The organism is Ruegeria sp. HKCCD6604 (assembly GCF_013110635.1).
GTDB lineage: Bacteria > Pseudomonadota > Alphaproteobacteria > Rhodobacterales > Rhodobacteraceae > Ruegeria.
Genome location: NZ_WVQW01000013.1, coordinates 1 through 56,472, shown reverse-complemented (window position 1 = coordinate 56,472; position 56,472 = coordinate 1). Strand labels below are relative to the sequence as shown.

Genomic DNA, 56,472 nt, shown 5'->3' with positions numbered 1-56,472 from the left:
AGCAAATCAGTCGGGATATCGACCGACGCGAAATTCAATTGTTGGGGCAAACTATGCTGAAATCCACAACCTGCCTGGCCGCCGCTCTGTCGGCATTGATCGCAACATCAGCCGCGGCTGAAGGCGAGCTGAACCTTTATTCGTCGCGCCACTATGACACTGACGAACGTCTTTACACGGACTTCGAAGAAGCGACCGGCATCAAGATCAACCGGATCGAAGGCAAGGCGGATGAATTGATTGCGCGCATGGAAGCCGAAGGCGCGAACTCTCCGGCTGACGTCATGCTGACGGTCGACACGTCTCGCCTGGCGCGCGCCAAAGATGCGGGCATTCTGCAAGCAATCGACAGCGAAACCTTGGAGGAGCGCATCCCCGCCAACCTTCAGGACGAAGACAACCAGTGGTTCGGCTTTTCACAGCGCGGTCGGATCATCTTTTACAACAAGGAAAACGTTGCCAATCCGCCGGCCGCTTACGCGGACCTGGCCAAGCCGGAATACAAGGGCCTGATCTGCATCCGGTCCTCGACCAACACCTACAACCAGACCCTGCTCGCTTCGATCATCACACATGAAGGCGCCGAAGCTGCAAAATCCTGGGCCGAAGGCGTTGTCGCCAACATGGCCCGAGACCCGCAGGGCGGTGACACCGACCAGTTGCGTGGCATCGTTTCGGGTGAATGCGATATCGCTGTGTCGAACACCTACTACTATGCACGGGCCATCCGCAAAGACGTCAAAGGCCTGTCCTCTGACCTCGACAAGATCGGCTGGGTCTTCCCCAATCAGGACAGCTATGGTGCGCATATGAACCTGTCGGGCGGTGGCGTCGCGTCAAATGCGCCGAACAAGGAAAACGCAATCCTGTTCCTGGAGTATCTGGCAAGCGATCAGGCGCAGAAGTACTTCTCGGCGGGTAATGACGAATTCCCGGCAGTACAGAGTGTTGAACTGGCGGAATCGGTAAAGGCACTGGGTGAGTTCAAAGCTGACGACGTGAACCTGTCTGAGGTCGCAAAGAACATCCCGGAAGCACAGAAAATCTTCAACGAAGTCGGCTGGAAGTAATCCACTGCCTCGTCAAAAGCTGGCAGAGGGCGCGGAGTTTCTGCGCCCTTTTTCATTTACATATACATAATTTTATGCTATTTTCCCTTAAATGAAAAATCTTCTCGTTTGTGATCCATGCTCGACAACCTCTCAAACCGCCTTGCCGTCCGTTTGAACGATCTCCGCCACGGGCGCGGATGGTCGCTGGATCAACTGGCCGCTCAAAGCGGAATCAGCCGCGCCACGCTGTCCCGCATGGAGAAAGGAGAGGTCAGCCCCACCGCTGAGAATCTTGGCCGCCTCTGTGCCGCTTATGGCCTGCCGATGTCCCGGCTTTTGATGATGGTCGAAGACAGCTTTGACCCCAAAGTGCCGTTTGAACGCCAGACCGAATGGCGCGATCCCGAAACTGGCTTTACCCGCCGTGCAGTTTCACCCCCTGCAAACGGCCTGAACGCCGAGGTCGTGGAATGCCACCTGCCGCGCGACACGGTCATCACTTACGAGGCGCCGCCCAAGTCCGGGCAGGAACACCATCTGGTCCTGATCGACGGCGCACTGACACTGACAGTTGACGGAACACCCCATGCGCTAAGCGCCGGAGATTGCCTGCGCTATCACCTGTCGGGCCCAACCCGGTTCGAAACCGGGGCATCTCGCGGTGCGCGTTATCTCTTGGTGCTGATATGATCTCGCGTCTGACCCATCTCGATTTCAGCGCGGCAGTGGATGATCTGGCGGGAATCCTCCACGCCTGTGTGCATGACGGGGCCAGCATCGGCTTTGTCCTTCCGTTTACCGAGAGTGACGCACGAAAATACTGGCTGCAAAACGTTCGACCTGGGCTGAAATCCGGTGCATTGGAGCTGTTTGTCCTCCACCACAACGGGCGCATTCAGGGCACGGTGCAACTGATCCCCGCGACCATGCCCAATCAGCCACATCGCGCGGATGTCGCGAAGCTTCTGGTTCACCCGAACGCCAGACGGCGCGGTTTTGGCCGTGCCTTGATGGAAGCCCTCTTTCAGCGAACGGCAAAGTTGGAACGCACGATGCTGGTTCTGGATACCCGCAGCACCGACCCTTCTCGATTGCTTTATCTGGACCTGGGGTTTCAGATCGCCGGGGAAATTCCGAACTATTGCCGGAACCCGTTCGAAACCAGACTGGAACCCACAACTTACATGTATAAAGAGCTGTCAGCCTGACGCCAAACAGCGACCGTATGGCCGTGGATCATGGATTTTTCCCCAATGGTCCACGCGAAGTCGTGCGAAAGGTCCGGGGCATTCCCATGCCGCGCTTTTGCGCGGCGCGCGCTGCAACCAGGCCTGAACACAGCGGAACTCAATCGCCCGGCCACCTGAAGGGATGACCGGGCAATCAACTTTGTGCCTTGCGTTTAGAAATGCGCTGACTTCGTGCCTGCGGGCTTTTCCATCGGAGGCGCAAATTTGGTCAGGTCGATACCTTTCACGGCCGATTTGTATTCCTCGGCGGTCGGCATTCGGCCCAAAACAGCCGACAGCACCACCACCGGGGTCGAAGCAAGCAGGGATTCGCCTTTCTTGTCCGCCGCGTCCTCAACAACACGCCCCTGGAACAGGCGTGTGGACGTGGCCAGAACAGTGTCACCCTTTGCGGCTTTCTCCTGGTTGCCCATGCAGAGGTTACATCCCGGACGCTCCAGATACAGGATGTTCTCGTATTCCGTCCGTGCTTTGCTCTTTGGGAACAGATCGTCGAATTCAAAGCCTGAATACTTCTGAAGAATGCTCCACTCGCCTTCTTCTTTCAGCTCATCGATGATGTTGTAGGTGGGCGCAGCAACGACCAGCGGGGCCTTGAACTCGACAGTGCCCTTTTCTTTCTCAATGTTTTTCAGCATCTGCGAGACGATGACCAGATCGCCCTTGTGCACCATGCACGATCCAACAAATCCCAGATCGACCTTCTTTTCCCCTTTGTAGTGGGAAACCGGCCGTATCGTATCGTGGGTGTAACGTTTTGATACATCGGCGTTATTGACATCCGGGTCGGCGATCATGGGTTCGCTGATCTCATCCAGATCAACCACCAACTCGGCAAAATACTTGGCATTTTCATCCGGTTTCAGGGCAGGCTTTTCACCCGACTTGATTTCCGATATCCGAGCGTTGGCCTTGTCGATCAGACCTTGCAGTGTCCGGGCTTCGTTATCCATTCCCTTGTCGATCATGATCTGGATACGGCTTTTTGCGATTTCCAGAGATTCGATCAACGTGTCATCCGCCGAGATGCAGATCGAGGCCTTGGCCTTCATCTCGGCCGTCCAGTCAGTAAAGGTGAATGCCTGATCCGCCAGCAATGTGCCGATGTGAACTTCGATGATCCGCCCCTGGAACACGTTGTCGCCGAATTTCTTCAGCATCTGCGCCTGGGTGGCGTGAACCACATCGCGGAAATCCATGTGATCCGCCATCTGGCCCTTGAATGTCACCTTGACCGATTCCGGGATCGGCATGGTGGCTTCGCCAGTGGCCAGCGCCAGTGCGACAGTACCCGAGTCAGCGCCAAACGCGACGCCTTTGGACATGCGTGTATGCGAGTCGCCACCGATGATGATCGCCCAGTCATCCACGGTGATGTCGTTCAGAACCTTGTGGATGACGTCTGTCATCGAGTGATAAACACCTTTGGGGTCACGCGCGGTGATCAGACCAAAGTTGTTCATGAATTTCATCAGTTTTGGGATATTTGCCTGCGCTTTGGAATCCCAAACCGAAGCAGTGTGACAGCCAGACTGATAGGCGCCGTCAACGGTGGGAGATATCACTGTCGCCGCCATGGCTTCCAGTTCCTGTGCCGTCATCAAGCCGGTGGTGTCCTGCGAACCGACGATGTTGACCTTCACCCGAACATCCGAGCCCGCATGCAGAACTTTACCTTCGGCCACGCCAACCGCATTCTTGTTGAATATCTTTTCAACCGCCGTCAGGCCCTGCCCTTCATGCGAGATCTCTTTGGACGGTGCGAAAGCGGATTTCAGCTCGATGCCGAGCGTCTCGGCCGCGAATGTCTGGAGCTTTTTGCCAAAGACAATAGCATAAGATCCTCCGGCCTTTATGAACTCGGTCTTTTGCGGCGTGAAGGATGATGACAGATCGACCAGCTCTTTGTCGCCTGCGTCATTGTACAGCTTTTTGTCCTTGGTGTTGATGGTCAGTACCGTTCCGGTCTCGACGGAATATTTCTGCTCGAGGATAGGATTGCCGTCATTGTTCAGGATCGGATTGCCGTCGGCATCCACTTTCTTGACCCAGTTCTTGAGATCGATGCCGATCCCGCCGGTGACGCCGACTGTAGTCAGAAAGATCGGTGAAATCCCGTTTGTACCGGCAACAACCGGCGCGATGTTCACGAAAGGAACATAGGGGCTGGCTTGCTTTCCGGTCCACAATGCAACGTTGTTGACACCGGACATGCGCGACGATCCAACGCCCATCGTCCCTTTTTCAGCGACCAGCATGACACGCTTGTCCGGGTGCTGTTTTTGCAAGTCCTGAATCTCGGCCTGTGCTTCGGGTGAGATCATGCACTTGCCGTGCAATTCACGGTCCGACCGCGAATGCGCCTGATTGCCGGGCGACAGAAGATCGGTCGAAATATCCCCTTCGGCCGCCACATAGGTCACAACCTTGATTTCTTCTTCGATGTCGGGAAGCCGGGTAAAGAACTCGGCCTTGGCATAGCTTTCCAGAATGTCCCTGGCAACGGCGTTCCCGGCCTCAAAGGCTATTTTCAGACGGTTGGTATCTGCGTCGTACAGGAACACCTGGGTTTTCAGAACTGCCGCCGCTTTCTGCGCAATCTCTGCGTCATCGCCCAGCGCCAGATCAAGCAGAACCTCTACCGATGGGCCGCCCTTCATATGCGACAGCAATTCAAACGCGAAATCCTGCGAGATTTCTTCGACCGTCGCTTCACCCAGGATGATCTCTTTCAGAAAGCGCGCCTTTTCACCTGCGGCGCTGGTTGTGCCCGGAAGCGTGTTGTAGATGAAGTAGTTCAGTGAATCGGCACGATGAGCGTGACCCGTATCTTTGATCTGCCCGATGATTTCCTGCAAAAGAGCACCGTCTTCGATGGGTTTGGGGTGCAGACCCTGTTCTTTGCGCGTCTCGATTTCGTTCAGGTATTCTGTGTAAAGGCTCATGACGGTTCCGACCATTTAGCTGATGCACCGGGCCATGTGAAAGCCCGGCACCTTGAATTTGTATGCGGCGGTATACCAAACTGTGCCGGCGTGCAAGATACCGATCTGCGACCCAGTGTCCTGCTCTACGGGCGATGCCCGCCGCAATGTCGGGCGGTGCGTCGATGGGAATGTTCGATCCCCTACCCCCCGAAAGCCGCAATAAGCGCTTTCGCCAAGGGCAAAGAAGAATAGCCCACCCGTGAAGGTGTAAGCCCCATCCGCACGACGACCATGTCACGCGACGGGAAAATTCCGATGGACTGACCGTCATGCCCTTGCAACCAAACCGCGTCTTCAAACGGTGGCAGGTCGCCCGGCGATTTCAACCAAAGTTGACCTTTGGCATATTCCCCACCAGACGCCGCAACGGGTTCGAACATCCAGTCCACAAAACCTGTGGGCAAAATCTGTGCGCCGTCCCAAACCCCTTTTTGCAGCAGAAACTGGCCATACTTCGCCCAGTCTCGGGCCGTGGCGTACATATAGCTGGATCCGATGAATGTATCGGCGACATCTGTCTCGATGATCGCCGAAGCCATGCCAAGCGGTTCAAAAAGCGCATCCCGAGGATAGCTGAAACCGCCATCGGTCAGCTTGTCCTGCCACACCCGGGACAACACGGTGGACGTGCCGGAGGAATAGTTGAAGTCGGTTCCAATGCCGGCTTCCAGTGCACGGTCGGCAGCGAAAACGGCCATGTCATTGCTGAGATACAGCATCCTGGTCACGTCTGACACGTCTCCGTATTCTTCATTCCATTGCAGACCGCTTGTCATCGCCAGCATGTCCGCAACAGTAATGTCTCGCCTTGCGTCTTCTGCCCATTCGGGAAAGCTGTCGACAAGGGTGTCCGATACATTCATCTGACCCGCGTTGATCAACGTTCCGATCAGCCCGGCCGTGACCGTCTTGGTCATGGACCAGCCCAGCAACGGTGTGTCGGCGTCGAACCCTTCCGCATAGCGTTCGGCCACGATGCGCCCGCCTTGAACCACCACTACGGCGCGGTACCCTTCGCCAAGCAGCGTATCATCCGACAAGACGGCCTGAATTTTGGGATCTTGAGACTGCGCAACGTCGTTTCCTGTTGGCCAAAGACCTGTCGGCGCGGGCTTGGCGGCCTCAAGCCCTAGCGCACTCAGGGATTTAGCATGCACGTTGGTGCAGCCAAGCCCCTGCCGGAACTGCGATGTGGCGGGCGCGAAGAACCGAAAGAGTCGCGCATGAACAGTCTGCGCCTCTCGATCGACCTCAATCGAAACATGTTTGAGCAGCGGATGCCCCGGGGCCTGCACATCCACCGCAAGGACCTCTTCCGGATCACGTCCGGCAATGAAAACATTCGAACAGACAATCTTGGCCGAGTAATTCGTGCCTACTTTCAACAAATCGGGCGGGGCGATCAGAAGATAACCAAGCAGCCCCACGACGCCCAGAACCGCGACACCTATACCCGTTTTCAATACCTTCCTGAACATCCGCTGACCTGCCCTGTTGCTGTCATTTCAGCACAGGTTAGATACATCCAGCTCGGTTTTGCCACTATTCCGTTGCGTATTCTTCCGACGCTGATCGGCAGACCCGGCACCTTTCTCGGTGAACGGCTCAGGTCGCCTCGTCGTTTTGATCCTGCGACAACCAAAAGCTTTGCGATTGCCCGGCAAGACGTTGCCAAATCTGTTCACTGAACTCTGGCTTCGCTTCGGCCAAACGGACCATTCTTATTGTCAGCGCCTGCGCAGGCAGGGCGTCTTCAACGCTTACAAGCTGTCCCTGAGCAAGCGGCGTGGCGACCAAAGAATAGGGCAACCAGGCAACGCCGATTTCATTCACGGCATATTGCAGCATCGCCAGCGTCAGGGCCGTCTCGGCCTTGGCCACGAGTCTGGTTTCGTCGGGCAACCGCGGTGCAATCAATCGGGAAAATACCTGGCCAAGAAAGACATCAGGCGGGTAGACAATCGCAGGAATGGTCTTGCCATCCAATTCCCCGCGCATTGCAGGTGCGCATACCGGGATCAATGTGTCGGCACCAAGCGTCTTCGCCTGAAACGCACTTTCGAGGTTCTGCACAACGCCGCCCGATGCAGCGTACATGATCGCGAAATCAACTTCTTTCGAGATCAGTTGCAACAGGCATTCGTCCTGGTTCCCCGATCGCACCTGAACCGAGATATCGCTGTTTTCGGTCAACATCCGGACCACTTTCGGCGAGACGGTTGTCGTCAGCGCATGCTGGCACACGAGCGACAAAGACTGGCTGGCCTGATCGCTTTCTGTTTTCAAACTGTGACGCAGTTTGTGCAGACGCGCGCTCAGTTCGCGCAGTTCAGGTTCCAACGCCTGAACGCCCGGCATCAGGGATACGGGTTTGCGGCGACGATCAAACAGGGTCGCACCGATACTGCCTTCGATGAGCCGCACCCGACGGGTGAAGGCAGATTGGGTCAGCAGCCGTTTTTCCGCGGCGCGCGTCAGCGATCCGCTGTCCAGCACGGCCAAGATGTCGTCGATCCATTCCAAACGCATGTGAACCAGATAGCCCAGACCTTACTAATATGCAATTTTTGCAACATACTTACTGAATTTCGAATTAGCAGAGCGGCAACACACAGCGTAAATTGACGAAAATCAATATTAGGAATTGTGACATGCATCTTGCGCGCTTTCCCCGCCTTCACCTCGCCCATCTTCCGACACCGCTTGAACCGATGAAGCGGCTTTCCAAAGAACTGGGGGTGGAAATCTGGATCAAGCGCGACGATTGCACCGGCATGTCAACCGGCGGCAACAAGACCCGCAAGCTGGAATTTCTGATGGCCGAAGCAGAAGCGCAGGGCGCCGACATGGTGATGACGCAAGGTGCCACCCAAACCAACCACGGTCGACAAACCGCAGCGTTTGCCGCCAAGCTGGGCCTTGATTGCCATGTTCTTCTGGAAGATCGCACCGGCTATCAAGATGGCAACTACAATACAAACGGCAATGTCCTGCTGGATCATTTGCACGGCGCGACCACCCAGAAGTTTCCCGGGGGTCACGATATGCCGGGCGAAATGGAAAAGGCGGCCGCGAAGAAACGGGCAGAAGGCCGCTCTGTCTATGTCATTCCCGGCGGCGGCTCGAACCCGACCGGGGCGCTGGGCTATGTAAACGCGGCCTTTGAACTGTTGGGTCAGGCCAATGACAGCGGATTGCGGATTGACCGGCTGGTACATGCAACAGGGTCGTCCGGTACGCAGGCAGGTTTGGTGACGGGAATGTGCGCCATGAATGCGCAGGTGCCGGTGCTTGGCATCGGGACAAGGGCACCTCGGCCAAAGCAGGAACAGATGGTGTACGACCTCGCCTGCAAGACGGCCGAAAAGCTGGGGTGCGCGGGCGTGGTAAAGCGCGAAGATGTCATGGCCAATACCGACTATGTCGGCGAAGGCTATGGCCTGCCCACTGAAAGCGGTATCGAAGCGATCCAGATGTTTGCCGAATTGGAAGGTATCCTTCTGGATCCCTGCTACTCGGCCAAGGGTGCGGCGGGCCTGATCGATCTGGCGCGCAAAGGCGAATTCAAAGACCAGCGGGTCGTTTTCCTTCACACGGGCGGCGCGGCGGCTTTGGCGGGGTATGACTTTGCCTTCGATCACAAAGACCGCTGGGTGAATATCTGAGCAATGACGCAGCACCCCATCGGCATTCTTGGCGGCATGGGCCCCGAGGCAACGATCCTCCTCCAGCGCAAGCTGGTCGAGGCTGTGCCGGTGAGCGACGACCGGGACCACATTCCGCTTTTGATCGACATGAACACTCAGGTCCCGTCACGGATCGCGCATCTGATCGACGGGGCGGGTGAAGATCCGGGGCCGACACTGGCGGCGATGGCAAGACGTCTTCAGGATGCCGGCGCAGTGGCGCTGGCAATGCCCTGCAACACGGCGCATCACTATGCCAAGGCGATCACCGATGCCGTGACCGTTCCGCTGTTGAACATGGTTGAACTGGCCGCGGATCACGCCGTCGGGACACTCGGGAAGGGTGGGTGCGTTGGTGTGCTCGCTTCTCCGGCGGTGCGCCGTACTTGTCTTTTCGAAACAGCTCTGCACGCGCGCGGGCTGTCGACCGTTTGGCCAACGGATGACGACGCGATGCTGGCGGCGATCCGCGCGATCAAGGTCAACGGTCAAAGCGAGAAGGCACGCGAAACGCTGCGAGCGTCCTCAAGGGCCTTGGTCAAGGCGGGGGCGGACTTGCAGTTTGTCGCTTGCTCTGAGTTCTCCCTCATTGCCGACAGCGTCGCGGATGACGCCAATGCAGTGGATACGATCGATCTGCTGGTCCGCGCGATCGTCAATTTTTCTCAGACGGGCCGGCATAGGAGGTAAAGGCGCATTTTCCGTTCAATGGCCCGTCGGTGCGCCAAAACGAATCCGTCCGGTCACAAACGCTGCCAAAGCTGGTGCGCGATCTGATCCAAACTGGCCGGATTGGAAAAGGCTGAAATCGTCAACGTTGCACACCATGCATCGTCACCGATCGGCACCAGCAACCCCTGATCCAGCTCCGCCGAGATCGACGTTTCGGGCATCCAGGCAAATCCGCTGCCAGTCATCAATCTTCGCTTGATCGTTTCGACCAGGCTATCGACATATATCGTTTCGGTATTCTGGGGTTTCCGGTCAACGGTGTTTTCAACGACCATGCCCAAGAAGGACGATCGGTCATAGGCCAGATAGGGGATCGGTGGGCCATCCTGCCGGGACAAATCCCAACCCAGTGCCCGCACCGGCTGAGCGGCAGCCACCGGGATCAGACGGTCCTTCAACAGATCCTTGCGCTCGAATGCGGTTTCGTCGATCATGGGCGAGACAGTATGGTGATAGTAGCACAGCAGGATATCCACCGCGCCTTCGACCAAAAGATCACAACAGGTGCTCAGAGAATCGGACAGGACGCGTGTGCGCAAATCTGGGATCTGCTTCTGCAACTCTTCTATGCGGGTTGCCAAAAAATTAACCGCAATGGTGTGCAGAACCGAAAACCGGATGAACCGACTGTCGCCCCGGTCGGCGTCCCGCAGGGATTGGCGGGATTCAGACAGCTGTGAAATTGCCGCCTGGGCAACAGGCAGGAATTGTTTGCCGGCCTCGGTCAATTGAACCGGATAGGTTGCCCGATTGACCAAAGGCAACCCCACCCAGCTTTCCAAGGCTTTGATTCTGCGACTGAATGCGGATTGCGTGATGTTGCGTTCATCAGACGCACGGGTGAAGTTCAAGGTCCGAGCGAGGCATTCAAAATCGCGTAGCCAATTCAGATCCACTGCGTATCCCCGCTTGTGAAAGAGCATCTTCAGCAACGATACAGAAAACTATGCAGAAACAGAATAGTTTGATGAAATGTTCGAATTGGCTCTCGGAAAAGCTCCTGTTCTAGACTTCCGGGCAGGGTCTGGCGGTTGGTCTTGTTTCAGCCTTCCGTCCGAATGTGTCGCCAAAGGCAAGTTGGCGCGCCCCTATTGCGCGATAGGAAAATCGAACGACGGAAAAAACGACGCCGAACCACGGTGCATTTCAACAGAGGAGAAGACCATGAGAACCAATCTGAAAAAGCTGGGGATGGCTGCTGCGCTCAGCGTCTGCGCTGTGCCGGCATTCGCAACCGAAGAAGTGAAAATCGGCGTGCCATCCTGGACCGGCGCCCAAGCGATTGCCCATGTGCTGGGCGCGGTCGTGGAAATGCGCATCGGGGGCAAAGTGGAATATGTGCCCGGCAACAACGCCACGATCTTTCAGGCGATGGATCAGGGCAAGGGCGACATCGACGTTCATCCCGACGTTTGGCTGCCCAACCAGGAAAGCTTCACCAAGAAATATGTGGACGAAGCGGGCACCGTCACCCTGTCATCGAACCCCTACGAGGGCAATCAGGGTTTCTGCGTCAGCAAAGACTTTGGTGAAGCCAACAACATCACCGACATCGCCGATCTGGGCCGCCCGGATGTGGCCGCATTGATGGACAGTGACGGCAATGGCAAAGGTGAAATGTGGATTGGCGCGCCGGGTTGGGCTTCGGCCAACGTGAACGAAGTCAAAACCCGCGACTATGGTTTACTTGATTTCATTGAGCCGATACGTGCCGAGGAAAGCGTGAAGACCGCGCGGATCAAGGACAGCATCGCCAAGGGCGAAGGCTACGCCTTTTATTGCTACAAGCCGCATGCCGTCTGGTACATGTTCGACGTCCAGATGTTGACCGAGCCACAATTCGACCCGGCAAAATACGTAATGGTCCAACCGTCTGATGACCCGGACTGGTACAACAAATCCAATGTTGCGACCAAGGACGCCCTCAAGAACGTGCAGATTGCGTGGTCCAACACGCTGCCAGAGCGTTCTCCGGCGATTGCCGATTTCTTGGCGAATTTCGCATTGACGGCGGATGATGTCAGCGAGTTCGCCTATGAGATCAGCGGCAAGGGCCGTGATCCGGCAGAGGTTGCACGCGAGTGGGTCGAGGCGAACCCTGATCGTGTCGACGCTTGGCTGGGCCTCTGATCGAGCTTCCAGAAACAGGGTGGCGGCATCTGTTGGCGCCACCCAAAAGCAGACCTCTGGGGGACTTATGAGCGACGATACCGTTATTGAAATCTCGAATGTCTGGAAGATTTTCGGGGGCAGGCCCGATGTAGCGCTGCAGGCAATCCGCGACCGTGGATTGGACAAGGCCCAGGTGCTGGCGGAATACAACTGTGTTGTCGGCGTCGCGGATGTCAGTCTTTCGGTCAACCGGGGCGAGATATTCTGCATCATGGGCCTGTCAGGCAGCGGGAAGTCCACTCTGGTCCGCCATTTCAACCGGCTGTTGGAACCCACCGCAGGCAAGATCGAAATCGAGGGCACGGACGTGATGGCCCTAGGCCCGAAAGAGCTTCAGCAGTTTCGCAACAACAAGATTGGCATGGTCTTTCAGAACTTTGCGCTGATGCCGCATCGGTCTGTGCTGGACAATGTCGCAATGCCGCTGGAGATCCGGCAGGTCAGCAAGAATGAACGCATGCGTCAGGCAGCGGCTATTCTGGATATCGTCGAACTCGGAGCCTGGGGATCGAAATTCGCACACGAGCTGTCCGGGGGTATGCAGCAACGTGTGGGCCTTGCCCGGGCACTGGCAGCGAACCCGGATGTGTTGTTGATGGACGAACCGTTCTCGGCGTTGGACCCGTTGATCCGGCGGCAATTGCAGGATGAGTTCATTCGACTGAGCAAAATCCTGAAAAAGACGACGATCTTCATCACCCATGATTTGGATGAAGCCGTCCGCATCGGGAACCGGATCGCGATCATGCGCGACGGCAAGGTGGTGCAGATCGGAACGGCCGAAGACATCGTCATGAACCCCGCCGATGACTATGTCGCCGATTTCGTGGCGGGTATCTCAAGGCTCAAGGTGGTGCGTGCCCACGCCGTCATGCGGCCCATACCGGAACATGTCGCGACCCATGGCCCTCTGCCCTCGGACGCCCCGCGTGTGAATGAAGGCGAAAACCTGAGCACGCTGATCAATCTGGCAATCGACACCGACAGCGCGATCCTTGTGGAGGACGGCGGCGTGGATGTTGGCGTCATAACCCGTGCCGATCTGTTGCGCACCGTGATCGAAGGAACCGAAGTGTCATGAGTTCTTCAGATGTGAACCCGCTGGAAGATACCGAGAGCGAAGCAGCCCAGGCATATGCCGAAGAACGGCGCGAAAACATCCGTGCCTTCGTTCGCACCAGCCCCGACTATTACATCCGCAACTTCGACAAGATCGGCGCGTCGTCCCGATTTACGCCGACTTTCAATCTGATGGCCGGGTTGTTTGGCCCGGTCTGGTTCGGTGCGCGGGGGTTGTGGTCATGGGCGTTGCCATTTCTGATCCTCGAAACAATAGCCTATGTGCAGATCGCGCGCGGGATGTTCGGCGACCTGGCGGCCGAGGCAATGGAACGCATCGCGTCAATTGAAGGGACGCTTGAGCTGCGCCGTCAGCAGTTGGCCGCTGCCATCGAAAACAACTCGGACAAGATCGACGTCTATCAGCGGACGGTGGACTCGCTCGAGGAAAACATAGGTGGCATCCGCGCCGAAGCCGAAGCAATGGCTGCTGAAGGGCCTTACATCGTTCTGACCGGCCTGATCATTCTGATCATCGTCAAGCTTGTTCAGTCACAGGTGGCAAACTGGGCGCTCGAGGCGCGTTTCTCGGAATGGCTGTCAGATCGTTCAATCCGATCAGCAATGCCGGTATCGCAGATCGTGTTCAGCGCGATCTTCATGGCGCTGATCGTTGCTGCGGCGATGATGCATTACAGCTTTCCGGGGCGTTTCTCGTTGCTTAGCCACTTCCCGACAGACCCCAATATCCGCCTGACCAGCATCACCTGGGTGGAAGACTTCATCGCCTGGTGCGTGCGCAACAGCGAAGCGTTCTTTGACGGGCTGACATTCGGTATCCGTACCCTGCTGGACGCGCTTGAGGTCATCTTGGTGCAGACGCCATGGATCGTGATCGCCAGTCTCATCATTCTGCTGACATGGCTGACTGCGGGTGTCAGCACGGCAATCTATTCGGGCGCGTTTCTGGCCTATATGGGGCTGTTGGGCTTTTGGGAGGGCGCAATGACTACGCTGGCCTTGTTGGGGACAGCGGCATGCCTGTCGATTGTCATCGGAATTCCACTGGGCATGTTCGCGGCGCGTCGCCCTCGGTTCTACGCTTTCATCCAGCCGATCATGGATTTCATGCAAACCATGCCCGCCTTTGTTTTCATGGTCCCCGTGATCGCGTTTTTTGGTGTCGGCAAGCCGGCGGCAGTCGTGGTCACGATGATTTTCGGTGGTACGCCCGTGGTGCGCCTGACCGTTCTCGGCTTGCGTGGCGTGCCCGAAAGCGTGCGCGAGGCGGCGATCAGTTTCGGCGCCAACAAATGGTACCTGCTCACCAAAGTCGACTTGCCGCTGGCAAGCCCGTCGATCCGGGCGGGGATCAATCAGACAATCATGTTGTCACTGGCAATGGTTGTTGTTGCGTCTCTGATCGGTGCCAAGGGGCTGGGCGAGGATGTTCTTGAAGCGTTGCAATACGCGAATGTGGGCCAGGGTATTCTTGCAGGGTTCTCAATCCTGTTCTGTGCCATGATCCTCGATCGGATTGTGCAGGGCGGCCGGAAATGACACCCATCGTGTTTGTTCACGGGTTCCTGGGCGGCAGTCGGCAATGGCAGCGGCAGGTCGAGGCTTTGCAAGGTTACGATGTCATCACGCTGGATCTGCCGGGTTTTGGCGAAAATGCGCAACGTGACGCGTTTTGCAGCATCTCGGGATTCGCGGACTGGGCGCTGAATGAGCTGAAGGCGCGCGACATCGAGACATTCCACCTGGTTGGTCACTCGATGGGTGGAATGGTCGCGCAGGAAATGGTTGCCCGTGCGCCCGAGCGTGTTGACCGTTTGGTTCTTTATGGCACCGGGTCCGTAGGTGTGCTGCCCGGGCGGTTTGAGACCATCGACACCTCGAAAACCCGTGCCTGTGCAGACGGGCCGAAAGTGACGGCGCGGCGGATTGCGGCAACCTGGTTTCTCGAACGCGAAAAAGCCTTGGAATATGAACTTTGCGCCACGATAGCCCAGAAAAGCAACCTGAAGGCCATGCTGTCAGGTTTGGATGCGATGCATTCCTGGAGCGGCGCTGAAAACCTGCCGGCAATCAGGACGAAGACGCTGATTGTCTGGGGGGATCGTGATCGCACCTACCCATGGAGTCAGACGGAACAGCTGTGGCAATCCATCCCGAATGCAAACCTAGCGGTGATACCAAACTCTGCACATGCGACGCATCTGGAAAAAGCTGAACTGTTCAACGGGATATTGCGAGATTACTTAGTTGCCTGATGAATTGTGCCAAACAAATGAACCGGTCAGTTGAAGCCATTCTGCGGAAAACCGGATGATCAATTTGGTCGAACGCCATGGTCCGTCATATTAATCCGTTGATCGGCAGGGTTTCCGTGTCAACACGTCGCCGCAAGACCACCAGTTCGTGGCCTGATGTTCAGCAGGGCCCCAAATACCCATGCGTTCCTGCCATCACGCTGGATTCGCGAAAAAAGCTACCTTCGCACCATCTGTGCACCCAATCCAACGGCACTGCGCAAACCAATCAGATTTGCAGAACATGAACGTCCGGCATGGACCGGATCGTGGCCAGATCCTGCTCGTAAAGCTCTGTGAACGCTTCAACTATGTCGGAATTCCAGCCCGGTAAATCGAGCTCTTCTTCGATTTGCTCCGGCCGGGCGTATTCGTCCAGAATATTCGCCATCTCTTCACGTCGGCGGCCGTGATCGATGGCGTCCCCTTTTCTCACGATGTCCAATACATGACGTTGTCCGGCTTCTGTCAAAAGGGAGGACAGGAATGCAAACTCTTCATGAAGCACAGCCTCGTCAGGCAGTCCCGCTATGGCGCGGATGATATCGCCCCAGATAAGCGGGGAATTCTCGTGTTCCCACAAGGTGAGCTGAACCTGAGGCGCAAGATCCCGCAGGTCTTCGATCATGCCAAGCCAGCTGAGGCAGCTTAAATCGGTGCTGGCCAGAATGTCCCGCCGATGGTCTTCATGGATCGAGGCCAGAATCTTTGGGATAAAAACCCCGGGGTTCACCAGCCCTGCAAACACTTGAACCTGCACGCCGTCCAGCAGAGTGTCCGTATGGGCTGTTCTATTCCCCGCAAACGGATAGATCTGGCCGTCTTGCAGCGCGGTGCGCCTGGGGCCAAAGAACTTGTCACTCGACACAACCACGCGGTCCAGATTCTGGTTTCCGGCCACAAGCTCGGACAATCTGTTCCGTGCGTCTGCATCAGATACACCCTGCAGAATCGAGTCAGACATCACTTTGACGAATAGCCGGGACCGACGCGGCCCCAGAACCGCAGTTCGGTATTTGGCAAGTACGCTCCTGTTCGCGCCAAGCGAGGACATCACCAGCCCTTCATCCGAAAAGGCAACACCGGCGTGTATGGCAACCTGCATTTTTTCCTTTACCCCTTGGCTTTTCTGCATAGCCGCGTCCGTTACCACTCGCGAGATATTTGCAACGGATGAATTCAGCGTTTTTTTGCACGTTCTCAGGAAATCGGGCAATGTCTAAGTTTGGGCTAAAATTCAGGCTTGCAGTCTACTGCCAGAGGAAGTAATCGACAGCCAGTGCCCCTATAGCTCAGCTGGTAGAGCAACTGATTTGTAATCAGTAGGTCCGCGGTTCGAGTCCGTGTGGGGGCACCATCCCCTCAGCTAACACATTGGTATCGCTTCAGCTTTTAGCCACTGCTAGGAGCCGTAGACCATGTCGGAGACCATTTCGCGCCCATTCACCTTCATCAAAGATGGTGTTTTCTACTTCAGCCGCCGTATCCCGAAAGAGTTGAGAAACCACTACACGTCGCCTCGGATCACGTATTCGCTACGGACAAAATCGCCCAAGATCGCTGAAGCAAGAGCCAGAAGAGCAGCCGATCAGCTGGACGAGTACTGGTATCACCTGCGTTGTCGTGATGCAAAGCTACCAGAAAGCTCATTTACCGAAGTGGGGATGAACAATGGTCTACCGGAAGCCGAGTTACCCGAGACTTTTGATGGCGATCAGTTCCGGGTCTTGCTAGCCGCTGAGAAGTATCAGACAGGTTTCGACCAGCCCCTGCTGCAAACCATGTATGTCGTGAAACGGTTGGCAGGAGTTCAGGCTGTTCAGACCCTCTCCAGGCAAAACCGCATGGCACCGGGTAAGTCACGAACCTTTGTCCTCGATTTCGCCAATGAAGAGGAAGACATCTTCAACGCGTTCAAGCCCTACTATGAGGACACACCGGTCGGGGATAACTCGGACCCACAGAGGCTCAACGAGTTGCAGCACCGTCTGTTGGAATGGGCGGTCTTCACACGTGAGGATGTGAGTGCTTTTTCATCTGTTTGTTACGGGAAGCCGCGCGCGATACTCAGACCGAACTGGATATCCATTGGCATCCATTCGAGTTGATTCCGCAGATGGCCGAGGGTGGTGAGAACCTGCGCGAACACTTGGCATCGAAATACGGGACGACGTTGGAAGGGTCGATCAAGGCACGAGCCCGCCTGACCGAGATGGGCGCGGCACTGGGGTTCACGTTCAATTACGCCGATGACATGCGGATGTATAACACCTTCCGTGCGCATCAATTGATTGACTGGGCCGCCGAGCAAGGCAAAGGCCATGAAATGAAGCAGGCCCTTTTTTCGGCGTTCTTTACACGCCGCGAAAACGTCTCGGACATACAGGTTCTGGCCGATGCGGCTGCTGGCATCGGGCTGAACCGCGCGGATGCGTTGGACATGTTGCAAAGCCAAGATCGGGCCAATCACGTGCGCCAGAAAGAGCAATTCTGGATCAGCCGAGGAGTTCAGGGTGTGCCCGCAATGGTGTTCGGCAAACGTCACCTTGTGACCGGCGCGCAGGGCGAGGAAAACTACGCCCGCATCCTGCTGCATCTACGAGACGACAGGGCCGCGTGACATCCGTGAATACCGGGCACTGCCAGCGCAATAAACCCACGATCGGGCGGGTGTTGCCCGGCATGCCCTCGCTTAACAACAATTGTGGGGGTTGCATGACGAAAGTCTCCGCGACAACCTTCATCTTATAGTGAAACTCAATCTGGGTGGCGCTTGTCGGCCACAACAGCCTTCCAACCTTGAAGAGTTCCCAATTTATGGCATTGCATGACCACCCCATGTGGCGAAAGCCCCAACATCACCAGGACCTTGACCATGCACATGATCATGTCCACTGGGCCGAGCTGTTCTACGACCTGATCCATGTCGTGACGATCTTTCTGCTGGGCAATTACTTGTCGCATCATCTCGATCTGCATGGGTTTCTTGTGTTCGCCGGGGTCTTCATCACGCTCTGGTACGCGTGGGGCGAACTCAGCATATTCAACTCGATCTTCGTCAGCACCGATTTCTGGCACCGGCTGATTATGGCCGTGATGATCTGCACGGTGATGTTCATGGCAGCGGCGATCCCGGCTATTGACGGCAAGGGTTGGGTTTTCTTCGCGTTAGGATTTGCAGCGAACAGGGCCATGCTCGCGGCGCTGTACTATCGCGCCCGGCGGGCCAATTCATCTGGCGAGTCCATGTCGACGGCCCAGATCCGGAGTTTTTCGGTTTTTGCGGTGATCTTTGCCATCACGGCATTTCTGCCAACACCCTTGGCCTATTGGGTGTTTGCTGCCGCAATGGTGGCCACGCAGGCGATGTACATGATCCCAGGCCTCACTGTATTGCGCTTCGAACGTTTCGTCCCGCGCCTTGGCCATATGGCGGAACGGTTTGCTCTGCTTACACTGATCGTTCTGGGCGAAGGGTTCTTCAAACTCGTCGTAACTTTGTCCGAGAAAGGCATCTACAAAGTCTCACTTGATATGCTTGTTAATTTCGTCATCGGTGGCGTTTCGATGTTCATCATGTGCTGGATTTATTTTGACTTTGTCGGCAACGCCAAGCCCAACGACAAGAAGGTGTCGACATTGGTCATCTGGTGGCTTGCGCATCTGATCTTGATGTTATGCGGCGTCATGGTAGGCGTGGCCTTAGCTGCCGAGGTCAAAGTCGGTTTTTGGGAGCCATACCCGACCGAATATGCCGCCATTGGCTGTTTCGGCCTTGCAGGATATATCGCCATGCTTTGGGTGCTCCAGAACGTTATTGAACACCGTCTTGCATCGGACTTTGGGCGCTGGGATGTAAGGGTATTTGGGATCGTTCTGGCTATTGCCTGTTTCTTTATCGTCCCCCATGTTCCCTCGTTGGTTGGCAATCTGATCTGGGGCACAGCCTTGCTATCGCAAATCGCGATCCCCCTGATGCGCGCCTGGACGCAGTTTCGACATGAGTGAGGCAGTTACAAATTCGGGCTATCTAAAAAGGAAAGTCTATTGGTGGCTCGAGCGCCCGGACAGGGCGGCCACCGGTCCATGGTTGCTTGAAATAGCTCTAATTGCCCTCATCACACTGAACGTGGCCGCCGTTATCCTGGAGACGGTCGACTCCATATATACCCGTTGGGGCCTGGCGCTGAACCTCTTTGAGGGTTTTTCTCTGTTCGTATTCGTGGTCGAATACGCGGCAAGGCTGTGGGTCGCCACCGAAAATCCAAGTTACAAAACGCGTGCTGCCTGGGCTGTCTCCCCGATCGCCATCATCGATTTACTAGCGATTTTACCTGCGCTGCTCTATTTGTTCTTCCCGGTTGATCTGCGTCTGTTGCGGACCTTCCGTATGTTGCGGCTCCTCAAACTCACTCGGTACTCGCCTGCACTCGGAATGCTGCTCGCTGTGTTTGAGGAAGAGGCCGGCGCCTTTTTTGCGGGTTTCTTCATCCTGATGGTGATGCTGATCTTTGCGGCCAGCGGTGCGTGGCTGGCAGAGCACGAGGCGCAACCGGAGGCATTCGGCTCGATCCCAGCGGCGATGTGGTGGGCGATGGCAACGCTTACGACCGTTGGTTATGGCGACGTAACGCCCGTGACAGTTGCCGGTAAGATCTTCGGCGCTGCGATTACGGTGATTGGCATTGGGATGGCCGCATTGCCCGCAGGGATCATTGCCAGCGGTCTGAACGACCAGTTGCACCGCCGACGAGCCAGCCTGGAACGTGAATTTCGAAAGGCCTTGGAAGACGGCGATATCTGCGACGCGGACGAGGCCGTTATTGAAGCCGTTCGCAAGCAATTGGGTCTCTCGCGTCGCGCTGCCGATCATATCCGAAACCGCGTACACGCTGAGACCATGTCCCAGGCAGATCACTGCCCTACCTGCGGGCAAACTGTGCAATAGGCCAAGCCCCAAGCGTGAGCAATTGGCCTGCCACTGATCAGGTGCCGAGCTCCCAACTGGATCACAGCAGATCTGTGAAAATAGGGGGTTTCGAATAGAGTATTTCGCGTGCTTGGATGTTTCGCTGCTGTCCTACGCGATCTGTGTTGTCGACGGCATCCACGCAACTTGCTGTCGATAGCACGATGTAACAGAGCAAGCTTTCTCAGGTTTTTGCGAGTTCAAGCCGGGGGTGAATGACCCAAGCCTGCTTTGGCCGCATGGCCGCTTCTGTACCAACAGCCGTCCCTTGTTCCAGGGGCGCGACGTGTTGCGAAAACGGGAACTTGGTTTTTGAACATTGTGGAGCCTACATCCATTCCCGTCCTTCCCAAATTCGGCAAGTTGCCAATGGCTGTGGTCTGGTTGCTGCTCGCGTGCCTTCCCTTCGCACGAAGTCGCCCAAGCTCGCTGAAATGAAAGCCAGAAGAGCTGCCGATCAGCTCGATAAATACTGGTACCACCTGAGGTGTCGTGACGCAGAACTTGTGGGGAAGCACATGCTGAGGCTTCAAAATGCAGCGGGAGCCGACCACTCTGAACTGCCGCTGTTGCCTCCTCGTCATCTGTTCTTTTGTCTGAGGTCGTGGGGATTTACCTGCGGTTGAAGAGTATAGGCCGCCCTGTGACTTAAGAAAAACCGCAGAACCTAACCCATAAACCTGCGCGGTGTTTGGTCACAGCTTTGCACAGCTATCCCACAGATTTGCATGCCACAGAGAACCCCAAGAACAAACAGGGTCCTCTGGCACAGTTGCTAAACACAAAAAACAGTTTACTCCCAGCTTCCAGCAGACGAGCGCCAAGTCTTGGCTTCGGCATCCCAAACACTGGCGCTGACGCATGGCGTCGGATTTATTCCCTCGCAATCGGATCCATGCACGTCCGCGATGACAATGCGTTGGCTCCCAAAATCAACGACCGTCCAGCCTTGGTTGAGCAAGGAATGCACCTCTTCGCTAATCCAAAAGTGCGACATGCATCCGCCGGTACCACAGTAAAGGGATGCGGCGCTCGAACACGCAAAACCAGACTCATTCAGAACCCAGTCGCGTTGTAGATCTCCGTCGAGATCGACCCTTTCAACCGCGCCCCATGCTATGTCAAACTGACCGTCGTTGAACTCCGCGCAGGCTCGTGCCGCCAGATCAACCTTCGCCTGCAAACCGGGCGGAAGTTGCGATACATCAGCCGCGACAGCTGGTGAGGTCCAAACTAGTCCCGAAACAAGTACGATCCCGGAAACCAAATACTTCAGCTGGTGCTCTATTGGGGAAACTGATTGGAAGGCGGCGTCAATTGCATTGATCATATCTGAAGTCCCCGTATTCCAGCCAGTTTTCCGCGCCTTCGTAAAAAATCAGAAACTCGGACCTGTCTTCCCCAAGCAGGGCGACGACAAATCCGGCCGGCGGCTTAGAGTTTCCAAAATAACTATAGGCGGTCATGGCTCTGATCAACTCGCCATTGACCGATACTCGCGCGTCCCACTCCCCGTCCGGAGTGTCCAAAATTACCGGTTCGATCACGCGCTCTACCGCTCCGCCACCACAATAGGCGATGCCTTCGGGCGCTTCGTAGGAAGCCCCCTGGCGAGCACCTGAATCGCAGGCGGAGCGAAGGGACTGAATTGCCGCGCTGGAACCTTTCAAGTCAAAGATTCCATAGCTGATATCTTGATCAATCATGGACAGATTAACCGATGCATTGGCCGCAAGCTGGTCCAGTACAAAACCATAGTCCTCTTGACTATTGAAACTGACTTCGACGGGATAGTTGTCGACGATCTGCACGGCAGCGTTTTCTGCGCCAACCTGAAATGCCCCAACTTCGGTGGTGCCGTTCTTCAAAAATCGAATGGAAAGCCCCTGCTTCTGCACAATGTCCTGGCTGTCCTCAAATCCAGCCGGAGCAAAGCGGATACGGTTACACTGAAGTTCCAGCGTCATGTTTCCGGTCTGAATAAATGAATTGGGACTAGGCCCGGAACTGAACGACCACTCCGCCGATGCTGTGGTTGCCATTGCCATCATCAGCGCTCCAACGGAAATCGGCTTGAAATTCATTCTTTCTCTCTCCACGGCGTTGCATTTGGCTCTTTCTTGCAGCAGAGCGTCGGGCCCACCGCCCGGGTAACCAGATCAGGAAACAGGTTCGCCGTATTCGTTTGCGCCTTCTTGGGAAGGGCGCGTTAGCCACCAGATCATCAGGATGGACAGAACCAATTGAAGAATTGAGAAAACAACAATGCCGGTTGCGCCCAAAACTGCCGCGGGTCCACGTAATGTATCGGGGTTTTCCGTTCCTTGCTCCAATACCGAAAAGAACGCCACCCCGCCCAGCATAACAAAAAGCGTTGTAATGCTAAGCGCCATCGGCAGCAGCAAATACCAGCCAGGTCGTCCTGTATCATGCAGCCTCCGCCAACCGGCGGCCAGCATGGGTATGAGAACAGCCAGTTGGAAAACAGAGGACAGAACCCGAGAACCCTGCCCTGTTTCGGGATTGGTCCCGAATATGATCGTATCCAGCACAGCTAATACGGCACTCACGAGAACCACAAACAAGAAGAACCACCAGTATTCTGATCGTAAAGCCCGACCCGAGAACTGGAAGTATTTCGAAAAACACGTTTTTACTGCTTCACCGAATCCCATGTTTTTGTCCCTTCGTCGTTTCTTGGCGGCGTCAAAAACGCTTGGCCGCGTAGGGAACACTCGCTTTTCTGAAAATCCCCACATTCTTTTTGTTTGAAAGCAAAAGCCTTTCGCACGAAAGCCTAGAGAAATTTACGCGCGGAAAAAATATTGATTTATGAAAAATTAGATTCAAATATGAGAATTCGACGCAACTTTATTTTACCTCCGTTGTTGTCGCTGTCGCCCGATTTACCGGGCCCTTCCGACTGCCGGAGTGAGTGCTGGCAGTCGGAAGGCGTTTTCAATGATCGAGCGTTGGGAGAACGCGATGCCAAGACTCAAAGCACTAGCTCTTCTTCCAACGTTCGCTCCAGCTTTTCCAGTGCGGTCACGCGTTGTTGGCAGTGCATGCGATCAACGCAATATTGTTCTGCCGGCCAAACCTTGAATGGCGAGTCTTTTGCAAACGGCAGTCACCATATCGAGGTATGTTCTATTGGGCGCATAGACGCTGGAGCTTAAAAAATGTCGCTTCCAACTCAATTGAGATCAACGAACCAGAGGGAGAAGAAAATGACCAACAAGATGGTGATGGTTGCAGGCACGACATGTTTCGCACTGCTTGCGGCCTGCGACGATACGGGTACATCAAGCGCGTCTGCCGAGCTCACGCCCGCTCAGCAAGCGTGTTTGCGAGACGTGGCCAACACAACGAACAATTCGCAAGTCGTTGTGCTGTCGTCTGCGTTTAGCGAGGCGGGAACCCAGGTCACCGTCGGCGTTGGCGAGGATCGTGCCCCATGGAACTGTATTGCTTACAGTGATGGCGCCACAGCCGGTATCGAGTTCCTGGGCGACGAAGGCGCATTGTGACCTGTTTGGTGCGTGGCTGAACACGGCCGCGCAGCACTGGCTCGCTCATCGGAATGCTCGACTTGGTTTGTAGAATAGCCACTATCATATTCGCGATCCTTTACCTGTTGGCGTTGGTTGCGTTCATGACGGGTACATTTGGCTGGTTGGGGCAAGAAAAAGACCCTTTGTCCGGGGTGTTCCTTTTGCCGTTGGGGTTGCCCTGGATACTTCTAGCGGACTTGCTCTCGGAGGCGACCAAACCGTGGTTCGCGGCGCTCGCACCGGTTTTCAACCTTTTAGCGCTGGTCTTGATTTGCAGATGGACACGCAGTTTGCGGCAGCAGTGAACGCCGAACGCATTCTCACCAAAAGGGAGGAAAACATGGGAAAAGTGATCTTGGGTATCGTGATCGGGCTCGTCCTCGGCGTGGTTGGGGCGATGACCTTGGGTGGAGGTGCCGCGGTGGGTGTCGGCGTTGCGACAGGCTTGTCCGCCGGTGTCTGCTCTACATTGAAAGGCGCACAAGCCGAGAATCTGATCACCGCCGAGCAAGCGGATCAGATCCTCAATCGCGTGAATTCCGAGATGGCATCACTGCAAGGAATTGAAACGACGGACGAGATCGTCGGCAGCGCACAGGCATGCGATGAGTTTCTGTCCAAGTTGCGGGAAGCGAAATGAAGTTCCGCTTTGTACAGAAGAACACTGTAAGGATTAGCCAACAGGGGACAATCTGATGAAACTCCGTTTACTGAATCTCCTCACACCCATGTTTGCAATTTCGGGCACAGCTGCTCTTGCAATGTCGGAAGCCGATGACGCGTGTATCGATCATTTACGGCAAGTTGGTGGGCCAGACGGTCAATCCGGTACGATTGAAAGCTCAGAGTTTTCCGAAGCTGGCACGCTGGTCATGCTACGTGACGCAGGTGGGACACTTTGGCGATGCATCGCGTACAAGGATGGAAGCATCGGAGAGATGTCGGTTGTCGAGGCGATGGATGATGGTGGTGGAGCTATGGCCGGTGCCGAAGGATCTACTGAAAGCCGACGCGTCAAATTTGATGCTGGTTCAACTGGCGCCGAACTCGTTGGCCAACTCGCGCCCGGAGCGTCCCAGCAATATGTCCTTGGCGCCAAAAACGAACAGTTCCTTTACGTTCGCGTTGCTCCGCGAAATGGCACCTTGGACTACGTTATTCGAAACCCCGATGGTTCTGAACTGTTGGGATTGATGTCGGCGGACAAGGAGTATCGAGGGCAGCTGTGGCAATCCGGTGATCATGTTGTCGAGCTCATCAACCGCGGCAACTCTTCCGTCGGCTACAACGTAATTTTCGGAATTGAATAGGTGATCGACGGAAAACCCTGGAACGGCAACTCAAATCAGCTAGGAAAAAACAGATGAAATCCAAAGTCTTTTTGGTGATCGGTACAGTGTGTATTTCTGTACTCTCAGCATGCGACGAGAGTGGCGGGTCAGTGGATGCGAGTGCACCAACTGTGGGCAGCTCTAGCGATCTTTCGTCATTTGAAGGGGCCAGAGCGGGTCAGGCTGAAATGGGCATCCAAAGTCTTGGGTTTGAACTTATCCGAAGCGAAGGGCTGACCTCTTACTGGTTTAACAAAGATACCGGCGCATGTGCGCGGATCACGACATCTGAAGGAAGGTATTCAGATGTAACTATGCTGCCATCAGGCGACTGCTGACAATTTTCAACAATCCCAAATCTGAAAAAAGGAGCTCTAGTTTGCATTTCGATCTGGCACATGCGGCGGTCATCGTTGTCGCTTTGATTATCACAAACCTGGCATTGAAATCGGCCGGCGTGATCAACGAAGAAAACAAACACCAGTGGAATTGGAAAGTTGTTCTGGCCTACTTCGTGGTCGTCGTTATCATCAATCTGGTGTGGCCAATTTGAAGCTTCGCGGCGGGACGCTAACCGCCACCAAAGATGTTTACGGTGAATGTGTCTCTGCGAGAGATTACCGGCTGGAAAAGTGTGAGCATCACGGGCTGAACACAGAAAGGAACACGCATGCGGTTTTTGACGTCACTTATATTCATTGGTGTTCTGGCAACCGCTGCGACTTCTGACGTCACCAGCCGAAACGGTGGCCCTAGCAACAGCCAAATGCTTTCAAAAAGTGGCGACGGAGGGGTCGATGGCGTCGCTTTCTTCCGCCCAGTCTTAAGCGGTGTGTTGTATCGATCCGGTTTCAAGGGCGGCGACAAGGATCGAACGGGTCTGAGTGACGTTCAACGCGAAACCTTGTGCGAAAAAGGGTTTTCAACCGGGTTTTATGCCGACTTCGGCAAAAACACTCAGTACGGCCGCACCAGTTGTGGGAACGGATCCTTTGACTATCAGAGCGCCAGATCCTCCCGTCCCGGTGCCGTCATGGCATCCATACACGAAGTAATTGAAAACCCTGGAAAGGGCCCTGTCCTGGTACACTGCATGTGGGGCGTTCATTCCTCGGGTGCATTGTCGGCGATGGCGCTCGTTCAGTTTTGCGGTTGGACAGAAGAAAGGGCCAAGGAATATTGGAATGATGCCCGAAACGGTGCCCCATGTTCAGGCGGATGCGACAAGTGGATTGACGCAAAATTCTCCAACTTCAGTGTCGACGCCAATCTGAAGATTTCCGCCGAACAACGGGCTGCGATTTGCCCTAGATGATATCCGGAGGACTATTCAAATGAAGTTCCATCTTCTGGGGTCTCTTGCTTTCATTGCACCCACCATCTTGTGTGCGAACGACGATGTTCTCGGTGAAGCCACGACATTTGATAGTCCCAACGGCGTTACTGAACGCTGTATTCGGATCGAAAAAGTTCCAACGGGCGAGTATAAGAAAAGCGATCTTGAGGAAGAAACAACCTATTGCGAGATTGATTTCTATGCCTCCGAAATTGCTGTTTGCCCAAAAACCTGGAGCACCAGCCCAGGAATGGCCGTCTACGATATTTCGGAAGGACCCTACGCCGGGAACCGTTCCGAATTCGAGAGAAACGCTTGCAAAGAGGGGAAGGCGGCAAAAGATCTGGCAAAGGACAGGGTGGCTAAATTCAAATCCACCATGAACCAGAAGGGTACAAGCGGAACGTTTTCAACCTCTTCGCTGCTCTACTACCATTTCTCCAGGTATTTCGACGCGACGGTGAACGTTCCGGTGGCGGTCTGGCGTAGCATGGACGCTCAGGCGCATCTCACCGAGGTCGCAGAGCCCGGCCTTGCGATTTCTGGTGGCTCTCATGGCGGGCGCATGAACCATGAAGGCTGGCGGGTATTCGTGGCTGCGGATGCCGGTCCGAACTCGTACCAGCCAACCGATGATCTGTTCACCGCGGATCGAACGCAGATATACGGTGTCCTGCTTGACAGCCCCGGTCATCGCTACGGCTCGGAAATCAACGGCACCCGTAAATCCGGTTGGGGCAAAGGCCAAAACCGCGATTTTCAGGAAACACCCGCCTTCTTGGCCTTGCGGTCTTCAAAACCCTTGCCCGAAGCCATTGTAGAGGGTGTCAGGGAAGGTCGAAAGGATCGGCAGATCAACAAGGATCTCGGCCCCGATGTCAGCGACCAACAGATGGCATTTTGGATGCAAGAACTTACCGAGATTGTTCTGCTCGACTTCATCTTTAGCCAGCAGGACCGCGTAGGAAACATAGACTTCACACCCTATTGGTATTGGGTCGAAGACGGAGACCTGAAGCACAAGAAGGCCAAGCACCATAAGCCAAACGATGGAGATGTTCCAGCCGACGCATTATTGATCCGTCGCAGCAATCTAAACGACAACGATGCTGGTGGGCGTGTCGAATATGCCAACTTTGCGAAATCCACTCAGATGCTGGAGAAAATGCGACACTTTTCTCCAAGCACTTACCAGCGCTTGTTTGCTTTGAATAACGACCTTCAAACGCAAGGCCCGATTTATGACTGGTTGTCGCAAAGCTTTGGCCTGTCAGATAGGCAGATTGCGCAAGCCGTTAAAAATACAGCGCTGGCAACGTCCATTCTCCAGAGCAATTGTTCAAAAGGTGTTTTGATGTTCGACTTGGACCCCGTCGCATTCTTTCTGAAAAACGACACCGAGGTAAAGGCTGTAGACTGTAATGACCCGTAAGCGCTCCGTCACCGCGGCGGTGTTGATTTGGTCCGCTCTGCTTGCCTGCAAAGCGGCGGCTTTGGATGTAATCGTCATATCGGATCTGAACGGAAGCTATGGCTCGATAAAATACGATGCCCGTGTCGACAAAGCAATTGAACGGATAATCGAGATTGATCCCGATCTGGTGGTTTCGACCGGAGATATGGTTGCGGGTCAGCGCATTCCCAACTTGTCAGACAAACAGGTCAGAGAGATGTGGAAGGCGTTTCACAAGGCAGTGTCAGACCCGCTGGAGGCTGCCGGAATTCCATTTGCGGTCACGCCGGGAAACCATGATGCCTCTGCCTATCGCGGGTTCGAACGTGAAAGAAAAATATACGCCGAGGAATGGGCACCGAGAAAACCAGACGTCGATTTCCTGGTTTCGAAGGACTATCCGTTCTTCTACGCGTTTGAGATGCAAGGCGTCACGTTTGCGTCTTTGGATGCCACGACCCTTGGGCCGCTATCCATCGATCAGCAGGACCAACTTGAGGAACTGGGGGCGAATGGAAACCCGATTGTCACTTTCAGTCACCTGCCGCTTTGGCCCTTCGCGATCCAGCGCGAACGCGAAATCATCGGTGACCCGGCACTTGAGAAAATCTACCTGCAAAGCGGGGTCGTTCTGCATCTGTCCGGCCACCATCATGCCTTCTACCCAGGCTGGAAAGACGGTGTGGCTTATGTTTCCCAAGCTTGTTTGGGCGGTGGTCCACGACGGCTGATTGGTGATAATGTCAGATCACCTCACAGCTTCACTCATGTTACGTTCCAGCCGAACGGAGAGTTTGGGATAGCAGTATATCGAGGGCCCGATTTCGAAAGGTCGGTAAACTTCAAGTCGCTCCCGAAAGAGATCAGATCCCCGAATGCGGTGTTGAAACGATTGGACCTTGTGAAATAACTAGAGGTTGAGTTTCAACTCAACTTTTTCGGGGACCAGATCGTTTATCATCTCTTCGATCCGGGCTTCTGAAAGTCCACCCGAAGTAATGAAAAGCAATGAAACGCGAGACTTGCCGGGGACGTGGTGTTTTCTGACCAGCTTCCAGCCGGCGTCTGCGGCCATGGCTTCAATGGCGCCGCTGACGTTCAATGAGTGCTCTTCGTCTGAAGCTTTGAGAGAAATCTCAACACCCTTGTTACGTCCACCGAGCCAAATGAAACACCAACAAACAACTGCCACCAGCGTGGCCATCAGCGGCAAGCCCAAACCGACCGCAAGACCAAGAACAGTTACGACTATCATTTCGACGGTGTCTACCGGATCATCCAGATTGGAGCGAAACCTGAGCAAAGCTCCGATGCCAAATATGACAAAACCAATCATTGATCCGTGCTGAACCACCAGGAATCCAACAGCCATGCCAATAAGAGCATAAAGGAAGAACAGCCTCGGCATGACCAAGTCGCCGATGCTTCTACGGGCTTTGCGTCTCACCGGATGATAGACGATCAAGCCAGCCAGAATGATCGTGACCACCACATCGAGAGTAAAGAAATACAGTTCCTGTTTGCCGCGAAACTGAGTCCATTGGCGTTCGATCAGAATTTCTGACTCCGAAGCTCCGGCCAGCATCGTTGCAGGATCGATTTGCGACACCGCAGCGCCTGGCAACAGCAGCATCAACAACACGGTTTTAAACGGGAATGTCGTATTCAGCTTTTCTTCCTTCCTGCTCAGGCCAAGGGCTTAGGCTTCACCACAGGCACATCGTGCCCCATTCAATTCAATCGCAACAAGCGGGATCAGGTAAAGAGTTCAATGAGCATTCTTCCGACATCGCATCTGAGTTGTGATAAGAACGCGATAAAGGGATGTGTTCAACGGGCGAGAAAACTGAATGGCAGAAAACAAAGTGTTTCCGTCAAAACCTGAAATTTCACGGAGCTTCTTTATGCTTAGACGGCTCGCTTTTGCGCCCGGGTTAGTGGCGGCAGCCTTCCTGCTGTGGGCTGATCCTGCATGCGCCGAAAGTGCTGATCTGGTTCTGGTCGATAGGTTCAAGGTCGCAGACAAATCAGAAGGGTTTTCAGAGCCTTCAGGTCTGTCGCTTTCCAGCGCTGAAGGCTTCTTGTGGTCTGTCAGCGATGCCGAACCTAAACTGCATCTCCTTGGAATCGACGGGGCATTGGGAAACTCTTTCAAGTTGCCATCACTGAAGGGATCAGACCTCGAGGGTGTCGCTTGGCGAAAAGATGGATCTGTTTTGGTGCTTCAGGAAACTGACCGGTCAATTCTAGTCGTTCACCCAACCAACCCCATTCAACTTACAACGGTTCCACTTGCTACTCTCCAGGGTTATTCGGATGCAGCTGAAATGCTCGTCGGCAATCCATTGAACAAAGGGCCTGAGGGCATCACAGTCGATCCGGACACTGGGCGAGTATTCGTGGTCATCGAAGGGAAACCGCGGTTGTTGCTGGTATTGTCACCAGAGCTGACGGAGATTGAGGAAATCACCCCCTTGGATCGCGAATCTGGTTTTATGTCCGATCGCATAAATGACGATGAGCTGGATGTAAGCGGATTGGCTTGGTCTGCGTCCTCAGGTGTACTGTGGATTCTGAGCGACAAAGGGCGCCAGATCTTTTTGTACAATCCCGAGACGAGAACGGCAGAGACAATAGAACTAACTTATATGAAAGACGGCGACCGTAAGGTTGTAAAGCATCCAGAAGGGATCGCCCTGGATGAGCCCAATGGACTTCTCTACATCCTGACAGATGATGCCGAGAAATCGCGACTGTATGTTTTTGATATTCCCGAATTTTGATAGCTAGAAAACGAAGCTCACACCGCCACAATGGCTTCCGCAAGTTGTTGCAGCTTGCTTTGTACGCTTCTACCTTTGTCCGCCTCGATCAGAACCTCCGTTGCAGTGTGGCTCGGACTAGGCGACCTTGATCCAGCGCAGGACATTGCGCGGGTAAATTTCATGCTCACGTCATACGTCGCAAAAAGGCTTCAGCCGTCGTGACATGCTTGTTTTTGACCTCTGGCGACATGCGCCCAGCCGTACGGCACATCATCGCCCAACGGGGATTGCCAGCAAGTCTATCGGTGTGTTTCAGGATAAAGCGCCAATAAAGCCCGTCCCAGATATCTGCCCAGGGCCCTTTGCCCCAATGGCTCATTTTTCGAATGTAGTTTGAGCCGGAAAAATACGGTTTGGTGGTGATCAACCCGCCATCGGCATGCTGGCTCATCGCGTAGGCATTAGGAACCATCACCCAATCATAGCTGTCGACGAACATTTCCATAAACCAGCGATAGACATGGTCTGGATCAATCTCACACAGAAACATAAACCCTCCCAGTACCATAAGGCGTTCAATGTGGTGGCAATACCCGGTTTCGAGCACCCTTTTGATCGTGTCGTCCAGCGGATCAATACCAGTGGTTCCGTTGTAGAAAGAGCGAGGCATAGGGCGATGATGGCCCCAATGGTTTGTAGTGCGCATCTGCACACCAAGGTTCTCATAGGTAGCACGTATAAACTCGCGCCAGCCAATGATCTGGCGGATGAATCCTTCTACCGAGTTAAGGGGAATGCCCTTGCGATCAGCATGCGCCAGGGCAGCGTCCAAAACTTGCTTCGGCGTCAACAAGCCAATGTTCAAAGCAGGCGTAAGAACGGCATGCCATAGCCAGTTTTCGCCCTCGACAATGGCATCTTCATAGTCGCCAAAGTGTTCGAACCGCCGTTCCAGAAACTGCGTCAGCCAGTCGGATGCAGCTTTGTGTGACGTCGGATAAAATAGCGTATCCAGGCCGCCCAATGCATCTGGAAATTCAGCGATAACGCTCGCTTTTGCAGCTTCATCAACTGCGTCATGGGCAGGCCAGTCGATCCAAGGCAGGCTGCCCAACAGCGCCTTGGGCACTTTTTTGCGGTTTTCCTCGTCAAAACTCCATTGTCCCCCGGCCGGTTGGCCGCTGTCCATCAACACGTTCAAACGGCGGCGTTGGCCCTTGTAGAACTCCGCCATGAACCAGCGTTTTCGACCGGCAGACCAATCCAGATTGTCGGCCCGCGTATTCATAAAGCCGGGGGATGGCTGGATATCGAGCGTGATGTCGGTATTGCCAGCCGCTGCCCGAAAACGTCTTTCTGCAATGAAGTCTACTGGATCAGCCATGATCACTCGGCTGACACCACGATCACGCAAGTTTTGAAAAAGTCGCAGACATGCACCCGCCTGCGGCTCAAAGGGCCAGATCGCAGCATCAAAGCCCTTGGCGACCAAGCCATCGCGATAGCGCGCCATTGAGGCGCGGTGCAGCCAAAGCTTTTGCTTGTGCATCGTGGCGGGATAATACGCGTCGCCAAAGAACAGCGGGTCTTCGAAAAGCACAACAGTATCGGGCCGGGCGGCCAGGCCCGGGTGTTGGGCAAACAATTGGTTGGGAAGTAAAAGGGCGGCAGTGGACATGGGCTATGGTCTTTGTTGGGTGGCCAAGTTCAGTTGGCGTAGAAGCGACGGGATCTTCTTTCGAAGGCCGAAGAACCCGGCCTTCGCATGAGGCCATGTTATAGCGTCGTACGGCCGCATTATCCTGTTCAAAGAAAGGCCTGCGTCTCTCAATACAGGTTCCGCACGATCCAGCCGTGACTGAGTGGGACCGACAGGCGCATAGGCTGTTGCAATGGTCGCAACACCTGCATTCCGTGCTGCCTCGATCAACGCACCACACCAGTCCTCGGTCGATTGCCCGAGTTTTCCGTGGGGTTCCAAAGCGTTGCTCATCGCGCCCTTGGCAAAATCCTGTACAACGTCTCCCAACGGGTTTGGGGATCGGCCATGCGTCGCCAAAAGTCCGATCTTGGCAACAGGCGATGTCGGCATCAATTGATGAGCTGACAGATCATCCTCTGTCAACAGCAACAGATAAGGGCTGTCTGAGGGCATGTGCGGACTTGAAAGGGGAACGAGCGGGTGATCTACCGGCTCGGTCAGCGGTTCTGCAAATTTGGCCAGGCCTTTAGGTTGAAACCGTCCTTCAGTGTATTTGGCAATATTGTCAGGGCGCGCGAGGTAAGTTTTGCCTTTCGTGTGCAATCCACCAACCCAGCGCCAGCTCAGCGTGTTCGATGCGGGATCGCCATCCAGCAAATGTCGCAAAAAGAAATCCGCGCCAAGCTGCCAGGGTAAGCGAAGTGTAAAAATCCAGATTGATGCAAACCACATGCGCGCATGGTTATGAAGGTAGCCTGTCGCCACCAGTTCCCGCGCCCAATGGTCGAAACAGTCGATGCCGGTATTGCCGTTCACTGCATCATTGAAACGGGCCTCTAGGCCCTCATCATCTCTTAACCGCTCACAAGCGCTCAGCAAATCCCGCTTATACAGTGACCAGACGCTGGGCCTTTGTTCCAGCCAACCCTTGAAGTACGTGCGCCAAAAAACTTCTTGCACGAATTTCTCCGCCGCGTCGAAATTATGCGACGCTAAAACCGTTGCCAGTACTTCTTTCTCCGTTATAAAACGGTGGCGCAGCCAAGGTGACAAACCCGAAACATTGCTGCGACGCTCAGTCCCAAAATCGTAGTTTCGCGCACTTGCGTAATGGCGCCCGGTGCGTCCCACGAACTGCTTCAGCCTTATAAGACCGTTGGTCCTTGTGGGTTTGAAATCAAACGTCTCTTTCGCTTCATCAAGTTCTGAAAACATCTCGGTCATGCAGCCGATCTGCATTTTTTTGAGCAGTATTTCACCTCATCCCAAACGTTTTCCCATTTCTTGCGCCACGTGAACGGGCGCTGGCAGACCGGGCAGACCTTCTGGGGTAAGTCGGCTTTCTTGCGCATCTTCATCACTGATCCTCCAGAGGCAGGCTGAGTTGCTTTTGATTTTGAGACGCCCGCGCGACTTTGCGAGGATTCCGCCGATTCTTTCGGCTGGCGTGTTTTGTCACGATGGCGTGTGCCTCGGAACGAAACTCCGCACTTCGGCGCACGCCCCAAACCCGCTCGCGCGCGGCCTTGGATGCCGCTAGATGGTCAAAAACACGCTCTGGATAAAGCGTTCCAATGATGTCTTTCGCGTTGTGAGCTTTCCAGGGTTCATGGATATGCTGATCCGCAACTTGGGACAATTCCGGCAACCATGTCCGAATGAACAACCCTTCTGGATCCTGATCATAGCCCTGCTTAACCGGATTATAGATGCGCACGGTATTGATGCCAGTGGTGCCTGATTGCATCTGCACCTGACTCCAGTGAATGCCCGGCTCATAGTCGGTAAACATGCGCGCCAAATGCTCACCCGGGGCCCGCCAATCCAGCCAAAGATGATAACTCGCAGTGGCCATCACCATTGCGCGCATCCGAAAGTTAAGCCAGCCCGTTGCCCGCAATGACCGCATGCATGCGTCCAGAAATGGATATCCCGTTTCGCCGTTGGACCATGCGGTCAAGAGCTGGGCATCAGGCGCTTTCGGCCGAAGACCATCGTAGAGCCGATGCAGATTTTCAAATTCAATCCGGGGTTCATCCTCAAGTTTCTGAATAAAATGGCAATGCCAATGCAAACGGCCCGAAAACGAGCGAAGCGACTTACGCCAATCTTTTGCCTGCGGCGGCAACCGGCGTCTCTGATTTTCAGTAGCTTGGGACACCTCGCGCATCGAAAGCGCACCCCAAGCCAGATAGGGCGACAGCCGCGAACACGCAACGGCCCCCTCCAAGGGGCTGGACATTTCGCGTTGGTACCTTTTGCCACGGTGGGTCAGAAAACTGCTCAGACGTTCCAAACCCGCAGCTCGTCCACCGGCTTGACGACCAACACATGTATCATCCCGCAAGCCAAGGTCGCGCCCCGTGGGAATATAGCCTGGTTCTACGTCGATATGCTTAAGCGCAACTGGTGAAGCAACGGGCAAAGCCATAAACCGATCCCAACGTTCCGCCCAGCCATCGCGAGACCTGAGCCTGCGAAGAACGCCATGGTTTTGTACTTCGTGCCACCGCACGCCGTGGTCCCTGCACCATGCAGCAACCTGACGGTCCCGCTGATACGTCCAATTGTTTCCTGTTTCTTCATGTGACCAAAGTACGTCTATCAGACCACGATCTTTTAACTCGGAAAGGACCGCCACAATTTGTCCCTTGCGCAAAATGAGTGGTTGTCCCAGTTTCCCAAGGTCATCACGCAACTCAGCGATTGTCTCAGCAACAAAGTTCCACTGCCGTGTTGACGCGTCAGGTTGCTGCCAAAGCTCAGGTTCAACCACATAGAGTGGCAGAACTGGCCCGACCTCAGACGCTTGCGCCAGTGCCGGATGATCATTTACCCGTAAATCCCGTTTGAACCAGACGACCTGCACGATACCTCCGTTTTCAAGGATTGTACGCATGGCCACTAGAAATGGATCTATGTTCCAGTCTTCCTCGCGTTCCGCTAGGACGTGGTTTTTTGCAGAGAAGCCATTGGCCTTCGGTACATGAATGTCGGAAGCGTTCGCGAACCCACCGAAAGCACGTGGCCAGAAGAAAAAGACCCCGACAAAGGTGACATTGGTAAGTGATCGGTCTGGGCCCTAAACCACCAAAAAAGGAGCGGGTTAGCCCATCTCTGTCTTATCTGTCTTATTTGAATTTCTGATTTCTGAGTAAAGGATAAAGAGACCAGCCCGTCGATTTGAACGCTACAAGGCACGGTTTGCAACGGACCTCAGAGCATCCGCCCCGAAAGCACTGTAAACGGGAGAGAGAGGTAATCAAACGGGACCATCTTGTTTGCGCATCGAAGACAGTAAGCTTGACTTATGCGGTATCAAGCCCCGTGGATCATGAGCTGCGCCAACCGCTGAGCTTGTGAGATTGCCGTAGTCATCTTCTGGTAGTGCAACTTTTCAGTGCCTTTCGGAAAACAGCGAGGTACCTACAAACCCCTCACCCTATTCGATAAAATTGCCCGCACGCCTGCAATTCGGGCGACGCAATCGCTAAAATTTTGCTAGCATCATCACAAGTTGCGGCCTCATAACGCATCTTTATGTCACTGCTGAACCCTCGTTTCTTCGGTATCTGCGCTAAGTCTTGCAACGGGACGGATGAAGCCCGCAAGACGAGGTCAAACAAAATGGACAAAACGGACAAAGCTGAGGTTGCGCTCACATCTGATGACGCCGCACCCCATCATTCGTTTGCTACGGTTTATTACGACGGATCTTGCCCGCTTTGCTCCGTTGAGATCGAGCACTATGCCTCCTGCGAGGGCGCTGAACGCTTGAGGTTTGTCGACGTTTCAAAACCCAATGTTCGAATTGATGAAGATCTAACGCGGCAAGAAGCTATGGATCGTTTCACTGTGCGTCGACCAGATGGAGAACTAGTATCCGGTGCACGCGCGTTTACGGAACTGTGGGGCACTTTACCTAAATGGCGTTGGCTGGCACGGGTGGCAAGCTTGCCGGGGATAACGCCTTTGCTAGAGCTTGCATATCGGTGCTTCCTGCCACTAAGACCGATGCTTTCGAGGATCGCGTCTTGGGTCGGAGCGAAGTCGGCTAACGAGACAGGTTCGTCGACATGATCAATCTGGACGATGGTCATTTCAATGGCTGGTTTGGCTCGTCAAACGGGGGCTCGAACCCGCACTTGGCAACACTCGCATCATACTCGCGCTTTGTTTTGGGTTGGTCACGCATATCGGTGCCGCGGGTTCTGCTATTGCTCGGTTTGCTGGGTTAGGAAGGATGGAGGTCGTTCAGATGACATACTTTGCAAGAAGCGCCTTTACAGGCAGCGAGGCACTCAATCGCGTGACCAACAAGAATATCCCCCCAATCTTTCGCTGAAGGTAAAGAATATCCATTCGCATTGGGGGCGGGATATACCCGGCCCGGGCCAAGGCCATGCCTTCCTTGTTCAGGTGGTTAGAGAGCGTTCGGTCAGAAAAATCAAATTCATTCGCGGATAGGATTGCGTCGAAAACAATGCGGATCATTCCGAGGATCCGGTCGTCGAACGGGCCATCACCTTCAACAAGCTTCAATTGGATGGCAGCGTTGCGAAGCTCTTCGTCATCTTCCCGCAGGCCTGCACGCAGCAGATGCATATACCCATCAATTGCCGATGGTTGCAGTGCTCGGGCCGCACCAAAATCCAAGAGGCTGATCTTCTCATTTGCCGGGTTGTATCGGTAATTGGCAAAATTTGGATCGCTTTGCATGATACCGAACTCGAAAACCTCGCGCAGCGTGAGATCGACCAAGGCTTCTGAGACTCGATTGCGTTCCTCTCTGGTCGCATCACTCACGGTCTCGATGGGTCGACCTTCCAGAAAAGACATCGTTAGAACTTCGGGAGTGCTCCAATCCGGAAAGAACTCCGGAATTTCGAAGGCTTCATCACCCTGCAAGAGGTCAGCAAAGTGGCGCATGTGCCACCCCTCGCGTTCATAATCCGTTTCTTCATGTAATTGACTGCGCGCCTCTTGAATATACGGCCCCAGATCAAAGCTTTTGGGAAGTAGACCGGACATTCGAACCAGCGCGGCCACATTGGCAATATCGCTGTCGATACTGCGAGCGATACCGGGATATTGCACTTTGATCGCCACATCGCGCCCGTCTTTCAAAGTTGCACGATGTACTTGCCCGATACTCGCCGCCGCAATGGGCCTTACATTGAAAGCTTTGAAGGATTTGCGCCAATCTGTACCCCAGGTTCGGTTCAGGACGTCACGCAATTGCTTCGGTGGCATGAAATGCGCCTGATCCCGCAAACGTGCCATGATGTCAGCCAGCTCAGGTGGCAAGACCTCGCCTGCATCCATCGAAATCAGCTGCCCCACCTTCATCGCTGCCCCTCGCATGCGCGAAAGCTGATCCGCGATCCGTGTCACGTTACCTGGGGTCATCAACAAACCACGCATATCGGGTCGCGCACCGCGACCGATCTCTCGAAGGGCGCGCACTGCCACGTTTCCTGCAATGCCTGCCGTCATGCTGCTTAAACCGGCAACACGGACCAAACGGCTTGTAGGAACTGCCAAAGAGGTTGGTGAGGATTTAGGGTCCGTCATCCATACTCACCAAAATTCCGTGCCCGGAGAGCCTTTGATGCGACCTTTCAAATTCTCGGTGACCCAACCTCCATAAAAGTCCCCGGGTTGCGGGATCACGCGATGCTTGCCAACGAAACAACCGTCCATAAGCCCGGCGTAAAAGGCGACATAGCCCTTTATCTGTTCAAACCTGGTGGTTGGTTCCTCGTAACTCCATGCGGCTTTTGTGGCCTTGGCCGCCCCGCTCTGAACGTCCCAGTAACTCGCAACGCCCTTCCATTCGCAGTATGACCTGACCAAGGTTTTTGTCAGAACGGCATCAATGTCATGCGGTGGGATGTAGTACGTTGGGGCGTGGTGGGTCTCGAGTACCTGAAACGCCTGATCGGTTTCTACGATTGTTCGACCGCCAAACTCTATCCGCACGTTATCGGGCACCTCCCGCAGCGCAGGTGGCCGCGGATAGTCTTGCACGTCTTCAATTGTCAAAGCTGTCATTGTCGGACCGGATTGTGTATTCGGCTGTTCCTTCTGCGAGATAGCGCGCCGACAGCGTTATTCTAGCGAAAGAGCTTTCAACACAAGGTAGGCGAACTTGAACCACAATTGGGCTTAGTATCAGCTTTGATCGGGCTGCACTGTTAGACCGACTTTGCAGCCAGAACCGTCAAAATGAATGTCCTAAGCCTGCCAGTTCGCCAACAGTTCGCCCATGCGCTCTAGGCCAAGGTCGAGATTGGCAGCAGCACCTCCTCCGACGCCTAGTCGGACGTGGTTCTGCATCCCGTAAGACGAGCCCGGTAAAAGAAATGTCCGATACGGATCGGCGAGCAAGCGTTTGGCGAAAACATCGCCATCAATCCCGTCAAGCCGTGCCAAACCAATCAACCCAGCCTGAGGTTTGACCCAATCGAGGCGGGGTTGTTCGGCAACAAACCGATCAAGGCGTTCCAGTGTTTTCATCCCATCTGCGCGCGCAGTTTTCATTGACTGATTGTATCGGTCAGGCCTTAAAGCGATTTCGGCAATGACTTCGCCGAGTATATTCATTATCTCGCTGGAGTTTTCCCGCAGAATTATGGCATCCCAAATCAGATCGGGATCACGGCAAATCATCCAGCCGGTGCGCAGCCCCTGGAGCCCCAATGCTTTGGAAACGCTGCCCGTCGTGATACCCCTAGGATACAAACCGGCAATCGAAGGGGCACGAGACCCGTTCCATTCCAATCCTGCGTAAACTTCATCAACAACCAGCCATGCACCGACACGGTCTGCAATTTGCACAAGCCTTTCCAGCTCTGCCCGGGTCATCAGGCGGCCGGTTGGGTTATTGGGGTTGGTGACAAAGATGAGCCGCGTGCGTTCCGTTACTGCGGCTTCAACTTCGTCCAGCGGCAATACCCAACCAGCGCTCTCTTCTCGGTCTACAACTTTGAGAGTCGCGCCAACAGCCTCTGCCAATACGCCCGCTTGCGGCCAGCCCGGGCGTTCAGTTACGACTTCGTCACCCGGTTGGACCAATTGAATGAATGCAAGATAATTGGCTTCCGCAGCGCCTGCGGTGATCAGAACATCATCTGGTTTGCAAACATCAGACAAGCCTGCGCGGTCCATCACATGTCGTCGTAAAGCAGGCAGGCCCCGAAAGCTCTTTTGGTTCCAATCCAGCGGCAGTGCTGGGTCCAACGCATCCATGAACTCACCCAAACGCGGCGACTCTGACAAGGAAAACCCAACGAAAGCTTCTGGATCCGCTTCGGTGGTATCCAGCAGGTACTGAAAAAGTGTGTGTATCTTGACTTTCATGCTGTACTCAAAATCCTTGTAGTCAATCAGGGAGAGAGTCTGTGCAAGCAGAAGGATTTGTCAAAGGGCGACCGAGTGACTTGGCAGTTCTGGACTACGGGCTGTTCAAGGTCCATTCCACCGGCCGCATTATTGGGATCTGCGGGTTTCTGGTCCGGACGGACTTAGGAGAAGCAATACTCATCGACACTGGGTTTCCTGAAAAATACGCGACCGATACCGACGCCGCAGTCAAAGAAGATCGATTGGACGAGTTCGGCGAGGTCCTGAAGTGTGAACCAGACAATCTGCCACGCGCACAACTGGCAAAACTCGGACTGACTCCGTCGGACATCACATTGCAGATTTGTACGCACACTCATATCGACCATATCGGCGCATTGGGCGACTTTCCAAGCAGTCCAATTCTTATCTCTTCCGCGGAGCGAGCCTTGCCTCGCCCATTGTATTGGGGCGATATACGGCCTTTGGAATGGCCCGATCAGGATTATCTCTTGGTTGATGGCGACGCAGAGATTGGACCGGGCATCTTCGTTTTGGCCTCACCCGGTCATGCGCCAGGTCAGATCGCCGTGATGGTCGATCTTCCTTCGGGTGCAATTTTGTTAACGAGTGATGCAATATCCCGACCGGCAGAAATCGACGAGAAGTTTGCAGGCTCATGGGACGAAGATGCCGCAATTGCCAGCGCAGACAGGTTGATGTGTCTAGCATCCGAGCGAGATGCCTTTGTAATCTATGGGCATTGTCCCAAGCAGTGGCCCGTTCTGAAGAAAGCACCAGAAGTCTACCGTTGATCCCAACCTGTGGCTCACTTTTCCCGAAAAGTGATGTCGCGCCTGCCAGTTATCTGACGTCGCGCCCTTGATTCAGAATAATCACGTTCCCGCTGGAAACATCACCGGCCGGCGAAATGAGAAAACTGACCCAAGAGGCGATTTGCTCGGGTAGCATCGCGCGACCATGCGGCATGGCATTAACGGCTTTCTCCAAGACTTCCTCGGTCAAGACATTGAACAAGGGTGTCTCGGTCATGGCAGGTGCCAGTGAATTCACACAGATTTTTTCGTTTGCGTATCGACGGGCAAGGTCTTTCGTAAGGGTATCCATAGCAGCCTTTGACGCCCGGTAGTGCGGAGGGTCGAAAACATCGAAATTGTAAGCTCCGTTCGAAGAGATATTTACAATCTTTTTGATGCCTTCGCGTTCCAGCATCAACTGAACCGCCTGCTGGCAACAATGGAACGCAGAGTTAAAGTTGATTGCCATCTGTTTTTCGAGTTCCTCGGGCGGAATGTGCGGGAAGTCGGACATGAAGCAGGTGCCCGCGTTGTTTACCAAAGCATCCAGACCGCCGTGCGCTGACTTAATGCCATCAAACGTCTGAGCAATAGCCATGGAATCCGTTAGGTCGACGGAGATCGGCGTGAAATCTGGGCCCAATTCTGTTGCCAGTTCGTCCAGACCCTCTTCATTAAGGTCCAGTCCAACGACGTGGACCCCATCTGCCCGCAATTGGCGGCAGATGGCCTTCCCCATCCCTCCCGCGGCGCCAGTCACAACCGTTGTTTTCATAGCAACTCCTCCCACCTTGGCATGAATTGGGGTACTTCGAGTTAAAGAAGGAAACTCACAACCCTTTTATCTGAAAGCTGCGAAAGTCAATTCTGCTTGAATTCAGTGCCCGCCCGTTTTGGGCTTTATGCGATCATTCTCTTCTGTCTGCTTGTTAGCTGCTCGGTGGACTAAACTGCCGACTGCTTTCATCACCTGCTTGCCGTCTTTTTTTTGAACTTGAAGGCAAGCCCGGCACTCAAGTGCTTTTCGATAAGCCTGCGGATGGCCCACGCACTTCTCCCCGGCAGAACGGGACTACAAGTGTAAGGGATGTTTAACTAAGCCTTCGCATTGCCGTTTCGATTTGACCACAAAACTTATCAATATCGCGCTCCAGCATGTCGCTTTCTCGGGTCTCATCTCTGACTGCGGTTAGTTCATCTACAACAGCCCACGCTTCCTTTTCTGGAGCCGCTTCAGCAATGCGCACCAAAGCTCGAATAAGGGCGGCCGTCACGAGGCCATTGCCCCGAGCGGCGCGTCTTAGAGCTGGCATCGAGTCGTGAAACAACGACTCTGCCGTGATGGATGGGTAAACCACCCGCACGGCTCCGTCGTCATCTCGATACACACCCGTGCAGAGCTTGGACGACCACGCACGGGCCAGAGAGGCCGATAGACGGTCGATGCAGACAATTGCGGTGAACGTGTCGTTGACACCCGGCGATAATGCCCGAAGTGCGATTTCAACGAGAAGATGGACAGAAAAACGGATATCTCCGTTAGGGTCTCGCGCGGGGATCAACGGAGCTGCCGCTTGCACCAGATCATTGAGGCTCTCATCAATATCACCATGAACATTGGCCAAAATGTCCGATGGAACCATAAAGTCACCAGGCTGCACATCAAAAACGACGACTGCTCCTGCTTGTTTGGCCGTACGCACCAGTTCTTCGGTGTTGATCGAGTTCACATAACCAGTTCCCGAAGCCGGGACCGGGCGCTTGTCTCCCTCCTCGGGGATTGCCTCTGAAGATGGAATATCTGCACTGTTTTCGATCGCGGTGCTCACTTGACCATCCAAAGCTTCAGAAATCCGCGCCGCCTCCTGATCAATGGTTACGCGCGTCGATACTGTATGGACGAAGAGCAGCAGCAATAGAACTGAGACGATTGAATAGATTATGCCAACCACCACGGCTAAGTTCACTGATGTGTCATCGCGTACCAACCACAAGATCATCAAGCTGTATAAAAACGTTGCTCCAAGTGAACCAACTGCAACCTGGTTTACCCTGTCTTCGCCAAAGCGTTGCAAGAGCCTGGGGCCAATAGATCCAGCTGCCAAGGTGTAGACCAGAAGAACAATGGAATAGACCATGACCAATGCGGACATGGATGCTGCCGAGATTGCGCTCAGTACATCGCTCGCAGTGCGATTCGAAACGCTGAGCCAATCGGAAGCGGACCAACCCCACTTCACAAGCGCTTGCTCGGTCTTGAAGACAATCCCAGCCACCACAAGACCTGAAAGACTTATGGCGGCAGGGATGGTTAGGAACCCGCGAAAGTATCTCACTAATTCTCTGGGTGTTTGCATTCCAGTCCCCATTCCCAACACGCGCTTTCTTAACGAACTCTGCTTTACGCGAACCGGTCGGCCGCTTTTTTCAAAGCACTCTGCATGTCATTCCATGCAGCCTCGTAGCCCTCTTTGACGTCTTCCCAGGCCTCGTCGCTGGTCGACTTCAACTCTTTCAGCTGAGCTTCTGCGTCTGACCTTACCTTGTAGAGCTTGCTGAGTTGTTCCTCGAGCTCGATCTTGGCATCCGCTTCCGCCACTTTCAGCTTGGCTTCAAGAACATCAATCTGGGCATTCCAACTATCCAGTTGCAGCTGTGCCTTCTTCTCGTACCCAACACGTGTCATGAGTTTTCCTTTCTTCTCAAACGGTGGTTCAGATCGACGGGAGCCGCCCACTAGGCCGCAACAATCGCCTTGAGCATCCAGACTGCTTCTTCATGCTTCGCCATCCTGGCGTTCATCAGATCCTCTGTAGCCCCATCGCCATAACGGGCGGCGGTCGCGGCAGTCTCACGCAGGTTTCGGGCGATCGCTTCATGGTCTGCAACCAACTGCTTGATCATACCTTCTGCGTCTTTGACCGTTTCTTCTTCGGTCAACTTTGCCTGGCTAACCATGTCAGTGAACGAAATCGGTGCCACCTGACCCAACGCGCGCACGCGCTCGGCCAATTCATCAGCGGCCTCAAACAGGTCACGATACTGACGCTCTGTAAGCTCATGGATCGGCAGGAATAGCGGGCCGACGACGTTCCAATGTGTGCCTTGCGTTTTCACCATCAGGATCATTGTATCGGCCAGTATTTCCGTCACCGCGTTGGCGATCCACGCATTTTTGTCGATGCCTGTATCGTTCGTTTCTTCCTGAACTTCAGACTTCAAAACTTGCTGTATCATTTTCACTCCATTTCGTTTCTTACAGAGTAGAAACTAGGGAGAAAATGGTAAATTTCAAATAAAATCATATACTTATTATAGGTATGCCACGCATAATGGGGCGCTTCATGATCATGGGTATCCAGCCCAACATGCCAACATTGATGTAGACACACAGGCCCATTGCCATACATGTTTGGAGTAACTGACGTAAGCTACTGAGGTCATGCCAGTGTCTGATCAAAATCGACCACCAAAGCGCACTGAAAAACTGCAACTGATGCTCGACCTCGAAGAGCTTAAGGCCATCGATGATTGGCGGTTCGAGAACAGACTGCCATCCAGAGCGGCCGCCATTCGTGAACTTATCCGTCGCGGTCTGATTTCCAATGAGTTCGAAGAACCACCTACTGACGCGCCTTCCGGTGAGTTTCGTGTTGTGGACGAGTGACAGAAGCATCTACAGCGCATCTCGTCTTTGGAAGGACATGACACTGACCCAACCGAACGATCCGGCGCGCGAGAAATTGTATGCTGATCTTGTTGCGTACTGCACACGTGACAGTAGGGCGATAGCCGCAATCCACCGGAGTATTTTGGCGATTTTCTGTACTGTGCAACACAGTGCTTTGTACCCAACTGATCCGCGAGGGCACTATTCGACTTGTCGGGTTAAGTTAAAGTCAACGCTCAGTTATTCCACTGGAGCCGATATAGAACGTGGTGTCCACGGAGACCTTTGAGCAGTCTGGGTTCTAGGCCGGAAAACGAAAAACCGGTCTGTCCGGCAACCATGGCGCGGGTCACATCTGAAACGAGTATTTCACCTGCCACACCAGCCGTTGTAATGCGTGACGCCTTGTTGACCACGGTACCGAAAAAATCTCCACGTGATTGCACGACATCGCCAGTGTGAATTCCAATACGAATTCCGAAAAACGGCTCTTCGGATACCGACGCAATGGCCTTCTGAATTTTGACGGCAGCCGCTAATGCTTCTTTCGCAGACGGAAAGACAGACAACGTTCCATCTCCAAGGGATTTTACGAACTGGCCATGATGCTTTTCAATGATCGCCGACAAGACCCGGAAATGGTTTTCGATCAGCACCGACCAACGCTGATCACCCAACGCCTCTGCCAATGCCGTACTGCCCTCCACATCAGTGAAAAGTACCGAAGCTAAACCTTCGGTTTGGGTCAGCTCGGGCCCTTCATCGCGTGCGGCATCAATCAGTTTTTGGATGGCCAGCTGTTCCTTACCCACAAGTTCAATATTCGGAGTGGGCACTGAAGCGTGGCGATTGATGATCTTCCAGGCTGCTCCCTCCAGGACAAAAATCAGGACGGTGCGATAGAAGACGGCTTCGTCAAAGCCGACAAATTGAATCTTATGGACAAAGGATGACCATCCCGTTTCTCCGTTTTCGAAGGCTTCCGCTTCAATTTCCTCGAAAACGACCGGTGCCGGGATTTCCGCAAAAAAGCCGCTAACCCCATCACGGACGGCTTGCCCGCTCCAATACTCGCCTTCGCCGGTTCCAACGAACCGAAGTTCTTCTGCCTTCGACAGAAAGTTCCGCAATTCCTCAGTATTCTTCTTGGTTCTGAGAATCTCATACCAACGCCTGGAAACTGCCAGCAGTTCAGGTGAGGAATGTATCATCGCAAGCAACCCGAGACGCTACATAGGAAGAGACCAAGAAGGCCTTGCAAACGGTATCCCCATTTTTCGAACAACGCAGGTCAATGCTGCCGCCGGGAATTGGTCAGATCAAGACTTTTGTGTTTCTTCAGGACATGACCTGAGCCCGCAAATCTCCTCCTGTTTTGCGTAGAGTCTTGCCAACTAAAGGACGGACAAGTGAAAGTGAGATTCACCGGCGAACAGATCATTCAGATGATCAAGCAACAGGAAGCTTGCGAGAATACGGGAATGTTTACTAGCGCTTTGGGATCAGCCAGAGCACCTTCTACAAATACAAATCGAAGTTTGGCGGCATGGAACTGTCTGACGAGGAGCTGCGTGCTTTGGATTCCGAGAACCGGCGGCTGAAGAAGCAGCTAGGCCGCAAATTCTGCCCACAGTTCATCAAAAACACCCCTGTATTTGAACCGCACGCTCCGCCGAAATCAAATTCTTGTCATCTAAACTGAAGGCCCGGTCACCCGTGAGAAATGATACATTGAGAGCATAAGCGTTTGTCAGAGTCCGGTGCAGTATTTGCATTCGGCCAGCAAAGAACGCCCGCAATTGATAAGCCACACCGGGCCTAGGTGCCTCAAAACGCGGCTTTCTTGCCATAGATTCCGTTCATTAAACTCAAGTTTAACGCCCATAGCCCTGCACGATTTGCCCAAAAGTCTGCACAGTCAGTATTTTGCGTTGGATTAAATCCTGCCGAATGTCTCTTTGAGTTCTGCGACTTGTTCTGCATCCAACGTTCGGGTTGGCATACCCCGCAGTGCCACGAGCAACTTGGCCGTTTCTTCCAACTCTTCTGCTGCACAGACCGCTGAGAAAAGATCCTTTCCCGAGACGACGGGTCCGTGGTTGGCCAACAGTACAGCACTGTATTTACCGCTCAATTCGCGGATCAGGTCACCAGATTTCGGATCACCCGGCTTGACGTATGGAACAAGTTTGACCGTGCCGACGCGCATCACCACGTACGGCGTCAACGGAGGAATACAATCATCTGGGTTGATGTCTTCCAGACACGACAGGGCGGTGGCCCAGGTCGAGTGCAAATGAACCACCGCGCCCGCTTCTGGTCGAGTCTCATAAAAGGCCTGATGCAGAAAAACCTCTTTGGTCGGCTTGTCGCCAGAGACGTGGTTTCCATCCAAATCAATCTTGGCGATGCGCTCGGGGTTGATATCTCCTAAAGTTGAGTTGGTTGGCGTCATCAGGATACCGTCGTGTAGACGTGCGGAGACATTGCCCGCAGTGCCGACGGAAAATCCACGCTCAAACAGCGAGGCACATAACTCCGACATCTGCTGCCGCAATACCAATTCTTCAGATTTCATGTGCCTGCCTCCATCATTCTGAGAGCCTTCAAAAAGAAGTTCGGAGCGCCAAAGTTTCCAGACTTCAACGCCAGCGCGATGGGTTCGGTTTTTCCAACGCTCAGGACCGGCACGCCCGGGTCAATCTCTGGCCCAACCGACATGGCAGGAGACCCCAGTGCCGCAGACACGGCTTTGGCGACAGCGCCCGACGTCTCCCCTCCTGCCACCACCAATCGCTTGCACCCCGTCAGGACAAGTTCTCGCGCGGTGTCTGCAAAGAGATTGTCCAGCTTTTCCGCTACTTCTTCCTGACCAAATTGGTTTTGGATCGCGCGCACATCTTCCGGGTTTCCCGACGAATATGCGAGCGGCGCCTGACCCAAGTGCGTTTCAAAGAATTCCAAAAGCGTTTGCGTGGTCACATCTCCGCAAATGACGCCCGGAACATCAATTGCGAAGGTCGGATGGGAACTCGCATGAACATCGATCTGCTCACGAGTAGCGCCTGAGCAAGACCCCGCAAGGATCGCCTCGGGCCCCGTGAAACCAGGGAACACACTGCCAGCACTATTGGGTGAAGTCCCTCTCAAGAAGTTTCTTGGTAACCCCAGTGCTATACCCGATCCCCCAGTAATGAGCTTGGCACCCTTTAGAGTTTCGCCCCAGGCCAACAAATCTTCATCCGAAATCGCATCGCCAATCACAAATCGTTCGTCGGCGTTTTTCAAAGCAGCAGCAATCGCCTCGGATCCTTGCTTCACGGCGTCAATGGGCACCAACCCGACCGCTTCTTTGGTCTGACGCTGCAACCATCGCCGGATGTTGGCATCCGTCATCGGAGTAAGAGGGTGATTTTCCATCCCAGACTCGTGCAACAGCTTGCCGTGCACAAAAAGATGTCCCTGAAAAACGGTACGCCCCGTGGTGGGAAAGGCCGGACAGAAAACCACCTTTTGCTCATCCAACTCGTTGGCGAGTGCTTCCGCAACGGGGCCGATATTTCCCTCCATCGTGGAATCAAAGGTCGAGCAATACTTGAAAATGAACTGACCGCATCCTTGATCCGCGAGCCAGCGTAGGGCGCGCAAGCTATTTGCAACAGCTTCATCGACAGGTGCAGTGCGGCTTTTGAGAGAGATCACACCCGCTTCGATCGCCTCGTCCGCCGGGGTAGTTGGAATGCCTGTAAACTGAGCCGTGCGTAACCCACCTTCCGGCTCAACGCCCTTTGCCAAGGTGTTCGCAATATCACTCGCACCAGTGAAGTCGTCCGCTATGACGCCGATCTTCATAATTTGATGTCCTTCGTCGGCCCTGGATCCAACCTATGGATATGCGGCGCTGCTCCGACGGGATAAATCTCGCGCACAAGTGGATCGTGGCCGGGCACTATGAGTCGAGGATGCGAAGCCAACCTCTCGAGCGTCTCGAAACCGTCCATCATGTCCTGCAGGTCGACAACGATGGGAAAGGCTTTGCGCGCCATGAAATTCTCGTAGTAATGCGAGGCATCTGAGGCGAGTACCATCCATCCGCCTGACGTCCTTACCCGAACGCATTGCAACCCGCGCGAATGCCCCCCGATGCAGTGCACAGTCACCCCATCTGCTATCTCGGCTTCTCCGTCGTAGAATATGACGTGGCCTGAATAGAGACGCTTTACGACCTCGCAAATATGGCCCGCCGAGAAAGGCGCACGCAGATGGTCGTGGCACATACAGGGGCCCGTGGCGAAGGCCATTTCCGCCGATTGCATATGCAACTTCGCGTTAGGGAACATATGCAGCCCCCCCGCGTGGTCATAATGAAGATGGGTCACGATGACATCGGTCACCGCTTCGGGCGAAATACCCAAGGGCCGCAAAGCCTCGCGAGGGTCCATCGCGATGGGACGACCCCGGGCAGTGGCCTCGCCGCTATCGTAACCAGTATCTACCAGAATGACTTTGTCGCCGCGTTTGAGCACCCAAACGAAGTAGTCCATCGCATGAGGCGCGTCGTGATTGTCATCGATGATGAAGCTATCAGCTCGCGTCCGGGCATTGCGATCTGCATATTTGACGGCGTGGATTTCCCAATTGTTCATCGAATGACCTCGGAATACTGGTGAACAACTTTGGCTTCTATCATATCAGCCACCGCAGCATCGAAGGACTTGAAATGCGGGCTTTCGAGGTGAACACCGAACGCGGCAGCGTCCTCATAAACTTCGTAGAGGAACACCGTCTCGGGATCGTCAACGAGGCAAACGTCAAACTGATGGCATCCGGGTTCTTCACGCAAAGAGGTTGAAGCGTTTTCGACCATCAGCGGTAAAAAGGTGTCTGTCGTACCGGGCTTGAGAGTGAAGGTGACAGTAACCGCAAACATCAGACAGAAATTCCTTTTAGGCGTGAGAAAGCGCGCTTTGCGACAGGCAGTTGGCTGAGGATCAGACCAATGTTGAGCAGCAGCAGAATGGTCGCACCGGGTCGTGAAAAGAAGACCGAAAGATCCCCGTCCGACAAGAACAGCGACCGGCGGAAGGTTTCGTCAAACAGGCTTCCCAGAATAACACCAATCACCAACGGGGCGATTGGGTATTTCATCAGGTTCATGAAATAGGCAACGGCACCCACACCAAGCATAAGGTAGAGATCATTGATGCCGCCACCAACGCTGAAAGATCCAATTGTTGTCAGAACCATAACGACGGGCAAGAAGATGGTCTGCGGGATGGCGAGTATCTTGATAAATACCCGAGCCGTGAAAAGCCCCATCAGGAACATTGTCAGGGATGCCAGCACAAGTATTGCAACCACGCGCAGAATGATCTCGGGGTCTATCGTCGGGCCTGGGATCACGTTGTTGATTTTGAAAGCGCCCATCAAAGCGGCGGCCGGTGGCGAACCGGGAATGCCCAACACCAAAAGCGGGATCAGAGCACCACCAATACAGGCATTGTTTGCAGTCTCAGAGCACAACAGACCTTCCAAAGAGCCTTTTCCGTATTTGTCGCCCTCGGCAGATACAGTCTTACCGACACCGTAGCTAACCCACCCGGCGACATCTTCGCCGACGCCGGGAAGTGCTCCTACCCCAGTTCCAATCACTCCTGACCGGCCAATGGTGGGCAGGTAGCGTCGGATGGAGCGTAGGTTCGGAAGAATGCGACCTTTCAGGGCCAGAACTTTCCCGGCCTCAACGTGCCTCAATCCATCAATGATTTGGGGGATCGCAAAGGCCCCCATCAAAACTGGCACAACCTGAAATCCGCTCATCAGGTAAGACCAGCCGAAAGTATAGCGTGGTTCAGACAACAGCGGGTCGAGCCCCACCATGGACATCGCAAGCCCGATCAGACCAGCGATCCATCCCTTGATCACCAGGTCTTCGCTCATCAAGGTGCCAGAAAGCAGAATGCCGAACAGGGCCAACAATGCTTTCTCCGGGCTTGCGATGTTCTTTGAAACCAAAAGCAGCGCCCAGACAAAAATCAAAAGCGTGATGGTCCCGATTACTGTGCCAATGAAACTGGCCGTCGTGGTGAGCCCTAGTGCTTCGCCCCCTCGACCCGCTTTGGCCAGAGGGTAGCCATCCATGGCCGTCGCAGCGCTGGCTGCCGTGCCCGGTATATTCAGCAGGATTGAAGGGTAAGAACCACCGTAAATCGCGCCGACATAGGCCCCGAGCAAGGCAATGAGCGAATAGTCGAGCGGGATTTTGTTACCGAAGAAGCCCGTCAAGATCGTCACGGCCAGGGTTGCCGTAAGTCCGGGCAATGCTCCAAATGCGATGCCCAGGAATACGGATGCGACCAAGTACAGATAGGTCAGCGGGTCCACTGCCAGGCCCACGAAAGCGGCCCCAAATCCAGCGAGTTGCGAAAGGATAAAGTCCATCCGGTCAGTCTTTCCAAAGCGGACGAAGCGTCACGTAGTAGTGGTATTCGATTTGCTTGAAGATCAGTCCGCCGCGCGCGGGCACGTTCTGCCGGAAAACAAAGGCCATCGCGCTTACAAGGATGAGCGGGGCAAGTATCGCCACCACTGGAACGAACCGCAAAACGCGTTCAGTAACCGCTTTGGACAACACCACAAGTGTAAGCGTGACCCAAACGGCCAATGTAAACCAATCATCACCGTGTTCATTCCAATCCGCCTGCGCGGGAAACACGGCGAACGCAAACAAACCGGCAGCGACAACTGCGACACAGGCCACCAAAGCACGCCGCGCATGACCCCCGTAATAGCCGTAAGTCAAAGCCGTGATCAGCAACCCAGAGCACAGAATGAAGTCCACTCTGGGAACCAGTCCGACTACATATGCAAGAAGGATCAGGCCTATTGTCGAAGCACGGTAGGCTTCGCACTTATCCCATCCAATCCCCAAGGCACTGAACGCGTTTTGAGCTCCGCCCGAACGGACCGAAATAGCCAGCAAAACGAAGGAAAGGACAAGTAACCCGCCGAAGATGAACAGCGGTACAATTGCAGCCGAGTTGTACCAATCAGATCCACTTACACCGGCGCGGTTTTCACCCCAAAGTGGAATGTCCAATGTCTTCCAAAGGAAAAAGAGGGACACTGTGATAAGAGCAATCGATGCCCAAAAATCGCGCGTCCGCAGGATCAGTGTTTCGTCAGGTTTGTCCATGGCCTGCCTCCTTCAGGAAAGGGCGCGATCGAACGCGCCCTTTCAAAATTGATCGGATTAGGGCTTCTCGATACCCAGCGAGGCCGGATCGACAGTGGCAGCACCAAGGTCCTGCAAGGTATAGGCAAAGGTAGCCTCAAGGTTCGCAAACAATTCTTGAGCTTCTTCGCCGTGCTGACCGCCGACATCGTATTTGTTTGCCGCAGCCCATTCAGCGACGGTGTCGGACGCAATCGCCTGCTCGAACGCAGCGCCAAGCGCAGCCTTTACGTCATCTCCGGCTGAACTGTGAACTGCAAACCCGATGGCCTGTTTGAGCGGCAGATACTGGTCGAGCCCGTCATAGATGCCAAAGGCAGATGGCACTGTTGTGCCTGCAATCTGCGCATCTTCGGGCGTCAACATTGCGAGCGGTTTAAGTTGACCGCCCTCAATCAACGGAGCCTGTTCAGCCAGTGAAGTCACAACCAACGCAACTTCACCCGCTATCGCCGCTTCCTGCCCGGGTGCTGAGCCTTTGTATGGAACAAATTTGAATTCCGCACCGGACCCTTTTTCGATGGCCAGAAGGTTCAAGTGGTGGATCGAACCTGCACCGGAAGCCGCTGCTGGAATAGTACCCGGAGCAGCTTTGGCAGCGTCGACCAGTTCTTCCAGCGTATTGTAAGGGCTGTCCGCTGGAACCGAGATCAGATCAGGCGATCCGCCGACAATAAACGGATACCAAAAATCAAATTTCTTGTCCCACCCCCCCTGCACAGCGGCCGTGACATTCGATTCTGACAGCCCGACCAATGTATAACCATCGTCTGGTTGGTTCATGACATAGACCATGCCGTTGGAGCCTGCGACCCCACCTGTTTGATTGATCACATTGATCGAGACCGGAAGGTGTTTTTCCATTTCGGCCATGATCATTCGGTTAATCGTGTCCGTGCCGCCACCGGCCCCCCAGACCACAGCTGTGGTGATATCACGATAGGGATAATCCTGCGCGGCAGTTGCCCCTGCGATCCCGGTCGCCATCACGGCTGCGGCCGCTAACCGCCCTAGCTTTAGTTTCATTTCCAAGTCCTCCCAAAACAACTTCGCGTTTATTGTTGCATTTATTTGCGTATACATTAAAGAATGCATTGTCAACGGACTGTAGTGGAAGCTGCTATCGCGCTATGAATGCAAAACGGGAAGGAAGCGGGCCAAAATGAAAAAGACTTACGATATCGCGGTTTTCCACGGGGACGGGATCGGCCCGGAAATTATGGCGCCTACGCTTGAAATTTTGCGCCATCTCTCGCGCGGTAATCCGACCTACGAGTTGGCGTTTACAGACGCACCAGCAGGCGCAGGCCACTACGCCAAAACTGGAGAATCTTTCCCAACAGGATCACTCGAAACTGCACGCAAGGCCGACGCGATTCTGCTGTCAGCAATGGGTTTACCGGATGTTCGATATCCTGACGGAACCGAGATTTCTCCTCAGATAGACCTGCGAAAGCAGCTTGGCCTTTTTGCTGGCGTGCGTCCGGCAAAGGTAAGCAGCGGACAAATGACCCCCTTGGCGCTGCCTCCCGGAAAAGAGATCGACTTTGTCTTGATCCGTGAAAGCACCGAAGGGTTGTTCTTCACCCAAGGAACGGGCGAAGTCACGGAAGATGAGGCGCGTGAAACCCTGCTGATCACCCGCGAGGTATCCGAAAAGCTATTCCGCTTTGCGTTTGATCTCGCCAACAACCGCAAGGCGTCCGGTCGCGGCCCGGGACGAGTAACCTGTGTCGACAAAGCCAATGTATTCCGCGCCTTTGCATTCTTCAGATCAATCTTTGACGCCGAGGCCGCACGCCATCCCGATTTACAAGCAGACCATGCTTATGTTGATGCGACCGCCCTCTGGATGGTCCAGAAGCCTTGGGAATTCGATGTTTTGGTAACTGAGAATATGTTCGGAGATATCCTCTCTGACCTTGGTGCAGGTCTTATGGGCGGTCTTGGACTGGCTCCTTCAGCAGATATCGGATTGAACCACGCCGTGTTCCAACCCTGCCACGGCTCCGCTCCGGACATTGCGGGACAGGGTGTTGCCAACCCTTTTGCAATGTTCCTGTCCGCGGCAATGATGCTTGAATGGTTGGGTTTGACCCATGATCACCCGGAACTGTCCAGCGACGGCGCTCGATTGCGCGAGGCCGTAGAAAAGGTGGTGGCGAACGGTCAAAACCTGACGCGAGACTTGGGCGGCAAAGCTGGAACTCAGGAAGCGGCCTCAGCGGTATTGGAAGCATTGCCGGCATGAGTACTAAAGAAGCCATTCGGGTCGCGTGTGTAGGTGCGGGATACTTCAGCAAGTTCCACTACGAAAGCTGGTCAAGAATGCCTGGCGCTGCTCCAGTTGCATCCTGCAACCGTGATATCAAAAAAGCGAGGGAAACAGGGCTGGCGGCTTATGATGATCTGTCGAAAATGTTGGAGGCAGAAGAACCAGATCTCGTGGACATCATCCTTCCTCCTGTGGCGCAGGCCGAGGCCATCCGCACGGCACTGCGGTTTGGTATCAAGTGGCTGATCTGCCAAAAGCCATTTTGCTTGTCTCTGGGTGAAGCGGAGGAGGTTGTTTCCGAAGCAGATGAGGTTGGCGCAACGATTGTCGTACACGAGAACTTTCGCTTCCAGCCTTGGTACCGCGCAATCAAGGAAGCGATGGCTGAAGGTCGAATTGGAACGCCTCTACAAGCGACTTTCCGGCTTCGGCCCGGCGACGGACAGGGACCACGCGCCTATCTTGACCGGCAGCCCTACTTTCAGGACATGCCGCGTTTCCTCGTTCATGAAACAGCGGTTCACTGGGTAGACACGTTCCGGTTTCTGTTTAATGCGCCCAGCGCGGTTTATGCCGACCTGCGTCGAGTGAACCCCGTTATCGCAGGCGAGGATGCAGGTTACATCTTGTTTGATCACCCCAACGGCTTGAAAGCTCTGTTCGACGGGAACAGGTGCCTTGATCACAGTGCCGAAAACCTGCGCCAAACCATGGGCGAAGCGCTTATTGAAGGAACGAAAGGATCGCTGGTTCTTAACGGCGACGGTTCAGTTGAACTGCGCGCTTTTGGAAAACAGGAGCGACAGCAGATTCTACCTCCGAGCGATCACGAAGGATTTGGAGGAGACTGTGTCCACGCCTTGCAAAGTCACGTCATTTCGGGCCTTCTACGGGGCACGCTGTTGGAAAACACGGCCCGAGAATATTTGGATGTGATCCGCATAGAAGAGAAAATCTATCTCTCGGCTGCGGAGGGACGAAAGATCAACCTGGAGACGCCGTGAAGGATCAGGACGCAAAAACTCTTTCCAATACACAACGCGCTGTAAGGGATTTGCGGCGGATGATCCTATCCGGCGAACTTGCAGCCGGGACTGACCATCTGGAGTCGGAACTCGCCGAAACCCTTGGCATGTCCCGCACCCCGATACGAGAAGCTGCGCTGATGTTGGAAAGTAAGGGGTTGCTGGAAATGCGGCCCCGCAAGGGTGTGCGGATACTGCCTGTTTCATCAGATGATATGCGTGAAATTTACGACATATTGACGGAACTCGAGAGCCTCGCAGCACAGCGCGCAGCCGAAGCAGGTTATTCAGATGATGAACTGTCGGTACTTGCTGGATCGATTGCAAAGATGGACCTAGCCATCGACGCCGAAGACCTTGAAGCCTGGGCAGAGGCCGATGAGCTGTTTCATCAGGAACTCGTGCGTTTAGGTGGCAACAAACGGGTCGAAGCGATTGTGGCCATGATGAGCGACCAGGTTCGTCGCGCACGCGCAACGACACTGTTTATCAGGCCGCTACCAGTCAAATCCAATGAGGATCATCGTGTTGTTTTCCAAGCGATAAGTGAAGGTCGGCCGGATGTGGCGCGTGAACGCCATCGAGAACACAGGCTCCAAGCCAAGACTATGCTTTGTGGGATACTCGAGAAGCATCGGCTCAACAGCCTTTGAACCACTTGGACGGCTCTTCGAAAATTCATTAAATCGCTAGCACCACGGGATAATTTGCTGCTCCCAGCTTGTTGCAGCCATTTGGTGAAGTTCACCGAGGGTCTACTCCTCAAGTGTAGAAGACATTTATTCTCGGCCGGAAAAACTCCGTACCAGAGTTGTGTTATGATGCCTCCAATTATGGAGGAAAAGTTGTTTCGCTATGTTTTGCCCCTCGCTCTCATTTTGGGGAACCCAATCCTTGCTCAGGATGCAATAAAACCGTCTGGGCTTTCTGGACCTTCTGGTCGCCCTTATTCACCTTACGCTGAGCGTGCGTATCCAACTCAAGTCTATTTTAGAGACACCCACGTTCATACTGGACTGTCCGGGGATGCTGGCGGCGGCGGGACACGCCTGATGCCGCGAGATGCTTATCGGTTTGCGCGTGGCGAAGAGGTGATCTCTAACACGGGTCAACCAGTAAAACTTTCGATACCTCTCGATTTCTTCATGATTACAGACCATTCGGATGCGATGGGAGCAATCACCGACATCATTGGGGGTGCACCCAACATCCTGGCGGATGAGCAAGGCAGATATTTCCACGAGGAATTCAACAAAGGTGGGGAAGCCGCCTTGGCAGCTGCGCTTGAGCTTACCGCGGCATTTGCTCAAGGACAGGTTTCCCCTGCGCTGAACTATCAACCCGGCAATCCCGCTTACGCCCGTGTTTGGGACGACATTATTGATGCCGCGGAGGAGTACAATGACCCAGGCGTGTTCAGTACCTTCATAGCCTATGAATGGACATCTCTCGTTGCAGGGAACAATTTGCACCGAAACGTGATATTTCGCGACGGCCCTGAGCTCACAAGGCAGATACTGCCTTATACAACGACGCCCCCGGTAGGCTCACCAAACCCTCGTGATCTTTGGAAGTGGTTGGAAAACTATGAGCAAACAACCGGCGGGCGTGTGCTTGCTATTCCGCACAATGGAAACTTATCGAACGGCTGGATGTTCCCGCTCGTTGACGATTTCGCAGACGGGGTACCGTTAGATCCCGCATACGCAGAAGCGCGAAACAAATGGGAAAGACTATACGAAC

At 54.4% G+C, this 56,472-nt stretch carries 57 protein-coding genes, 1 tRNA gene and 1 pseudogene; 30 read left to right on the top strand and 29 right to left on the bottom strand.

All coding sequences use genetic code 11. The features are described from left to right. Positions 1–53 precede the first annotated feature (53 nt). From GS614_RS20515 to GS614_RS20505, 3 genes are all read left to right on the top strand, one after another. The gene (locus tag GS614_RS20515; protein ID WP_171727205.1) at positions 54–1,070 is read left to right on the top strand and encodes a Fe(3+) ABC transporter substrate-binding protein; all 1,017 of its coding nucleotides are present in this window, start codon (positions 54–56) and stop codon (positions 1,068–1,070) included. Positions 1,071–1,187: 117 nt separating this feature from the next. Further along, complete coding sequence (locus tag GS614_RS20510; RefSeq protein WP_171727204.1) at positions 1,188–1,742, top strand: helix-turn-helix domain-containing protein; 555 nt, start codon at positions 1,188–1,190, stop codon at positions 1,740–1,742. Then, on the top strand, positions 1,739–2,260 hold the full coding sequence (locus GS614_RS20505) for a GNAT family N-acetyltransferase (RefSeq protein WP_171727203.1): 522 nt from the start codon (positions 1,739–1,741) through the stop codon (positions 2,258–2,260). Before GS614_RS20510 ends, GS614_RS20505 begins: the two co-directional genes overlap by 4 nt. A gap of 194 nt (positions 2,261–2,454) precedes the next feature. Here GS614_RS20505 and GS614_RS20500 read toward each other — a convergent pair whose 3' ends face one another. The 3 genes from GS614_RS20500 to GS614_RS20490 form a co-directional block, all read right to left on the bottom strand. Next, the gene (locus GS614_RS20500) at positions 2,455–5,247 is read right to left on the bottom strand and encodes a bifunctional aconitate hydratase 2/2-methylisocitrate dehydratase (RefSeq protein ID WP_171727202.1); all 2,793 of its coding nucleotides are present in this window, start codon (positions 5,245–5,247) and stop codon (positions 2,455–2,457) included. Between the two features lie 182 nt (positions 5,248–5,429). Continuing rightward, entirely contained in the window at positions 5,430–6,767 is a 1,338-nt protein-coding gene (locus GS614_RS20495; RefSeq protein ID WP_171727201.1) for a serine hydrolase, read from the bottom strand. A 127-nt stretch (positions 6,768–6,894) separates the two neighbouring features. Next, on the bottom strand, positions 6,895–7,818 hold the full coding sequence (locus GS614_RS20490; protein WP_171727200.1) for a LysR family transcriptional regulator: 924 nt from the start codon (positions 7,816–7,818) through the stop codon (positions 6,895–6,897). A 122-nt stretch (positions 7,819–7,940) separates the two neighbouring features. Between GS614_RS20490 and GS614_RS20485 the strand changes: the two genes are divergently transcribed. Further along, positions 7,941–8,954 (top strand): D-cysteine desulfhydrase, encoded by a 1,014-nt coding sequence (locus tag GS614_RS20485; protein WP_171727199.1) that lies wholly within the window; start codon positions 7,941–7,943, stop codon positions 8,952–8,954. A 3-nt stretch (positions 8,955–8,957) separates the two neighbouring features. Next, positions 8,958–9,665, top strand: coding sequence for an aspartate/glutamate racemase family protein (locus GS614_RS20480; RefSeq protein WP_171727198.1), 708 nt, complete (start codon positions 8,958–8,960; stop codon positions 9,663–9,665). Between the two features lie 53 nt (positions 9,666–9,718). Here the strand turns inward: GS614_RS20480 and GS614_RS20475 are convergent, their stop codons facing one another. Beyond that, positions 9,719–10,603, bottom strand: coding sequence for a LysR family transcriptional regulator (locus GS614_RS20475; RefSeq protein ID WP_171331588.1), 885 nt, complete (start codon positions 10,601–10,603; stop codon positions 9,719–9,721). A 268-nt stretch (positions 10,604–10,871) separates the two neighbouring features. Here GS614_RS20475 and GS614_RS20470 point away from each other — a divergent pair, with 268 nt between their 5' ends. The 4 genes from GS614_RS20470 to GS614_RS20455 all read left to right on the top strand — a co-directional run bounded on the left by GS614_RS20470 (position 10,872) and on the right by GS614_RS20455 (position 15,214). After that, a complete protein-coding gene (locus GS614_RS20470) occupies positions 10,872–11,837 on the top strand; it encodes a glycine betaine ABC transporter substrate-binding protein (RefSeq protein ID WP_171617699.1) in 966 nt (321 codons plus the stop codon). Between the two features lie 67 nt (positions 11,838–11,904). Further along, entirely contained in the window at positions 11,905–12,960 is a 1,056-nt protein-coding gene (locus GS614_RS20465) for a glycine betaine/L-proline ABC transporter ATP-binding protein (RefSeq protein ID WP_171120632.1), read from the top strand. Next, positions 12,957–14,498: a proline/glycine betaine ABC transporter permease gene (locus GS614_RS20460; protein ID WP_152456673.1), complete on the top strand. Its 1,542-nt coding sequence runs from the start codon at positions 12,957–12,959 to the stop codon at positions 14,496–14,498. Before GS614_RS20465 ends, GS614_RS20460 begins: the two co-directional genes overlap by 4 nt. After that, on the top strand, positions 14,495–15,214 hold the full coding sequence (locus GS614_RS20455) for an alpha/beta fold hydrolase (RefSeq protein ID WP_171206317.1): 720 nt from the start codon (positions 14,495–14,497) through the stop codon (positions 15,212–15,214). Before GS614_RS20460 ends, GS614_RS20455 begins: the two co-directional genes overlap by 4 nt. A 268-nt stretch (positions 15,215–15,482) precedes the next feature. Here the strand turns inward: GS614_RS20455 and GS614_RS20450 are convergent, their stop codons facing one another. After that, a complete protein-coding gene (locus GS614_RS20450; RefSeq protein WP_171120638.1) occupies positions 15,483–16,388 on the bottom strand; it encodes a hypothetical protein in 906 nt (301 codons plus the stop codon). A gap of 146 nt (positions 16,389–16,534) precedes the next feature. Between GS614_RS20450 and GS614_RS20445 the strand changes: the two genes are divergently transcribed. The 5 genes from GS614_RS20445 to GS614_RS20420 all read left to right on the top strand — a co-directional run bounded on the left by GS614_RS20445 (position 16,535) and on the right by GS614_RS20420 (position 20,201). Beyond that, a tRNA-Thr gene (locus GS614_RS20445) sits at positions 16,535–16,610 on the top strand. A 61-nt stretch (positions 16,611–16,671) separates the two neighbouring features. After that, positions 16,672–17,361 (top strand): DUF6538 domain-containing protein, encoded by a 690-nt coding sequence (locus GS614_RS22300; RefSeq protein ID WP_253285477.1) that lies wholly within the window; start codon positions 16,672–16,674, stop codon positions 17,359–17,361. Beyond that, positions 17,295–17,873 carry a DsbA family oxidoreductase gene (locus GS614_RS20430; protein WP_174831849.1) on the top strand — a complete coding sequence of 193 codons (579 nt, stop codon included), beginning with the start codon at positions 17,295–17,297 and terminating at the stop codon, positions 17,871–17,873. The genes GS614_RS22300 and GS614_RS20430 overlap by 67 nt, the downstream gene beginning before the upstream one ends. A gap of 197 nt (positions 17,874–18,070) precedes the next feature. Beyond that, positions 18,071–19,261: a low temperature requirement protein A gene (locus tag GS614_RS20425; protein ID WP_171727197.1), complete on the top strand. Its 1,191-nt coding sequence runs from the start codon at positions 18,071–18,073 to the stop codon at positions 19,259–19,261. Next, complete coding sequence (locus GS614_RS20420; protein WP_171727196.1) at positions 19,254–20,201, top strand: ion transporter; 948 nt, start codon at positions 19,254–19,256, stop codon at positions 20,199–20,201. Before GS614_RS20425 ends, GS614_RS20420 begins: the two co-directional genes overlap by 8 nt. An 814-nt stretch (positions 20,202–21,015) precedes the next feature. On the opposite strand, the gene GS614_RS20415 is transcribed toward GS614_RS20420, so the two are convergent. From GS614_RS20415 to GS614_RS20405, 3 genes are all read right to left on the bottom strand, one after another. After that, positions 21,016–21,552 carry a hypothetical protein gene (locus GS614_RS20415; RefSeq protein WP_171171662.1) on the bottom strand — a complete coding sequence of 179 codons (537 nt, stop codon included), beginning with the start codon at positions 21,550–21,552 and terminating at the stop codon, positions 21,016–21,018. After that, positions 21,536–22,306, bottom strand: a complete 771-nt coding sequence (locus GS614_RS20410) for a hypothetical protein (protein ID WP_171727195.1) — start codon at positions 22,304–22,306, stop codon at positions 21,536–21,538. The genes GS614_RS20415 and GS614_RS20410 overlap by 17 nt, the downstream gene beginning before the upstream one ends. Before the next feature lie 75 nt (positions 22,307–22,381). Next, positions 22,382–22,897 (bottom strand): DUF805 domain-containing protein, encoded by a 516-nt coding sequence (locus GS614_RS20405; protein ID WP_171727194.1) that lies wholly within the window; start codon positions 22,895–22,897, stop codon positions 22,382–22,384. 555 nt (positions 22,898–23,452) lie between these two features. Between GS614_RS20405 and GS614_RS20400 the strand changes: the two genes are divergently transcribed. The 7 genes from GS614_RS20400 to GS614_RS20370 all read left to right on the top strand — a co-directional run bounded on the left by GS614_RS20400 (position 23,453) and on the right by GS614_RS20370 (position 28,806). After that, a complete protein-coding gene (locus GS614_RS20400; protein ID WP_152456658.1) occupies positions 23,453–23,752 on the top strand; it encodes a hypothetical protein in 300 nt (99 codons plus the stop codon). A gap of 364 nt (positions 23,753–24,116) precedes the next feature. Next, entirely contained in the window at positions 24,117–24,416 is a 300-nt protein-coding gene (locus GS614_RS20395; protein ID WP_117870871.1) for a hypothetical protein, read from the top strand. 55 nt (positions 24,417–24,471) lie between these two features. Continuing rightward, positions 24,472–25,086, top strand: a complete 615-nt coding sequence (locus GS614_RS20390) for a hypothetical protein (RefSeq protein WP_216601230.1) — start codon at positions 24,472–24,474, stop codon at positions 25,084–25,086. Between the two features lie 53 nt (positions 25,087–25,139). After that, positions 25,140–25,445, top strand: a complete 306-nt coding sequence (locus GS614_RS20385) for a hypothetical protein (RefSeq protein ID WP_152456654.1) — start codon at positions 25,140–25,142, stop codon at positions 25,443–25,445. Positions 25,446–25,486: 41 nt separating this feature from the next. Further along, positions 25,487–25,660: a hypothetical protein gene (locus tag GS614_RS20380; protein WP_170755412.1), complete on the top strand. Its 174-nt coding sequence runs from the start codon at positions 25,487–25,489 to the stop codon at positions 25,658–25,660. A 781-nt stretch (positions 25,661–26,441) separates the two neighbouring features. After that, positions 26,442–27,875 carry a hypothetical protein gene (locus GS614_RS20375; protein ID WP_152456653.1) on the top strand — a complete coding sequence of 478 codons (1,434 nt, stop codon included), beginning with the start codon at positions 26,442–26,444 and terminating at the stop codon, positions 27,873–27,875. Next, entirely contained in the window at positions 27,865–28,806 is a 942-nt protein-coding gene (locus tag GS614_RS20370; protein ID WP_171727192.1) for a metallophosphoesterase, read from the top strand. The genes GS614_RS20375 and GS614_RS20370 overlap by 11 nt, the downstream gene beginning before the upstream one ends. Here the strand turns inward: GS614_RS20370 and GS614_RS20365 are convergent, their stop codons facing one another. Next, positions 28,807–29,535 (bottom strand): DUF4956 domain-containing protein, encoded by a 729-nt coding sequence (locus GS614_RS20365; RefSeq protein ID WP_216601229.1) that lies wholly within the window; start codon positions 29,533–29,535, stop codon positions 28,807–28,809. A 211-nt stretch (positions 29,536–29,746) separates the two neighbouring features. Between GS614_RS20365 and GS614_RS20360 the strand changes: the two genes are divergently transcribed. Beyond that, positions 29,747–30,679: an SdiA-regulated domain-containing protein gene (locus GS614_RS20360; protein WP_171727190.1), complete on the top strand. Its 933-nt coding sequence runs from the start codon at positions 29,747–29,749 to the stop codon at positions 30,677–30,679. Positions 30,680–30,845: 166 nt separating this feature from the next. On the opposite strand, the gene GS614_RS20355 is transcribed toward GS614_RS20360, so the two are convergent. From GS614_RS20355 to GS614_RS22295, 5 genes and pseudogenes are all read right to left on the bottom strand, one after another. Beyond that, positions 30,846–32,339, bottom strand: a complete 1,494-nt coding sequence (locus tag GS614_RS20355; RefSeq protein ID WP_171727189.1) for a cryptochrome/photolyase family protein — start codon at positions 32,337–32,339, stop codon at positions 30,846–30,848. Between the two features lie 3 nt (positions 32,340–32,342). Then, positions 32,343–33,587, bottom strand: coding sequence for an FAD-binding domain-containing protein (locus GS614_RS20350; RefSeq protein WP_171727188.1), 1,245 nt, complete (start codon positions 33,585–33,587; stop codon positions 32,343–32,345). Next, positions 33,584–33,715 carry a DUF2256 domain-containing protein gene (locus tag GS614_RS20345; protein WP_371809425.1) on the bottom strand — a complete coding sequence of 44 codons (132 nt, stop codon included), beginning with the start codon at positions 33,713–33,715 and terminating at the stop codon, positions 33,584–33,586. The genes GS614_RS20350 and GS614_RS20345 overlap by 4 nt, the downstream gene beginning before the upstream one ends. Before the next feature lie 5 nt (positions 33,716–33,720). After that, positions 33,721–34,794 (bottom strand): FAD-binding domain-containing protein, encoded by a 1,074-nt coding sequence (locus GS614_RS20340; RefSeq protein ID WP_253285479.1) that lies wholly within the window; start codon positions 34,792–34,794, stop codon positions 33,721–33,723. 111 nt (positions 34,795–34,905) lie between these two features. Beyond that, positions 34,906–35,262, bottom strand: a pseudogene (locus GS614_RS22295) (deoxyribodipyrimidine photo-lyase); the annotation flags it as partial. Between the two features lie 641 nt (positions 35,263–35,903). On the opposite strand from GS614_RS22295, the gene GS614_RS20335 reads away from it, so the two are divergent. Beyond that, positions 35,904–36,443 (top strand): thiol-disulfide oxidoreductase DCC family protein, encoded by a 540-nt coding sequence (locus tag GS614_RS20335; protein WP_371809423.1) that lies wholly within the window; start codon positions 35,904–35,906, stop codon positions 36,441–36,443. A 174-nt stretch (positions 36,444–36,617) separates the two neighbouring features. Here the strand turns inward: GS614_RS20335 and GS614_RS20330 are convergent, their stop codons facing one another. The 3 genes from GS614_RS20330 to GS614_RS20320 form a co-directional block, all read right to left on the bottom strand. Continuing rightward, positions 36,618–37,637, bottom strand: coding sequence for an ABC1 kinase family protein (locus tag GS614_RS20330; RefSeq protein WP_371809422.1), 1,020 nt, complete (start codon positions 37,635–37,637; stop codon positions 36,618–36,620). Positions 37,638–37,943: 306 nt separating this feature from the next. After that, the gene (locus tag GS614_RS20325) at positions 37,944–38,417 is read right to left on the bottom strand and encodes a DUF427 domain-containing protein (protein ID WP_171331616.1); all 474 of its coding nucleotides are present in this window, start codon (positions 38,415–38,417) and stop codon (positions 37,944–37,946) included. A 183-nt stretch (positions 38,418–38,600) separates the two neighbouring features. Next, complete coding sequence (locus GS614_RS20320) at positions 38,601–39,725, bottom strand: pyridoxal phosphate-dependent aminotransferase (RefSeq protein WP_171331617.1); 1,125 nt, start codon at positions 39,723–39,725, stop codon at positions 38,601–38,603. A 41-nt stretch (positions 39,726–39,766) separates the two neighbouring features. Between GS614_RS20320 and GS614_RS20315 the strand changes: the two genes are divergently transcribed. Continuing rightward, positions 39,767–40,522, top strand: a complete 756-nt coding sequence (locus tag GS614_RS20315) for an MBL fold metallo-hydrolase (protein WP_171727186.1) — start codon at positions 39,767–39,769, stop codon at positions 40,520–40,522. 49 nt (positions 40,523–40,571) lie between these two features. Here the strand turns inward: GS614_RS20315 and GS614_RS20310 are convergent, their stop codons facing one another. From GS614_RS20310 to GS614_RS20295, 4 genes are all read right to left on the bottom strand, one after another. Then, the gene (locus GS614_RS20310; protein WP_171727185.1) at positions 40,572–41,300 is read right to left on the bottom strand and encodes an SDR family NAD(P)-dependent oxidoreductase; all 729 of its coding nucleotides are present in this window, start codon (positions 41,298–41,300) and stop codon (positions 40,572–40,574) included. 316 nt (positions 41,301–41,616) lie between these two features. Continuing rightward, the gene (locus GS614_RS20305; RefSeq protein ID WP_171727184.1) at positions 41,617–42,882 is read right to left on the bottom strand and encodes a DUF2254 domain-containing protein; all 1,266 of its coding nucleotides are present in this window, start codon (positions 42,880–42,882) and stop codon (positions 41,617–41,619) included. A 44-nt stretch (positions 42,883–42,926) separates the two neighbouring features. Further along, positions 42,927–43,211, bottom strand: coding sequence for a coiled coil domain-containing protein (locus tag GS614_RS20300; RefSeq protein WP_152456639.1), 285 nt, complete (start codon positions 43,209–43,211; stop codon positions 42,927–42,929). A 50-nt stretch (positions 43,212–43,261) separates the two neighbouring features. Further along, positions 43,262–43,762, bottom strand: a complete 501-nt coding sequence (locus GS614_RS20295; RefSeq protein WP_171171700.1) for a Dps family protein — start codon at positions 43,760–43,762, stop codon at positions 43,262–43,264. 211 nt (positions 43,763–43,973) lie between these two features. On the opposite strand from GS614_RS20295, the gene GS614_RS20290 reads away from it, so the two are divergent. Next, positions 43,974–44,192, top strand: a complete 219-nt coding sequence (locus GS614_RS20290; RefSeq protein WP_152456637.1) for a hypothetical protein — start codon at positions 43,974–43,976, stop codon at positions 44,190–44,192. Positions 44,193–44,431: 239 nt separating this feature from the next. On the opposite strand, the gene GS614_RS20285 is transcribed toward GS614_RS20290, so the two are convergent. Then, complete coding sequence (locus GS614_RS20285; RefSeq protein WP_171641865.1) at positions 44,432–45,406, bottom strand: adenylate/guanylate cyclase domain-containing protein; 975 nt, start codon at positions 45,404–45,406, stop codon at positions 44,432–44,434. Positions 45,407–45,696: 290 nt separating this feature from the next. On the opposite strand from GS614_RS20285, the gene GS614_RS22540 reads away from it, so the two are divergent. Then, on the top strand, positions 45,697–45,897 hold the full coding sequence (locus tag GS614_RS22540; protein ID WP_371809424.1) for a transposase: 201 nt from the start codon (positions 45,697–45,699) through the stop codon (positions 45,895–45,897). Between the two features lie 234 nt (positions 45,898–46,131). Here the strand turns inward: GS614_RS22540 and otnC are convergent, their stop codons facing one another. Genes otnC through GS614_RS20250 form a run of 7 tightly spaced genes read right to left on the bottom strand, consistent with a single transcriptional unit; the run spans position 46,132 to position 52,455 of the window. Next, positions 46,132–46,773, bottom strand: coding sequence for a 3-oxo-tetronate 4-phosphate decarboxylase (gene otnC, locus GS614_RS20280; RefSeq protein WP_171364190.1), 642 nt, complete (start codon positions 46,771–46,773; stop codon positions 46,132–46,134). Beyond that, the gene (gene otnK, locus GS614_RS20275) at positions 46,770–48,047 is read right to left on the bottom strand and encodes a 3-oxo-tetronate kinase (protein ID WP_171727183.1); all 1,278 of its coding nucleotides are present in this window, start codon (positions 48,045–48,047) and stop codon (positions 46,770–46,772) included. The genes otnC and otnK overlap by 4 nt, the downstream gene beginning before the upstream one ends. Next, positions 48,044–48,841 carry an N-acyl homoserine lactonase family protein gene (locus GS614_RS20270; RefSeq protein ID WP_171727182.1) on the bottom strand — a complete coding sequence of 266 codons (798 nt, stop codon included), beginning with the start codon at positions 48,839–48,841 and terminating at the stop codon, positions 48,044–48,046. The genes otnK and GS614_RS20270 overlap by 4 nt, the downstream gene beginning before the upstream one ends. Next, a complete protein-coding gene (locus GS614_RS20265) occupies positions 48,838–49,125 on the bottom strand; it encodes a putative quinol monooxygenase (RefSeq protein WP_171727181.1) in 288 nt (95 codons plus the stop codon). The genes GS614_RS20270 and GS614_RS20265 overlap by 4 nt, the downstream gene beginning before the upstream one ends. Continuing rightward, the gene (locus GS614_RS20260; protein WP_171617633.1) at positions 49,125–50,636 is read right to left on the bottom strand and encodes a tripartite tricarboxylate transporter permease; all 1,512 of its coding nucleotides are present in this window, start codon (positions 50,634–50,636) and stop codon (positions 49,125–49,127) included. The genes GS614_RS20265 and GS614_RS20260 overlap by 1 nt, the downstream gene beginning before the upstream one ends. A gap of 4 nt (positions 50,637–50,640) precedes the next feature. Further along, a complete protein-coding gene (locus tag GS614_RS20255; protein ID WP_171206344.1) occupies positions 50,641–51,390 on the bottom strand; it encodes a hypothetical protein in 750 nt (249 codons plus the stop codon). A gap of 57 nt (positions 51,391–51,447) precedes the next feature. Beyond that, positions 51,448–52,455, bottom strand: coding sequence for a tripartite tricarboxylate transporter substrate binding protein (locus GS614_RS20250; RefSeq protein WP_171206345.1), 1,008 nt, complete (start codon positions 52,453–52,455; stop codon positions 51,448–51,450). A 136-nt stretch (positions 52,456–52,591) separates the two neighbouring features. Here GS614_RS20250 and GS614_RS20245 point away from each other — a divergent pair, with 136 nt between their 5' ends. The 4 genes from GS614_RS20245 to GS614_RS20230 form a co-directional block, all read left to right on the top strand. Next, positions 52,592–53,680: an isocitrate/isopropylmalate dehydrogenase family protein gene (locus GS614_RS20245; protein ID WP_171727180.1), complete on the top strand. Its 1,089-nt coding sequence runs from the start codon at positions 52,592–52,594 to the stop codon at positions 53,678–53,680. Further along, positions 53,677–54,708, top strand: a complete 1,032-nt coding sequence (locus GS614_RS20240) for a Gfo/Idh/MocA family protein (protein WP_171206346.1) — start codon at positions 53,677–53,679, stop codon at positions 54,706–54,708. Before GS614_RS20245 ends, GS614_RS20240 begins: the two co-directional genes overlap by 4 nt. Next, entirely contained in the window at positions 54,705–55,382 is a 678-nt protein-coding gene (locus GS614_RS22535) for an FCD domain-containing protein (protein ID WP_171727179.1), read from the top strand. Before GS614_RS20240 ends, GS614_RS22535 begins: the two co-directional genes overlap by 4 nt. Before the next feature lie 165 nt (positions 55,383–55,547). Further along, a partial coding sequence (locus tag GS614_RS20230; protein WP_171727178.1) for a DUF3604 domain-containing protein occupies positions 55,548–56,472 on the top strand: 925 nt, incomplete at its 3' end.

What these genes read in the sequence shown, in the direction of transcription:
- GS614_RS20285 (WP_171641865.1), bottom strand. Translation starts at nt 45,406, where the DNA reads ATGATACATTCCTCACCTGAACTGCTGGCAGTTTCCAGGCGTTGGTAT.
- GS614_RS20250 (WP_171206345.1), bottom strand. Translation starts at nt 52,455, where the DNA reads ATGAAACTAAAGCTAGGGCGGTTAGCGGCCGCAGCCGTGATGGCGACC.
- GS614_RS20450 (WP_171120638.1), bottom strand. Translation starts at nt 16,388, where the DNA reads ATGCAGAAAAGCCAAGGGGTAAAGGAAAAAATGCAGGTTGCCATACAC.
- GS614_RS20480 (WP_171727198.1), top strand. Translation starts at nt 8,958, where the DNA reads ATGACGCAGCACCCCATCGGCATTCTTGGCGGCATGGGCCCCGAGGCA.
- GS614_RS20245 (WP_171727180.1), top strand. Translation starts at nt 52,592, where the DNA reads ATGAAAAAGACTTACGATATCGCGGTTTTCCACGGGGACGGGATCGGC.
- GS614_RS20510 (WP_171727204.1), top strand. Translation starts at nt 1,188, where the DNA reads ATGCTCGACAACCTCTCAAACCGCCTTGCCGTCCGTTTGAACGATCTC.
- GS614_RS20505 (WP_171727203.1), top strand. Translation starts at nt 1,739, where the DNA reads ATGATCTCGCGTCTGACCCATCTCGATTTCAGCGCGGCAGTGGATGAT.
- GS614_RS20465 (WP_171120632.1), top strand. Translation starts at nt 11,905, where the DNA reads ATGAGCGACGATACCGTTATTGAAATCTCGAATGTCTGGAAGATTTTC.
- GS614_RS20335 (WP_371809423.1), top strand. Translation starts at nt 35,904, where the DNA reads ATGTCACTGCTGAACCCTCGTTTCTTCGGTATCTGCGCTAAGTCTTGC.
- GS614_RS20355 (WP_171727189.1), bottom strand. Translation starts at nt 32,339, where the DNA reads ATGTCCACTGCCGCCCTTTTACTTCCCAACCAATTGTTTGCCCAACAC.
- GS614_RS20265 (WP_171727181.1), bottom strand. Translation starts at nt 49,125, where the DNA reads ATGTTTGCGGTTACTGTCACCTTCACTCTCAAGCCCGGTACGACAGAC.
- GS614_RS20415 (WP_171171662.1), bottom strand. Translation starts at nt 21,552, where the DNA reads ATGATCAATGCAATTGACGCCGCCTTCCAATCAGTTTCCCCAATAGAG.
- GS614_RS20470 (WP_171617699.1), top strand. Translation starts at nt 10,872, where the DNA reads ATGAGAACCAATCTGAAAAAGCTGGGGATGGCTGCTGCGCTCAGCGTC.
- GS614_RS20345 (WP_371809425.1), bottom strand. Translation starts at nt 33,715, where the DNA reads ATGCGCAAGAAAGCCGACTTACCCCAGAAGGTCTGCCCGGTCTGCCAG.
- GS614_RS20260 (WP_171617633.1), bottom strand. Translation starts at nt 50,636, where the DNA reads ATGGACTTTATCCTTTCGCAACTCGCTGGATTTGGGGCCGCTTTCGTG.
- GS614_RS20515 (WP_171727205.1), top strand. Translation starts at nt 54, where the DNA reads ATGCTGAAATCCACAACCTGCCTGGCCGCCGCTCTGTCGGCATTGATC.
- GS614_RS20270 (WP_171727182.1), bottom strand. Translation starts at nt 48,841, where the DNA reads ATGAACAATTGGGAAATCCACGCCGTCAAATATGCAGATCGCAATGCC.
- GS614_RS20370 (WP_171727192.1), top strand. Translation starts at nt 27,865, where the DNA reads ATGACCCGTAAGCGCTCCGTCACCGCGGCGGTGTTGATTTGGTCCGCT.
- GS614_RS20310 (WP_171727185.1), bottom strand. Translation starts at nt 41,300, where the DNA reads ATGAAAACAACGGTTGTGACTGGCGCCGCGGGAGGGATGGGGAAGGCC.
- GS614_RS20410 (WP_171727195.1), bottom strand. Translation starts at nt 22,306, where the DNA reads ATGAATTTCAAGCCGATTTCCGTTGGAGCGCTGATGATGGCAATGGCA.
- GS614_RS20420 (WP_171727196.1), top strand. Translation starts at nt 19,254, where the DNA reads ATGAGTGAGGCAGTTACAAATTCGGGCTATCTAAAAAGGAAAGTCTAT.
- GS614_RS20360 (WP_171727190.1), top strand. Translation starts at nt 29,747, where the DNA reads ATGGCAGAAAACAAAGTGTTTCCGTCAAAACCTGAAATTTCACGGAGC.
- GS614_RS20320 (WP_171331617.1), bottom strand. Translation starts at nt 39,725, where the DNA reads ATGAAAGTCAAGATACACACACTTTTTCAGTACCTGCTGGATACCACC.
- GS614_RS20385 (WP_152456654.1), top strand. Translation starts at nt 25,140, where the DNA reads ATGAAATCCAAAGTCTTTTTGGTGATCGGTACAGTGTGTATTTCTGTA.
- GS614_RS22300 (WP_253285477.1), top strand. Translation starts at nt 16,672, where the DNA reads ATGTCGGAGACCATTTCGCGCCCATTCACCTTCATCAAAGATGGTGTT.
- GS614_RS20495 (WP_171727201.1), bottom strand. Translation starts at nt 6,767, where the DNA reads ATGTTCAGGAAGGTATTGAAAACGGGTATAGGTGTCGCGGTTCTGGGC.
- GS614_RS20455 (WP_171206317.1), top strand. Translation starts at nt 14,495, where the DNA reads ATGACACCCATCGTGTTTGTTCACGGGTTCCTGGGCGGCAGTCGGCAA.
- GS614_RS20425 (WP_171727197.1), top strand. Translation starts at nt 18,071, where the DNA reads ATGGCATTGCATGACCACCCCATGTGGCGAAAGCCCCAACATCACCAG.
- GS614_RS20375 (WP_152456653.1), top strand. Translation starts at nt 26,442, where the DNA reads ATGAAGTTCCATCTTCTGGGGTCTCTTGCTTTCATTGCACCCACCATC.
- GS614_RS20460 (WP_152456673.1), top strand. Translation starts at nt 12,957, where the DNA reads ATGAGTTCTTCAGATGTGAACCCGCTGGAAGATACCGAGAGCGAAGCA.
- GS614_RS20395 (WP_117870871.1), top strand. Translation starts at nt 24,117, where the DNA reads ATGGGAAAAGTGATCTTGGGTATCGTGATCGGGCTCGTCCTCGGCGTG.
- GS614_RS20405 (WP_171727194.1), bottom strand. Translation starts at nt 22,897, where the DNA reads ATGGGATTCGGTGAAGCAGTAAAAACGTGTTTTTCGAAATACTTCCAG.
- otnK (WP_171727183.1), bottom strand. Translation starts at nt 48,047, where the DNA reads ATGAAGATCGGCGTCATAGCGGACGACTTCACTGGTGCGAGTGATATT.
- GS614_RS20340 (WP_253285479.1), bottom strand. Translation starts at nt 34,794, where the DNA reads ATGGCTTTGCCCGTTGCTTCACCAGTTGCGCTTAAGCATATCGACGTA.
- GS614_RS20400 (WP_152456658.1), top strand. Translation starts at nt 23,453, where the DNA reads ATGACCAACAAGATGGTGATGGTTGCAGGCACGACATGTTTCGCACTG.
- otnC (WP_171364190.1), bottom strand. Translation starts at nt 46,773, where the DNA reads ATGAAATCTGAAGAATTGGTATTGCGGCAGCAGATGTCGGAGTTATGT.
- GS614_RS20240 (WP_171206346.1), top strand. Translation starts at nt 53,677, where the DNA reads ATGAGTACTAAAGAAGCCATTCGGGTCGCGTGTGTAGGTGCGGGATAC.
- GS614_RS20325 (WP_171331616.1), bottom strand. Translation starts at nt 38,417, where the DNA reads ATGACAGCTTTGACAATTGAAGACGTGCAAGACTATCCGCGGCCACCT.
- GS614_RS20500 (WP_171727202.1), bottom strand. Translation starts at nt 5,247, where the DNA reads ATGAGCCTTTACACAGAATACCTGAACGAAATCGAGACGCGCAAAGAA.
- GS614_RS20305 (WP_171727184.1), bottom strand. Translation starts at nt 42,882, where the DNA reads ATGCAAACACCCAGAGAATTAGTGAGATACTTTCGCGGGTTCCTAACC.
- GS614_RS20295 (WP_171171700.1), bottom strand. Translation starts at nt 43,762, where the DNA reads ATGATACAGCAAGTTTTGAAGTCTGAAGTTCAGGAAGAAACGAACGAT.
- GS614_RS20255 (WP_171206344.1), bottom strand. Translation starts at nt 51,390, where the DNA reads ATGGACAAACCTGACGAAACACTGATCCTGCGGACGCGCGATTTTTGG.
- GS614_RS20350 (WP_171727188.1), bottom strand. Translation starts at nt 33,587, where the DNA reads ATGACCGAGATGTTTTCAGAACTTGATGAAGCGAAAGAGACGTTTGAT.
- GS614_RS20300 (WP_152456639.1), bottom strand. Translation starts at nt 43,211, where the DNA reads ATGACACGTGTTGGGTACGAGAAGAAGGCACAGCTGCAACTGGATAGT.
- GS614_RS20390 (WP_216601230.1), top strand. Translation starts at nt 24,472, where the DNA reads ATGAAACTCCGTTTACTGAATCTCCTCACACCCATGTTTGCAATTTCG.
- GS614_RS20490 (WP_171727200.1), bottom strand. Translation starts at nt 7,818, where the DNA reads ATGCGTTTGGAATGGATCGACGACATCTTGGCCGTGCTGGACAGCGGA.
- GS614_RS20485 (WP_171727199.1), top strand. Translation starts at nt 7,941, where the DNA reads ATGCATCTTGCGCGCTTTCCCCGCCTTCACCTCGCCCATCTTCCGACA.